Source organism: Pseudomonas sp. BN607, assembly GCF_029871175.1.
Lineage (GTDB): Bacteria > Pseudomonadota > Gammaproteobacteria > Pseudomonadales > Pseudomonadaceae > Aquipseudomonas.
Genome location: NZ_SSOE01000064.1, coordinates 114,105 through 164,033, shown reverse-complemented (window position 1 = coordinate 164,033; position 49,929 = coordinate 114,105). Strand labels below are relative to the sequence as shown.

Here is a 49,929-nt window from a genome sequence, read left to right as displayed (position 1 = left end):
CGCACTGGGACTTCACCCGCCTGATGGCGATCCGTGAAGCCAACGAAGCGCAGATCGCCGAAGGTGGCGACGACAACCGCTTCCCGGTCTACCCGCAGCGCATGGTTGCCGACATCCGTCGCGTGTTGCCGTCCGAAGGTATCGTTGCCCTGGACAACGGCATCTACAAGATCTGGTTCGCCCGTAACTACAAGGCGCACAAGCCGAACACCGTGCTGTTGGACAACGCCCTGGCGACCATGGGCGCTGGCCTGCCGTCGGCCATGGCGGCGCACCTGGTGTACCCGGACCGCCCGGTGATCTCGGTATGCGGCGACGGCGGCTTCATGATGAACAGCCAGGAGCTGGAAACCGCAGTACGCCTGGGCATGCACATCACCGTGGTGATCCTGCGTGACGATGGCTACGGCATGATCCGCTGGAAGCAGGCCAACATGGGCTTCACCGATTTCGGCCTGGACTACGGCAACCCGGACTTCGTCAAGTACGCCGAAGCCTACGGTGCCAACGGCCACCGCGTGGAAAGCGCCGAAGGCCTGCTGCCACTGCTGGAGCACTGCATCAAGACCCCAGGCGTGCACGTGATCGACTGCCCGGTCGATTACAGCGAGAACGACCGCATCCTCAACAGCGAGCTGCGTGAGCGCGCGCTGGCGGTGTAAACAATCGCAAAGCAATGCCACATGGTCCGGCAGTCGCAGGCTCTATAGCCTGCGGCCGCCGGCTGGTGACAAGTAACAACCTCCTCCCATCTCGCCGTTCATCGATTCTCGAAACATCCGCATACAGCGTTGGATGACCGATCGTCGTCATTCACTGGTGGCTTCAGCCTGGCGCACTACCCACATTACCAAGTTGGGAAATAGCAGCGCTCGGGCGTTCTTGTGGGGCGTTTCCTACTCCATCAATTCCTGAGTCCTGCAACGCCATAGGAACTGCCCGACTGTCGCTCTTTCGCCCAACCCCGGTTTACTGGCGCCCTTCCAAAACAACCATAAAAAGGAAGCCGCCATGTCTGAACACCGCTCTGCCGTAAGCCCTGTACGTCTCGCCGTCATCCAGTACGACCCGCAGGTCGGGCTCGAACATTGCGATGGAAACCTGAGCAGAGGTCTGGCATTGGCCAGACGTGCAGCGCATGAAGGCGCCAATCTCATCGTGTTGCCCGAGCTGGCCAACACTGGCTACACCTTTCAATCCCGTGCCGAAGCCTATGCCCATGCTGAAACGCTGCACGATGGGCACAGCTTGCAAGCCTGGGCGGACTTTGCCAGGGAGCATCAGGTTTACCTGGCTGCGGGTTTCGCCGAACGTGACGGGTTGAAGCTTTACGACAGCGCTGTATTGTTCGGCCCTGAGGGTTTGCTCGGGCACTACCGCAAGGCGCATTTGTGGAACGAGGAAAAGCTCTGGTTCACCCCGGGTAACTTGGGCTTCCCGGTGTTTGAAACGCCGATTGGCCGTATCGGCCTGCTGATTTGCTGGGATATCTGGTTCCCGGAAGTGCCCCGATTGATGGCTGCACAGGGCGCCGACATCATCTGCAGCCTGAACAACTGGGTGTGGACGCCGCCGCCGCTGTTTGATGAAGCAGGGCGCTGCATGGCTACCTACCTGACCATGACGGCTGCGCATGTCAACAACGTCTATATCGCCGCCGCCAACCGTATCGGCGAGGAGCGGGGCGGGCGCTTCCTCGGTTGCTCACTGATTGCCGGCACCAATGGCTGGCCAATTGGGGAGGTGGCAAGCGCAGAGGAGGAGGGCATCCTGTATGCCGATATAGACCTCAGCAGTGCACGTTCGGCCCCGATCTGGAACGCCCTCAACGATCTGCCGCGAGATCGGCGTACCGACCTTTATGACGCAACCCTTGGCTATCGCCTGCATTCCCCGATGCCGCGCTGAGGAGTTGCCAATGAGCACATTACTCTTGCCGAACCGACGGCAATCGCCGCTGTTGATCTTTGCCTGCCTGCTGATACTGCTGGTTGCCAGTGTCATATACGGCAACTGGCCGGATTACGCGCAACTGGCTGCCACGCTCGATCAGCCACTGAGCCGCTTGCGCTGGATAGTCGGTGATATCAGCGAAGTGGCGTTCTACAAGCATGAACTCCCTGCCCTGGGGTTGCTGCTTGGGGCTTGCCTGGGGCATTGGGCCCATATGCGTGGCTACCGATGGCAGGGTTTCGCCATCTGCTATGGCAGCGGCTTGTGGCCCTGGGTGTTCGCGAGCTCGCTGCTGGGCCTGCTGCTCAGCCACGCTTTGTGGGGTTGGACCCTGGCCAGCGGCACCTGGCAACCGACGTTTGTTGCGTTCGTGTCGTTGCCGGCTGCGACGGTGCTGCTGTTCGGGGCGGGCTGGCGGGTAGCGATAACAGGCGCGGTTCTTGGCGCACTGCTCGTTACTCCTGCAAGCCTGCTGCTGGTCAACTATCTGTGCTACCCGCTGCAACTGCCGGTGGTGGTCGGCAATGTCAGTGGCATGGCATTGGCGAGCCTGGCGGCGTTCATACTGTGTAAGCGCTTCCCTTCATGGGTCAGGCCCAGCCACAAACCTGTTGCTGCCGAGCCCGTGGCAGGGCGTCCCGATTACGGCGTGATCTGGACCTTGCGCCGTGTGCTGGCAGATTTCAGCGAGGCGCCATTCCTTGGCAATGAGTGGGCCAGCCTTGGGCTATTACTGGGCGCATGCCTGGCCTACGTGCTGGCACCTGCCGCACCGGCGTATGGCTCTCTGTTGCTGATACCGATAATTACCGGCCAGGCGCTGGCGTCTTTGGTCGGTGTGGTGTTCTGGCGGCGTCAGTGGCAGGCACGAGGGTGGTACCCCACGTACATTCCTATCGTCTCGATCGTTCCGGCCGCAGTGCTTGCTCATGGTGGCAGCTGGCAAGTGATTGTGGCCAGTGCGGTACTGGGTGCATTAATGGCCCCGCCGTTGGCCGTTGCAATCACCCAGCGCCTGCCGGCCTACATGCATGGTTATATTGGCAATGTGATGTCCATGGCCATCAGTACGTTGGCGATCGTGCCAGTGGTGGGGCTACTTGCTGGGGGTGATGTATGAAAGCGCAAACGAACCTGCCCAGGCTGGCCATTGCCAGCCTGGGGGGAACCGTGAGCATGCAGGCGGGTGATGGCGTGTCAGGCGTCAAGCCCAAGCTTGGCTGTGAGGAACAACTGGCCAAGGTGCCGCAATTGTCCGAAATGGCTCACATCGAAGCTGCCACGCTTGGGCTGTTGCCCAGTGCTTCGATGGGGTTTGCAGAACTGCTCGAGGTATTGCTCTGGGCGCAACGCGCGGTGGAGGGCGGAGCGCAGGCGGTCATATTGACTCAGGGTACCGACAGCCTTGAGGAAACGGCTTTTTTTCTCGATCTGCTCTGGTCTTCCGAGGCACCGTTGATAATGACCGGTGCCATGCGCGCGGCCAGCCAGCCGGGCAATGATGGCCCGGCGAACTTGCTGGCGGCGGCACACGTTGCCTTGGCTCAAGGCAGTCGTGGGCGTGGCGTGCTGGTGGTGATGAATGACCAGATTCACTGCGCAGCCAATGTCCGCAAGACGGCCAGCCTGGCCCTCACCGCGTTCAAGTCACCCGGAAGTGGCCCGATCGGCGACGTGGTGGAGGGCGTTGTGGTGTATCGCCATCCACCAGCTCACCGGGAAGTGCTACCGCTACCGCAATGCACCGATCACCGCGTTGCCTTGCTGGAAGCCTGCCTTGGCGCTGACACCGCGTTGTTGCAGGCCGTTGCCTCGCTGGGCTACGAGGGGCTGGTCATCGCCGGCTTTGGTGCAGGGCATGTCTCCAGTAGCTGGGCCGAAGCGCTGGGCACGCTCGTACCGACCCTGCCAGTGATCGTCGCCACCCGCACCGGCAGCGGTCCCACTGCCTTGGCATCCTACGGTTTTGCGGGGGGCGAGATCGACTTGCAGCGCAAGGGCGTACACATGGCGGGGCAACTGTGCCCGCGCAAGTGCCGCATACTGTTGTGGCTGTTGATCGGCGCTGGCAGGCAGCATCAATTGCACAGCTGGTTGCCGCGTTGAGTGATCTGCCCGCGTAGCTGGAGGCGCGGGCAGCCCTTCGGCCACTACTGTGCTAGGGTGCACACACTTTTGCTTTCAGGACCCATCCTCATGCTTCCCCCACTCAGCGAAAAAGAACTCCACCGCCTGGCGGACCTGCTGATTACCTACGGCAATGACTACTCGGTACTGAACCTGGCCGAGCTCAACGGCTTTTTCACTGCACTGGCCAGCTCGCCGACCACCGTCACCCCTGAACACTGGTTGCCCGCAGTGGCCGGTGGCAAGGTGCCAAAGTTCAAGAAGCCGGCACATGAAGAAGCCTACGTGGCGTTGATGCTGCGCTACGCCAGTCAGGTGGCCGAAGAGTTGAGCGGCAACGTCGACCAGTTCGAGCCGTTGTTCGAGGAAAGCGAAGACGATCAGGGCACAGTGATCGTGATGGAAGAGTGGTGCTTTGGCTACATGCGCGGGACTCAGATCGCCGGCTGGGGCGCGTTGCCACCAGAGCAGGACCAATTGCTCAAGGCCATCTCGCTGCACGGGCTGGAGGATAACTTCGAACTATTGGACCAGCTGAGTGTTGAAGATATCCAGGCCTATGTGCCACAGGTGATCGAGGCTGCGCGCCAGCTTTACCGCTTCCACCGCCCAGTTAATTGAAGTCAGTGACCACCTGATAACCGACCAGGAACGGGCGGACAGGTCCTACGGTATTATTCCGCTACGCGAAATTATGGTTTCCTCAGCGCACTGATTCTGCTGTGAGCCGAATCAGTGCAGCATGTGCTCCATCAGCCCAACCCGGTGCTGACCAGGAGCCAAGCCCATGTCGAACCCGATCAAGCTTTACAACTTCCCCAAGTCCGGCCACGCCCACCGCATCGAGCTGATGCTTTCGCTGTTGAACCTGCCCACCGAGCTGGTGTTCGTCGACCTGGCCAAAGGCGCGCACAAGCAGCCAGAGTTTCTCGCCCTCAACCCGTTTGGCCAGGTGCCGGTCATCGATGACAACGGCACGGTAATCGCCGATTCCAATGCCATCCTCGTCTACCTGGCGAAAAAGTACGACAACGGCACCTGGCTGCCCGAAGAGCCCGCTGCTGCTGCGCGCGTGCAACGCTGGCTGTCGGTCGCCGCCGGCCCGTTGGCCTTTGGCCCTGCTGCTGCACGCCTGGTCACGGTATTCGGCGCGTCGTTCAATACCGACGAAGTGATCGCCCGCGCCCACACCCTGCTCAAGGTGATCGACGCCGAACTGGCCCAGTCGCCCTTCCTGGCGGGCAGCACACCTACCATTGCGGATGTCGCCAACTACTCGTACATCGCCCACGCGCCAGAGGGTAATGTGTCGCTGGAGCCTTATGCCAACGTGCGCAGCTGGCTGGCCCGCATCGAGGCGTTGCCTGGCTTCGTGCCCATGCCACGCACCATGATCGGGCTGCAGACCAGCGCCTGATTACCCGCCATCGCGAGGAACGCCGCCATGCAAAAGTCTCCCGATCACCGCCCCTCGCCCTGGCATGCGGGCGAGAAAACCCTGCAAGAGAAGGTTGGTGTTGCAGAACGCATGGAGGCGTTCGGGCAGAAGGTCATCCGTGACCACATGCCCGACCAGCACCGTATTTTCTACCACCAGTTGCCGTTCATGGTGGCTGCCAGCGTGGACCCCCAAGGGCGGCCTTGGGCCACCCTGCTGGAAGGGCCTGAAGGGTTCGTCAGCTCGCCCGACCCTCGGCAACTGATGATCGACACGATGCTGGCGGCTGATGACCCCGCTACCCCTGGTTTGGTAGCCGGGCAAGCGGTCGGGCTGCTCGGTATTGAGTTGCATACCCGTCGGCGCAACCGCATCAACGGGCAGATCCACCAAGCTGCACAGGGCCAGCTTCGGGTAACCGTGGAGCAGTCGTTCGGCAACTGCCCGCAGTACATCCAGTTGCGCGAATACAGCCGCGTGGATGAACCTGCGCAAAAGCGCGTCGATGCGCCAACGCTCGATGCCACGGCCATCAGCGTGATCGAAGCGGCCGATACGTTCTTCGTCGCCAGCTATGTCGAGCACGATAATGGCCAGCGCTCGGTGGATGTTTCCCATCGCGGCGGCCGGCCGGGTTTCGTCAAGGTTGAAGACAATCGCCTGATCATCCCTGACTATGCTGGCAACCTGCATTTCAATACCTTGGGCAACTTGCTGGTGAACCCAAGGGCAGGCCTGCTTTTTATCGACTTCAACAATGGCAATGTGCTGCAGGTCAACGGACGTACCGAACTGCTGCTCGACAGCCCGGACATCCCGGCCTTCGAGGGCGCCGAGCGGTTATGGATGCTGGATGTGGAACAGGTTGTGTGGCGCCCGGCTGCTGTTTCCCTGCGCTGGGCGTTCAAGGAGTATGCGCCGACCAGCCTGATGACCGGTACCTGGGCCGAGGCTGAGGCACGTCAGCAGCAGCGCCAGCATCAGCGTCAATGGCAGGCCTGGCGTGTGCTGCGGGTGGAGCAGGAAAGCCGTGATATCCGCTCGTTCTACCTTGAACCACCGGCAGGTAGCCGCGTGGCCTTTGCCCCAGGGCAGCATCTCCCCGTGCAAGTGCAGCGCGATGGCGAGGCGGCGCTGATCCGCACCTACAGCCTCTCCAGCGCACCTGCCGATGGCTACTTGCGCATAAGCGTCAAGGCACAGGGCCCGGTGTCGCGGTTTCTGCATGAGCGCCTCGGGGCCGGCGATGTGTTGAACGTGCGGCCACCGATGGGCAGTTTCACGCTCGACCAGCAAAGCGCGCGGCCGCTGGTGCTGATCGGCGCGGGCGTGGGTATCACGCCGTTGCTGGCCATGCTGCGCGAGCAAGTCAGTACTGGGCAGGCTCGGCGCATTCATCTGTTCCATGGCGCACGTAGCCTTGCCGACCTGCCGTTCCGCCAGGAACTGGCCGAATTGCAGCAACGGGCTGCTGGCATGCTTCGCGTGCATTGCGCCCTAAGCCAGCCAGAGGCGCATGCGCTGGTCGGCCCTGATTACCAGTTTGCCGGCCGTTTGGGTATCGAGCAGGTCAAGGCAACGTTGGCGCTGGACGACTACGATTTTTACCTGTGCGGGCCCGGCAGCTTCACCCAGGACATGTATGAAGGGCTGCGCGGGCTGAACGTGCCGGACGCGCGGATTCACGCCGAAGCTTTTGGCCCCTCGACGCTGCGGCGGCACAGCAACCCAGACCGGCCGACATTGCAGCAGCCGCCTGCTGCCGATGAACCCGTGCCGGTGTATTTTGCGGCCTCGGCCAAGGAGGCGCGTTGGACCCCCGGTGCAGGCACGCTGCTGGAGCTGGCCGAGGCGCGTGGGCTGGCGCCGGAATTCAGTTGCCGGGGTGGCTCATGTGGCACTTGCAAGACCCGCCTGGTAAGTGGCCAGGTGCATTATCCCAACCCGCCTGCCGAGCTACCGGAGGCAGGGGCAGTGCTGATTTGTTGCGCTGTGCCGGCGAGGGTGGAGGAGGGCGGTCAGGCGTTGGTGCTGGATGCCTGATTTACCTGTGCCGGCCTCTTCGCGGGCAAGCCCGCTGCCAGACTGATACCCATTCCTATGGGCGCTGGCGTACCGTCGATGAGTCCGGTTCAGGTAACACAATTCACCGAGATCAATGATAATCGCGCTACCTCAGAGCCCCCAGGAGCCCGCATGGACCAGATCCACCTGATGAAGGTGTTCGTCGCTGTTGGCGAACTGGAAAGCTTCGCCGCCGCCGCCCGCCGTCTGGACATCTCCCCGGCCGCTGTCACCCGCGCCGTCAGTGCCCTGGAGGATCAACTCGGGGTCAAGCTGCTGCTGCGCACCACGCGTAGCGTGCGCCTGACCGAGGCGGGGGGCCGTTACCTGGAAGACACCCGGCACATCCTTGCCAGCATCCACGAGGCCAACGAAGCCGCCGCTGGCATCAACGGCACACCCAAGGGCGACCTGGCGGTCACCGCGCCGATTCTGTTCGGCAAGAAGTTCGTCATGCCGTGCATCGTCCGTTATCTGCAGCAGTATCCGGAAGTTGATGTTTCCGCCTACTTCCTCGACCGGGTAGTGAACATGGTCGAGGAGGGTATGGACGTGGCCGTGCGCATCGGCCCGTTACCCGACTCCGGACTGAAGGCGCTGCGGGTGGGCAGGGTGCGGCGCATGCTGTGTGCCGCGCCCGAGTACCTGGCGCGCCATGGCGTGCCAAAGCACCCGTCGGACCTGGCCGGGCATGCGGTGATCGGCACCACCAACCTGTCGCCGCGTGCGGGCTGGCGCTTCGGGGTGACCGACGAGCCAACCCTGGTGCGCATGAAGCCGCGGCTGACGGTCACCAGCAATGACGGGGCGATCGCTGCCGCCAGCGGCGGGCTGGGGATTGCGCGGTTGCTGTCGTATCAGGTGGCAGATGAACTGGCCAGCGGCCAGTTGCAGGTGATTCTGGCCGAGTACGAGGAGGCCCCTTGGCCGATTCATGTGCTGCACCGCGAAAGCAAGTACGGCTCGGCGAAAGTCAGGTCGTTTATCGACATGTTGGCGCAGGCGCTTCGGGCCCAACAGCTGGACTGAGACCGTACGATGACAGCGGCGCCGCCGGGGTAGAATTCAGGGCTGCCAAGCAGCCTCAGTAACAGGCAACTCGGTTACAGAGCCCGATATTGCATCTTGAACCCCAGGCTCATCGTTTCCCCCCGCTGCAACATCCTGAGCCCCGGCCGCCCTGGCAAGTGATGCGCATTGATGGGGTGGCTAACCGGTTCAAAGCAGAAAAAACCTTGCCCTTGCGGACAGAACAGCAAGAAGTGCTCAGCCCCGCTGGCGCTGCACGCCAATCGATAGCCCGCCCCCGGCTGTTCAATCACACACTCCCCGGGCCAGCCACTGAAAGCGTGATCGACCACCGTCTGTGGCAGGCTGCCAATGGTTCAAACCTCCACTGCTCCGGCACCTCGGCCTGGTACGACGGCAACCGCCCCTCTTCGGCCAGCCACACCTTGCGCGCTGCCGCATACAGCCTGGTATCGGGATACCGCGGAAAGTAAGGGTGCAGCCCCAACCCGTACCAGTTGGCCGACTCATCCAGATGCGTCACATGCAGGTCCAGGTTCAGGCAACCCTCCTGCAGGCGCACATCCAGCGTGGCCCGGTAAGCAAACGGCACAGCACTGTCCAGCGTTAGCCGTGCTCGCTGTTCACTGTGATGCTCCACCTGCCAGGCCTGCTGCCAGGCACTGCCATGGATCGGGTAAGGGTCGTGCCCGGTATTGGGCGCCAGTGCCTGCCAGCCCTCGGGCCGGGCGAAGCCACCCTCGCCAATGCGATTGGACCAAGGCGCCAGCGGGTAGCAGGCCAGCCGCCGCGGTGTGCCGCTGGCCAAGGCGTCCGCATCGGAATGGCGCAGCAGCGCCTGCCCTGTGGCTTTTACCTGCCAGTTGACCAGGCTGGCGCCCAGCTCCGGGGCCAGGCTCAGGCGGGTCAGTCGGTCCTGCAGGTGCAGTTCGGTCATCGCCATGCAAGGCTCCTTCGAGAATGCCATTCAACTGGCCCGCCGGTAAGTCAGCAGCACGATGCCGCACACCACCACGGCGCCGCCGAGTAATTGCAGGGTGCCCAGTTGTTGATCGAGCAAAGCCCAGCCCAGCAGCAAGGTGGCGATGGGTTCGACGTTCATCACCGGCGCGTTCTGCGCCATGTTCAGGCGTGGTACGCAGACAAACAGCAAGGTGAACGCCAGGCCATACAGCACCACCAGGCTGGCCAGGGCTGCCCAGCCACTGCTGGTGCCAGGCAGCGACAAACCGGATGGCATCACCCCGCTTGCACCTGCAACCAGCATGCTGGAAAACACGATAAGCAGGGTCAGCAGGCTACGCACCGGGCCGCGCACGGCAGCCAGTTTGTGGTCGGTGATCCACAACGCGCAGGCAAAGGCACAGGCAGCGCCGAACGCCAGGCTGACGCCCATCGCCCAGTGTGGGTTCGCCGCGCCGCTGTCGGCCAGGTGTGCCGGTACATCCAGCGCCAGCACCAGGCCGCAGAGGATCAGGCCCATGAACAGCACGGTGCGGCCTGTGGGGCGTGCACCGCCCAGCGCCCAGGTGAGCAGTGCCAACAGCATCGGGAAGGTGTTGCCCACCAGCAGTGCCAGAGCCACCGGAATACGCGCTACCGCCGAGTACAGGCAGAGGCTCTGGGTGGCAATCAGCAGGCCGAGCAGCAGCTGCCAGCGGCGCGCACCAGAGGGCAGGGCCAGGGCCTGACGTTGCCACAGCAGCAGCCCGGCCAGTACCAGGAAGGTGATGCCCGAGCGACAGAGAATGGCCAGCAACACGCCGGTGCCGTCATCGAAGGCAATGCGCGCAGCGACATGGTTGCCGGCGAACGAACAGGCCAGCAGGGCCAGCAGGGCGATGGCCAGCTTGCGTGGGAACAGGGGTACGGCAGAGGAGGGGACAGCCATGTGCAGGATCCATTTGCAAGAGCCCAGGGGCCGCCAAGCGGCCCCCGGTCATAATTACAGCACCACGCTAGGCAGCCACAGCGAGATCGCTGGAATGTAAGTCACTGCCATCAGCACCAGGAACAGCGCCAGGTAAAACGGCAGCAGCGCCTTCACCGTCGACTCGATGCTCACCTTGCCAATGGCCGAGCCCACGAACAGCACCGCGCCCACCGGTGGCGTTATCAGGCCGATCCCCAGGTTTACCAGCATGATCATGCCAAAGTGCACCGGGTCCACGCCGATACCGGTAATCACTGGCAGCAGGATCGGGGTAAGAATCAGAATCAGCGGCGCCATGTCCATCACCGTGCCCAGCAGCAACAGCATGAAGTTGATGCACATCAGGATCACGTAGCGGTTGTCCGACAGGGTCAGGAACGCCGTGGTGATCTTCGACGGGATCTGCATCAGCGTCATCACGTAGCCGAAGCTAGCGGCAAAGCCGATCAGGATCATCACGATGGAGATGGTCCGTACGGTGCGGTGCATCAGCTTGGGCAGGTCGCGCCACTTGTAGTCGCGGTAGATGAACATGGTCACGAAGAACGACCACACCACCGCCACCGCTGCCGACTCGGTCGCGGTGAACACCCCCGACAGGATACCGCCGAGGATGATCACCATGGCCATCAGGCCCCACAGCGCCTCACCCGCAATCTTCAGCGCCTGGCGCAGTGGGATGACTTCGCCCTTGGGGTAGTTGCGCTTCTTGGCGAACAACAGGCACAGGCCCATCATCACCGCGCTCAGCAGCAGGCCGGGCATCACCCCCGCCATGAACAGCGAGGCGATCGACACCGTGCCGCCCGCCGCCAGCGAGTACAGCACCGAGTTGTGGCTGGGCGGGGTCAGCAGCGCCTGCACCGAGCCACTGACGGTCACGGCGGTGGAAAATTCACGCGGGTAGCCTTTGCGCTCCATCTCCGGGATCAGCACCGAGCCCACCGAGGCGGTATCGGCCACCGACGAGCCGGAAATCGCGCCAAAGAAGGTCGAGGCCATGATGTTGACCAGCGACAGCCCGCCACGCACGAAGCCCACCAGCACCCCGGCAAAGGCCACCAGCCGCCGCGACATGCCGCCTTCGGCCATGATCGCGCCGGCCAGCACGAAGAACGGAATCGCCAGCAGCGAGAACTTGTTAACCCCACTGGCCACCTGGATCATCATCGCCTGCAGCGGGATGTCGATCCACCAGGCGCCGATCAGTGCCGACAGGCCCAGGGCGTAGGCTACCGGCATGCCGATCAGAATGAGTACGATGAAACTGCCCAACAGAATGAACGCTTCCATTTACGCAGCTCCTTCGTTTTCTTCGACCAGGTCAAAGCGCACGACCTTGCGGTTGCTCTGATCGCCCAGCAGGAGTTTTTCCAGCACGAACACCAGCGTCAGCACGCCGCCGACCGGGATCGGCGCGTAGGTCATGCCGACCCGCACGCCGGGCAGCGAGGCCAGCGACTGGTTCCAGGTGGTGATGCACAGCCGGGTGCCGTAATAGGTCATGAACACACACACCACGATCATCAGCAGTTGTACCAGCAGGGCGACCAGCTGGCGCTGCAGCGGCGGCAACCGGTCGGTAATCATCCCCACCGCCATATGCGCCCCGGCGCGATAGCTGGCGGCGGCACCAACGAAAGTGAATACCACCATCAGCAGGATCGAGACCGGCTCTGGCCAGCTGGAGCCGGTACCCAGCACGTAGCGGGCGAAGATGCCCCACGGGATGATCAGCGTCATGGCCAGGATCGACAGGCCCGCGATCCAGATGCAACTGCGGTAAAGCGTGTCGTTCACGCTCAGGAAAAGCGATTTCATAGGCATCACCAAAGCGGCAGGGCGGCGGCGGCCGCACTGCCGAGGTCGTCTTGGAAGGGGCTGGTATTACTGGACGGCGTCGATACGCTTCATCAGGTCGGCGTACGGCGCGCCGTACTTCTCGCGCACCGATGCGGTGGCTTCGAAGAACGGTTTCTTATCGACAGTGATGAACTCGACACCGGCGGCCTTGAGCTTCTCTTCGCTGGCGGCGGACTTGGCGTCCCACAGCGCACGCTCTTCCATCTGTGCTTCGCGCGCGACCTTTTTCACCAGCACCTGCTGCTCGGGAGTGAGCTTGTTCCAGGTGGTCTTGGACATCACCACCGGCTCCGGCAGGATCAGGTGGCCGGTCAGGGTGTAGTACTTGGCGCTCTGGAAATGGTTGTGCTCAAGCAAGGTCGGCGGATTGTTCTCGGCGCCGTCGATCACCCCGGTTTGCAGGGCACTGAAGATTTCCCCGGTGTCCATGGCGATGCCGTTGCCGCCCATGGCATTCATCATGTCGATGAACAGCGGGTTGCCTTGTACGCGAATCTTCATGCCCTTGAGGTCTTCCAGGCTGCGCACCGGCTTTTTGGTGTAGATGCTGCGCGAGCCGCCGTCCATCCAGGCCAAGGCCACCAGGTTGAAGTCGGAGTTGGTGATCTTGTCGAGGATCTCCTGGCCAATCTCGCCATCGATGATCTTGCGCATGTGATCATGGTCGCGGAACACGAACGGCATGTTGAACACGTTCACATCCGGTACTACCGGGCCGACGATCCCCAAGCTGACGCGGGTCATCTGCACGGCGCCGATCTGAGCCTGTTCGATCACTTCCTTCTCTGATCCCAGCACGCCGCCGGCGAACATCTTGAAGGTAATATCGCCGTTGCTGGCCTGCTCCAGCTTTTTACCCATGTTCTGCTCGGCGACCACGGTCGGGTAGCCGGCCGGGTGGATTTCGGCGAACTTGATGTCCAGCGCCGAGGCGGGCATGGCCACGCTGAAGGCGAACGGGAGTACGGCAAGAAGCAGCTTGCGTTTGAACGTCATGATGAAACTCCGTGGTTTTTATTATCCGGTTTCGGGCGTGCAAGTGTGGGTGTGGCAGTGGGGCTCAGCCCCGGTAGGCAGGTTCCTCCAGGCCCTTGGTGCCAGGGTTGAGGGCAAATACCCCGCCAGCCAGTGGCTGGTCGCCGAGGTCGATGCCCGCGGGGCGGATCGAGGTGACGTACAGGGTGTCGAGGTTGGCGCCACCAAAGGCGCACATGGCCGGCTTTTTCACCGGCACGCTGAGCGAGCGGTCGAGGCGCCCGTCAGGGGTGAAGCGGTGAACTTGCCCGGCGTCGTTGCCGCAGATCCAGTAGCAGCCCTCCTGGTCGACCGCGGCGCCGTCGGGGCGCCCTGGGTGGCCGCGCATGTCGACGAACAGCCGTTTGTTGTGCGGCGTGCCGCTGTCGGTGTCGTAGTCGAAGGCCCACACCTTCTGCACGTTGGGGTGCGAGTCGGACAGGTACATGCGCTTGCCGTCGGGGCTGAACGCCAGGCCGTTGGGCACGATCATGCCGTCCTGCTGCAGGTGCAGGTGGCCTTCGCCGTCATGCCGGTACAGCGCACCCACATGGGCGCCTTGCTGCATGTCCAGCAGCATGGTCCCGGCCCAGAAGCGGCCCTGACGGTCGCAGCGGCCATCGTTGAAGCGCATCCCGCCCTGGGCATGCTGCACGCTGGCGAGCAGGCGGCTATCCAGGCGGCCATCGGCTTTGGCCTGGATCTGGTAGATGCCGCTTTCCATCCCTGCCACCCAGCCTTGTCCGCTACGGGCAATGCAGGCGAGCATTTCGTCGCCTTGCCATACTTGGTGCGCGCCATCGGCGGCCTGCCAGCGGTGCAACTGGCGGGCGGGAATGTCGACCCAGTACAGGGCCTGTTCGCTGGGGTGCCACACGGGGCTTTCGCCGGTGCCGTTGCGGGCGTCGACGATCAGTTCACAGTTCATGGCCGTGCCTCCTGGCGTGCGTGGGGTCAGTTGAACGGGCCGGCCACGGTAAAGGCGCCGCCTTGATAGACCATGCTCGGGTCGTCGGCAGCTGGCGCCGGTTGGGCTTCCACGGCTGCGCGGAAGGCTTCCGAGCTGTCCTTGGGCACATAGCCCAAATGCGCGGCATGGCGGTTGTCCCACCACACGGTGCGGTTGTCGGAGGCGCCGTAGACGATGGTATGGCCAACGTCGGGCGTCGATAGCCCACGTTCGATCAGTTGCACCAAGTCGTCATAGCTCAGCCAGGTGCAGAGCATGCGCGGGTTCTGTGGCTGCGGGAACGAAGAGCCGATGCGGATGCTGACGGTTTCGATGCCGTAGCGGTCGAAGTAGAAGCTGGCGACATCTTCGCCGTAGCACTTGGACAGCCCGTAGTAGCTGTCGGGGCGGCGCGGGGAATGCGCGTCGATGCGCTCGTCCTGGCGGTAGAAGCCGATGGTGTGGTTGGAACTGGCGAAGATGATGCGCTTCACCCCATGCTTGCGCGCCGCCTCGTAGATGTGAAACACGCCGCAAATGTTGGGGCCGAGGATGTCTTCGAAAGAGTGCTCGGTGGAAACGCCGCCGAAGTGGATGATGGCGTCCACGCCTTCGACCAGGGCATGCACCGCTGCCTTGTCGGCCAGGTCGCAGGTGATGACCTCCTCATGCGGGCCAGCAGCAGGCGCCATGGGGCTGATGTCGGAAAGGCGCAGGACCTCGGCGTAGCCTTTCAGGCGTTCGCGAAGGACCTTGCCCAGGCCGCCTGCGGCTCCAGTGAGCAGCAGGCGATTGAGGGGGGTAGTGGTCATGGCCGGCTCTTGTTATTAATTGTTGTAGGTTGTCGTATGACTTCGGTAATTATTGGCGGTGGTTCTGTGTGTTGTCAATGAGGCTTGGGCGGCTTTTGCCGGCCTTTTCGCGGATAAGAAAATGCGAAAGGCCTGCGCGGTCGCCCGTAGGAGCGGGTTTACCCGCGAATGGGCCGGCCCTGCTGGCCGATCTCCACCCGCCGTTCGCCGTTGTCGCCGCCACTGTATTCGCGGGTAAACCCGCTCCTACACCTGATCGAGGGTGGACACAGGTCGGTGGTTGGGCGCAGGCCGTCGTGTAGGAGCGGGTTCACCCGCGAAAGGGCCGGCCCTGCTGGCCGATCTCCACCCGCCGTTCGCCGTTGCCGCCGCTACCGTATTCGCGGGTAAACCCGCTCCTACACCAGATCGAGGGTGGACACAGGTCGGTGGTTGGGCGCAGGCCGCTGTGTAGGAGCGGGTTTACCCGCGAATGGGCCGGCCCTGCTGGCCAATCTCCACCCGCCGCTCACTGTTGCCGCGACCACCGTATTCGCGGGTAAACCCGCTCCTACACCAGATCGAGGGTGGACACAGGTCGGTGGTTGGGTGCAGGCCGTCGTAGGAGCGGGTTCACCCGCGAAAGGGCCGGCCCTGCTGGCCAATCTCCACCCGCCGTTCACCGTCGCCGCCACCACCGTATTCGCGGGTAAACCTGCAGGTCTTGATCAGAGCAACGACAACGGATAGTTGAAGATCAACCGGTTCTCATCAAACTCGTTATTGCTGTAATCCCGGCGAATCGACGAGTTACGCCATTTCACACTCAAATCCTTGAATGCCCCGCTCTGGATCACATACGCAAGCTCCGTTTCACGCACCCACTCCTTGCCATCGGTCACCCCCCCGCTGTGCACATCGCGCCCGCTGATGTAGCGGTTCATCAAGGTCAGCCCTGGCACCCCGACGGTGACGAAGTTGAAGTCATGGCGCACCTGCCACGAACGCTCGTTGGCATTGTCGAAGCTGGAGTTGTAGCTGTCGTTGGCCAGGGTCCCGCCGCTGGTGCCGTTGACCCGCATCCAGGTATCGCCATCGACCTTCTGCAGCCCGACCCAGAAGGTGCTGCCACCGTACTTGGCCGAGAACATCCCCGAGTAGGTCTTGTTATCCAGTTCACCAGCGCGCCTGGAGCCGTCGTCATCGCCATGGAAGTAGCCCAGGTTGGCGCCCAGTGTCCAGTCTCCCACCGGCTGGCTGTGGCTCAGTTGCAGGTACTGCTGCTGATACACGTCCTTGAGCACCGCGTTCCACAGCCCGACCAGGGTACGGTCCTTGTTGAACTTGTACTCGCCGCCGACGAAGTTGAAGCGGTCCGATACCCCGCCGCCGTAGCTCATGTCTTCCATGCTGGCGTCGTTGCGCGGGCTGTTGCCGCGGAACTGCCCACCGTACAAGGTCAGGCCGGCAATCTCGTTGGACGTAACCTGGCCGCCACGGAACGTCTGCGGCAACGAGCGACCGTCGTCCGAGCGAAGAATCGGCAGCACTGGCATCCACTCACCGATTTTCAGCTCGGTCTTGGAGATGCGGGCCTTGCCTGCCACTGCCAGGCGCCCGTAATCGTCAGCAGGCTTGCCATCGTCATGGCGTGGCAGCAACGCCGTGCCATAGGTACCGCCACCGCCGTCGAGCTTGACCGACCACAGCCCCAGCACATCCACGCCGAAGCCGATTGGCCCTTCTGTGAACCCAGAGCGGGCATCGAGAATGAAGCTTTGCGTCCACTCCTCGGCCTTGCTCTGTGGGTTGCTGGGGTTGGTGAAGTTGCGGTTGATGTAGAAGTTGCGCAGCCCGAGGGTGGCCTTGCTGTCCTCGACAAATCCCGCTGCCAGGCTGGTGCCCGGCAGGCCGGCGATAACCCCGGCGCCAAGCAGGGCGAAGGGCAGGGTGTGGCAGATTTTCATTATTGTTGTGCTCCCTAAGGGTGTGGCAGCCCGTCCACCGGGCACGCGCAAGCGGCCTGCGGCAGGGGCGGGTAGATAACGGGCCGGTCAGGGCCAGGGGTGAATACGCGGTAACCGGGCGCTACGTATTGGCAGGCGTACGCGAGCTGGCCGGGGGAAGAGGGGTATGCAACAGGCGTAGGTGTAGCGGGATGGATGTCGACATGAGTTCGTCCACTGATTGTTGTTTTTGTTATGTGTTGTCGTACAACTGTGGGCGATTATTAGCAAGGGGGAGGAGGGCTGTCAACGGCTGATGGCTGGGCAATTTAGGGGTAAGATGGCAAAAATCTGGCTGCGGAAGCTCTACCGAGAGCCCTCTAGAGACATACTACGACTAAGGTAGTCCTAGGCACTATCTCAGCAGCGGGCGCGCCCCCTGTAGGGGCGGCTTTAGCCGCGAACACCGGCAAAGCCGGTGCCATCCATCGCGTAACCTGCTTCGCGGGCAAACCCGCTCCCACAGACGTACGCCTGTAAACCGAAGACATGGTTTACAAATCCAATCGCCTGTGGACCTTGTAGTTACCCTGCGCTATCTTCAGATTTGGCCTCGCCCTCGACCACGTAGACTGGCATGTCCAGTCCCGGCACCTCGTTGTGCCGTACCCCTCTTGTCGGCGTGGGCGGGGCCTATTCATTTGCGGAGCGACTGACTGGATGAGATCGAGCGCTTCCTAGCCCTCGCAGTTCATGCAAGCAAGCAGAACCTGCGCCGCAGCGCGCCTCTCTCCTTCAGCCAGTCCATCAAGATTCCCAAACCCGGCTCAGGTAGGCGTTGATGAACCAATCTGGCATGTCGTCCTGATGAAACTCCAGCGTTGCGCCATCAGTAATCTCTGCAAGAAAGACAGACTCATCTCCGGAGTTATCGAAAATATAAGCCCGATTTGCTGCGGAAATGGCCTCTGGAAGCAGTGAGAGTGTTCGAGCATAGCGCTGGGTAATTTTGTCTCTCGGGACGTCATGGCCGCCATCATCGACCCGGTTTGCTACCCGAAGAATATTGATCTGCGGTGAGTCGGTGGCTACGAAATACAGGTAAGTCCGGTAGCCCATCTGCTGAGCCGCTTCCATAAATCGAACCTTCTCCGAAGAGGACATCACTGTCTCGAACGTGAAGCTGATTCTGCGTTCGAGCAATTGATGGCGGATGAGGTCTGCAATGACTGCAGCGTGGTAGGAATTTACATCCACGCCTCGGAATTCGATTTTTTGGCCTACGAGTGTTAGCCGGCCTGCGCTCTCCTGCAGGCCTGCCCTTATGATCAATGGATGCTGGGTGAGATACGTCCGTAATGCCTGCTGAGCTCAAGGCCATAATCACTCAGGTCGATGAACCCTGTCGTTTTGGCAGACTTTTCAAGTTCATCAGCATTGACGTAAAGGTTGACCAGCCGATCTGGAATCTGGTCCTTGATGGTGCTTTTGCCAGAACCATTAGGGCCGGCAAAAACGCGAAGCTTAGGTGCGCCCACTGAGCTTGCGCACGGTGAAGCGCTGTCCGGTCTTCACCTTCAGGCTCGGTTTGGTTTCTGCAAGCACTTCAACATGGCCATCAGCGTGGGTTGCGATGATGTGGTTGTTGTCGACGGTGACAACCGTATGCCCCGCTGCAACAGCCCGGAAATATGCAAGGCGTGTAGCAGCTGCAGCCATCTCTGGGATCTGGTTCTCCAGATTCTCGATAGCCTCGTCGCTAAGCTGGTTTACGCGCAAGATTGCCATAGCTTTTCCTGATTCGATCACACGCGTAGATTGATTGCTAATCAGTGTAATAGCCCTGGCAGATAACCAGAAGGCCGCGAGTGTGGTTTTTGCGGGCAGTGTTGAATCAAAATCCTACAAAAGCAGCAGAGCTTGTCCAAAAAGGGCCGCAAAACGGCCCCAATTGGCTCACTGACTGGCAGTAGACTGATCCCGCTCCCACTGGTTCTGCAATAGCCGGAACCGCGCATTAGCAGAGCACGCATAGGCTGTTTAGGCTAACGGAATCTGTCCAGGCATCCGAGTTCGGTGTGGGAGCGGGTTCACCCGCGAAAGGGTCAGAACAGGTAAAAATCGCCCGCTAAACCCCATGCATCCGCAGCGCCCGCTGCGCACACTCGCGCCAACTCAATTTGCGCTTCTCCACCGGCCCCGGCAGCTCAACTTCCCCAGCCAGCACCACCGGCATATCCCGCATCTTCACCCAAGGCTCACTCTGCCAATACAACAACGTAGCGCTGCGTCCACCAGGCCAGCACATCTGCCCCAGCCTCGGCGCATCGCCTGCCCCATCAGCCTGAGCATCACGCAGCACCGCCACCACCTCATGCGTCAGCCACCAGCGCAAATGGCGGTTCTCTGGCACATGGTGATGCGCCAACAAGGTATAGGCCCCGGACTCACTGACCATGGTGGTCTCCTGGTATTTGCCATAGCGCACTAGCGGCACCGTGCGGTACTGGTCCGGGTCGAGCTTGCGCATGCAGTGTTCGTCGAAGAAGTGACCGCTCAGCCTGCCGAGTTCGTGGGCGCAGAACCAGGCTTGGGATTCGAGCCAGAGCGTGTGGAGAGGGCGGTGGTGGCGGGTGAAGAGTGTAGGTGTCTTGAGACTGTCCATGTTTGGCCATCCTGAACTGGAGAGCCGTTGCTAACGGGAACGGGATTCCGCTGCGTGAGCGTTCTTAAGCGCATGATTGGAAGCTAATGAAAAAAAGCCCAGCAGTCAATCGAGTGATTGGATCTGGCGCGAATGATGGCTTTGTGATATTGCCTGGCTTCGCTGTTCGAGGTGAATTTTCTATCAATAATGGAAATAACAATTTCTATAGGTGAGTTAAGGACGATTGGATGGTGAATTTGCGCGATGATATCTGGGTCAAGGACGTAAGCTCCTATTTGAATGAGGTATTTGGGCTCGGTTCTAAACATCGGAACTCGGTTCGTTGTTATCGTGGTCAGGCTGATCTTAGTTGGGATCTGAAACCATCAGTCCTGCGTGGGCTTCAGGGCGACGCCGAATATGCCATGTTTAGTGAGCTCATGCTGGAGGCACCTTCAGAGTTTAATGGTGATAAAGCGATGTTTGATAAGTTGGTACGTGCTCAGCACTATGGGCTGCCAACTCGTCTGCTGGATGTTTCTCTAAATCCGCTTGTAAGCTTGTATTTCGCATGCTGCGAAGAGGAGCATCGAGATAAAAATGGCGTGGTCCTAATATTCGATTTTCGAAATGTTCGCGTGAAATTTTCAGATAGCGATTCCATCAGTTTAGTTTGTAATTTGGCCAGGCTCTCCGAGGTTGAGAAAAATTCTATTATAGAATTTGATGAGCGCTCAGATGATGTAGAGGGTTTTAGAGCGCTTGCTGCCATGAAGCGCCTCACTCAGTTTATTAGAATCGAAAAGCCGTACTTTCTAGACTCGGCTAAGCCTGAGGATTTGTTCAAGTATTTTTTTGTATACCCTGCTAAAAATAATAGGCGAGTGATAGCCCAGTCAGGCGCTTTTATAGCTGCTGGCTTGTTGAAGTACAAGGGGCTGGAGAAGTCAGTTGGGTTTAATATTAGGAAAATAATTGTGCCGGCTGACAAGAAGTGGTCGATTGTTAAGCAGTTGGATGCGTTAAATATAAACTCTCGCACCATGTTTCCTGAGGTTGAGTTTGCGTCAAAGTATATCAAGGATAAATGGATTAAGCGGCGTGCCTGGTGAAGTGAGCTCTGGTGTTTTTCGAGTTTTCGGAAGTGCCAATAAAAAGGCTGCCAATCGGCAGCCTTCTCGGTGCTCAGCCCGGACGATCAGTCCCAGCTCAACGCCCCACCAGTCTGATACTCAATCACACGCGTCTCAAAGAAGTTCTTCTCTTTCTTCAAGTCCATGATCTCGCTCATCCATGGGAACGGGTTGGTAGTCCCTGGGTACTCTTCTTTCAAACCAATCTGGGTCAGGCGACGGTTGGCGATGAACTTGAGGTAGTCCTCCATCATCGCTGCGTTCATGCCCAGCACGCCGCGTGGCATGGTGTCACGGGCGTATTCGATCTCCAGCTGGGTCCCTTGCAGGATCATCTGGGTCGCTTCTTCCTTCATCGCCGCATCCCACAGGTGCGGGTTCTCGATCTTGATCTGGTTGATCACGTCGATGCCGAAGTTCAGGTGCATCGACTCGTCACGCAGGATGTACTGGAACTGCTCGGCGACGCCGGTCATCTTGTTGCGGCGGCCCATGGACAGGATCTGGGTGAAGCCGCAGTAGAAGAAGATGCCTTCCAGAACGCAGTAGTAGGCGATCAGGTTGCGCAGCAGCTCTTTGTCGGTTTCGACGGTGCCGGTGTTGAATTCCGGGTCGGAGATGGCGCGGGTGTACTTCAGGCCCCACGCGGCTTTTTTAGCGACCGACGGGATCTCGTGGTACATGTTGAAGATCTCGCCTTCATCCATGCCCAGCGACTCGATGCAGTACTGGTAGGCGTGGGTGTGGATCGCCTCTTCGAAGGCCTGGCGCAGGATGTACTGGCGGCACTCCGGGTTGGTGATCAGGCGGTACACGGCCAGGGCCAGGTTGTTGGCAACCAGCGAGTCGGCAGTGGAGAAGAAACCGAGGTTGCGCATGACAATGCGGCGCTCGTCTTCGGTCAGGCCGTCCTGGCTCTTCCACAGGGCGATGTCGGCGGTCATGTTGACCTCTTGCGGCATCCAGTGGTTGGCGCAGCCGTCCAGGTACTTCTGCCAGGCCCAGTCGTACTTGAACGGTACCAGCTGGTTGAGGTCGGCGCGGCAGTTGATCATGCGCTTTTCATCGACTGCAACGCGGGCCGAGGAGCCTTCCAGCTCGGCCAGGCCTTCGGCAACGTCGAGGGCGTCGAGGGCAGCCTTGGCACGTTTGACGGCATCGGAGTCAGAAGCGGTGGCCGCACGGGCCTCCAGGGCGGCGGCACCACCGGCGCTGTCGAGCTTGTCGAGGGTGGCGGCGGCAGCGGCCTGCGCAGGGGTGTTGCCTTTGGCGGCTACTTCGCCGTCTTCTTTGTCGAATTCGTCCCAGCTCAGCATGGTTTGGCTCCTGCTTGAGGGTCGCCCTGGGGCAACCGGTTGGATTTTAAGAATGTGATGCCTGACGCAAGGCCGTAACGGCGAATGGACAGCTCGAGAGGCTGACTCTCGTTTACATCTGAATGTGTTCTGGCTTGTACCTGGCCAGGCCTCTGGGAGGGGCCAGGACAATTAAATAGGTGCTCTTTTCAGAGGGCGCAAAGTATACCGGAATTCACCTTCGATCGGGGCGCGAGTGTTGCCGGCGAGGGTAACTTTTTCGACCGGTTTGGCGTGCGTCCGTTCACGAAACAGGTGGCTTCTTCTACGGGGGGAGAGTGTAGCGTCAACCTATATGTTGTGCCAGTTTAAATTTTTAGGCACATCATATGGTGTTTTGTTGAGGGGGTGTGCTAGCCGAATCGGCCCCATCGCGGGCTGGCCGGCGATGAGGCCAGCTCACATTAGCTACGGTGCGTGTGCAGCGTTTCGACAATGTGTGTCTTGGGGTGCTTGCGTGCCTGTTCCACCGAGGTGAAACGGCCGGTTTCAGCATTGCGACCAATCTTGCGAGTTGCCAGTTTTTTCCGCGCCATGGGCTTACATCCTGTTTTGAGAGGTCCTGTTCTTTTACCGAGCCGCGCGAGCGCTGGGCAAAGGGCAAGGTTTCTCCGGGGCGCGGATACAAAAATGCCGCGCGGGGCACCCGTAGGTACCCCGCACGGCATTCAGGCCTTACTGGCAGGCTTCGCAGTCAGGCTCGTCGATCGCGCAGGCCTTCGGCACTGGCGCTGGGCCGGCTGCCTGGACCGGGGCGCTGTCGCCACCGCTGGAAACGGCGTTGAGCTTGCCGGTGTTGATGGTCGACTTCTCGGTGCTGGTCGCGGCCAGGGCACGGAGGTAGTAGGTGGTTTTCAGGCCACGGTACCAGGCCATGCGGTAGGTCACGTCCAGCTTCTTGCCCGAGGCGCCGGCAATGTACAGGTTCAGCGACTGCGCCTGGTCGATCCACTTCTGGCGACGCGAGGCAGCATCGACGATCCACTTGGTCTCGACTTCGAACGCAGTGGCGTACAGGTCTTTCAGCTCTTGCGGGATACGCTCGATCTGCTGCACCGAACCGTCGTAGTACTTCAGGTCGTTGATCATGACCGAGTCCCACAGGCCGCGCGCCTTCAGGTCGCGAACCAGGTAGGGGTTGATCACGGTGAACTCGCCCGACAGGTTCGATTTCACGTACAGGTTCTGGTAGGTCGGCTCGATCGACTGCGATACGCCAGTGATGTTGGCGATGGTCGCGGTTGGCGCGATGGCCATGATGTTCGAGTTACGAATACCTTTTTGCACGCGGGCACGCACTGGCGCCCAGTCCAGGGTCTCGTTCAGATCGACGTCGATGTACTTCTGGCCACGGGCCTCGATCAGGATCTGTTGCGAGTCCAGCGGCAGGATACCCTTGGACCACAGCGAGCCCTGGAAGGTCTCGTAGGCACCACGTTCGTCGGCCAGGTCGCACGAGGCCTGGATGGCGAAGTAGCTGACCGCTTCCATCGACTTGTCAGCGAACTCGACGGCTGCATCGGAACCGTAAGGAATGTGCTGCAGGTACAGCGCGTCCTGGAAGCCCATGATGCCCAGGCCGACCGGGCGGTGCTTGAAGTTCGAGTTACGCGCTTGCGGCACCGAGTAGTAGTTGATGTCGATCACGTTGTCGAGCATGCGCACGGCGGTGTTCACGGTACGCTGCAGCTTGGCGGTGTCCAGCTTGCCGTCGACGATGTGGTTCGGCAGGTTGATCGAGCCCAGGTTGCAGACCGCGATCTCGTCCTTGTTGGTGTTCAGGGTGATCTCGGTGCACAGGTTCGAGCTGTGGACCACGCCCACGTGCTGCTGCGGCGAACGCAGGTTGCACGGGTCCTTGAAGGTCAGCCACGGATGGCCGGTCTCGAACAGCATCGACAGCATCTTGCGCCACAGGTCTTTGGCCTGGATGGTCTTGAACACCTTGATCTTGTTGTACTCGGTCAGGGCTTCGTAGTACTCGTAGCGCTCTTCGAAGGCCTTGCCGGTCAGGTCGTGCAGGTCTGGCACTTCCGAAGGCGAGAACAGGGTCCACTTGCCGTCATCGAAGACACGCTTCATGAACAGGTCAGGGATCCAGTTGGCGGTGTTCATGTCGTGGGTACGACGGCGGTCATCACCGGTGTTCTTGCGCAGCTCGATGAATTCTTCGATGTCCAGGTGCCAGGTTTCCAGGTAAGCACATACAGCGCCTTTGCGCTTGCCACCCTGGTTCACGGCAACGGCGGTGTCGTTGACCACTTTCAGGAACGGGACGACGCCCTGGGATTTACCGTTGGTGCCCTTGATGTACGAGCCCAGTGCACGGACCGGGGTCCAGTCGTTGCCCAGGCCGCCAGCGAATTTCGACAGCATGGCGTTGTCGTGGATCGCGTGGTAGATGCCCGACAGGTCGTCTGGCACGGTGGTCAGGTAGCAGCTGGACAGCTGCGGGCGCAGGGTACCGGCGTTGAACAGGGTCGGGGTCGAGGCCATGTAGTCGAACGACGACAACAGGTTGTAGAACTCGATCGCACGGGCTTCCTTGTCTTTCTCTTCCAGCGCCAGGCCCATGGCCACACGCATGAAGAACACCTGCGGCAGCTCGAAGCGCACGCCATCCTTGTGGATGAAGTAGCGGTCGTAAAGGGTCTGCAGGCCCAGGTAGGTGAACTGCTGGTCACGCTCGTGGTTGATTGCCTTGCCCAGTTTTTCCAGGTCGAAGTCGGCCAGGGCCGGGTTCAGCAGCTCGAACTCGATACCTTTGGCGACGTAGGCCGGCAGGGCCTTGGCATACAGGTCGGCCATCTCGTGGTGGGTGGCGCTGTCGGCGACGTTCAGGAAGCCCAGGCCTTCGGCGCGCAGGGTGTCCATGAGCAGGCGGGCGGTAACGAACGAGTAGTTCGGCTCGCGCTCTACCAGGGTACGGGCGGTCATCACCAGGGCGGTGTTGACGTCCTTGATGGCAACGCCGTCGTACAGGTTTTTCAGGGTTTCGCGCTGGATCAGGTCGCCATCGACTTCGGCCAGGCCTTCGCAGGCTTCGCTGATGATGGTGTTCAGGCGGGCCATGTCGAGCGGCGCCAGGCTGCCGTCGGCCAGGGTGATGCGGATGCTTGGGTGCGGCTCGACCACGGCGTCGGTGTTGGCGCGGGTGGCGCGTTCCTTGGCGCGCTGGTCGCGGTAGATCACGTAGTCACGAGCAACTTTCTGCTCGCCGGCACGCATCAGGGCCAGTTCGACCTGGTCCTGGATTTCTTCGATGTGGATGGTGCCACCCGATGGCATGCGACGCTTGAACGTGGCGGTAACCTGCTCGGTCAGGCGCGCGACGGTGTCGTGGATACGCGACGAAGCGGCGGCGGTGCCGCCTTCAACTGCGAGGAACGCCTTGGTGATGGCAACGGTGATCTTGTCGTCGGTGTAAGGGACGACAGTGCCGTTACGCTTGATCACGCGCAGTTGGCCGGGGGCGGTGGCAGCCAGATCCTGGTTGGAATCGGCGGCCTGCGGCACCTGGGCCTGCGGGTTCTCGCGAGTTGTGTCGGTTTGCATGGGTGGGTGTCTCCACAGTTTCTATATTGTTCAGGCGCCTTATGGGCGCCCACCGTTCCGTCCACTTGCTCGATAACCTCGCGGGGATGCGCAATGCATGCGCATCCGCCCGCGCGGGCGTACCGACTTCGGGACAGATTCAGGAATAAGGGGCAATGGCTTGCCGCTCCCTGGCCGAAGTCAAAGGTTCTGGGCCGAGCCCAAAAACTGTTGCTGATGGGTGCCAGGCTTGGCCTGCAACACCCATGCCCGAACAACGCCCTGAAAGGGCTTGCCTCGGTCGCCTCCGCAGGAGCGGTTTGGCTGCTGAAATCACCTGAAGTTCCACCCGGAAAATCGCTTGATCTTGCGGGTTGACTTTTGTGTGTGATTTTGCACGAACCCCTATATCTAGTGGTTCGCTGCGATCGGGATACAAGATAATGCGGTATTGGGGGCTTTGCAAGGCGAGCGCCTGTGGATAAGTTGTGTGTACTTTGTGAGTGAATGGTGGGTATTCGCTGTAGGCCTTGTGCCAAGTGGTTTGCAGTATTTTTCTGCGTGGTGACGCCCTTGGGCAGTTTTTTTCGGGCGGGATACCTGTCACAAAAAACGGTTCAGTTCAGGGGGCGGTAGGGCATGTCTGAAGATCTGGGGTGCCTGGGAGATCGAGCGCCGCCCGCGCGGCGCTCGGTCTCGCAGGCGCCACCCATCTACAGCCATACTCTCAGCTGCCCTTACACGAAAGAACAACAAGGCCAAAGCCATGGACCACCTCACACCCCGCATCCTCATCGTCGAAGACGACCAGCGCCTCGCCGAGCTCACCGCCGAATACCTGCAGGCCAATGGTTTCGAGGTCGCGGTGGAGGCCGATGGCGCCCGTGCCGCGAGGCGCATCGTCGATAGCCAGCCCGACCTGGTCATCCTCGACCTGATGCTCCCCGGCGAGGACGGCCTGAGCATCTGCCGCCGGGTGCGTACCCAATACCCCGGGCCGATCCTCATGCTCACCGCCCGCAGTGACGAACTCGACCAGGTCCAGGGCCTGGACCTGGGCGCCGACGACTACGTATGCAAGCCAGTACGCCCACGCTTGCTGTTGGCGCGGATCCAGGCCCTGCTGCGCCGCAGTGAAGCGGTGGACAGCAAGCGTCAGGACCTGGCCTTCGGTGCGCTGCGCATCGACAACCGCCTGCGCGAGGCGCGCCTGGGCGAACAGCTGATCGAGCTGACAGGCGCGGAGTTCGACCTCCTCTGGCTACTGGCCAGCAACGCCGGCCGGGTGCTGACCCGCGAGCAGATCTTCACCGCGCTGCGCGGCGTCGGCTACGACGGCCAGGACCGTTCCATCGACATCCGTATTTCGAAAATCCGCCCCAAGATTGGCGATGACCCTGTCCAGCCGCGGCTGATCAAGACCCTGCGTAGCAAGGGCTACCTGTTCGTCGGCGAGGCGCCATGAACAACTCGATCTTCCTACGTATATACGGCGGCATGCTGGCCGTGCTGGTGCTGGTGGCGCTGCTCGGCGTACTCAGCCTGCACCTGGTCAATGAAGTGCGCGCCGCACAGCATCGCGAGGGGTTGGCCCAAGGCACATTCAGTCTGATGGCCGACAACCTGGCCATGCAGGACGAAACCGAACGCAAGCGTTCATTGCTGATCTGGGAACGCTTGCTCGGCGTGCCCCTGGCACTGCAGCCAATGACCGCGCGAAGCCTGGACGGGGGCCAGCGGGCGCGCCTGTACCGCGGGCTGGTGGTGGTCGAGATGACCGGCCCGCATGCCGCAGTCGTGCTGCGCAAGGTCGGTCAGGAAGACCTGCTGCTGGTGGCGCAGATCAAACAGATCAGCGAGCAGCTGGCGCGGGCCACCCTTTACCTGTTGGCCGACGAACTGGTGCGCTACCCGGTGACTGAGCAGCAGCAGCGTCTGGCACATCTAAAAAAGGAAAAGGGCTTCGGCTTTGGCGTGGCCTTGCAGCGCATCGAGCGGGCCAGCCTGGACGATGACCAGCGGCGCCGGGTCGAGGAAGGCGACACGGTGATGGCGCTGGGCAAGGATGGCGACTCGATCCGGGTGTTCGCCGGGTTGGCAGGCTCGCCCTGGGTGCTGGAAATCGGCCCGCTGTACCAGCTCAACCCGTACCCGCCGCAGTTGCTGATCCTGATCGCGTTCCTTGGCCTGTGCCTGATTGGCCTGGTGGTCTACCTGCTGGTGCGCCAGCTGGAGCGCCGCGTGTCGGGCCTGGAAGTTGCTGCTACGCGCATCGCGCAAGGTAGCCTGGACACCCGTGTGCCAGCGGGCGATGCCGACTCGGTAGGGCGCCTGGCCGCGGCCTTCAACGGCATGGCCGAGCATCTGCAGCGTTCGTTGACCATGCAGCGCGAACTGGTGCGGGCGGTATCCCATGAACTGCGCACGCCGGTGGCGCGCCTGCGTTTTGGCCTGGAGATGATCGAAACCGCCAGCACCGAGCAGGCGCGGGCCAAGCACCTTGCCGGCATGGACGGCGATATCCAGGACCTCGACAAGCTGGTCGACGAAATGCTTACCTACGCGCGCCTGGAGCAGGGCGCTCCGGCCTTGCAGTTCCAGCGCATCGACCTGGATGCCTTGTTCGACCGGGTCATCGAAGAACTGGCGCCACTGCGTGCCGACGTGCGCGTGGTGCGTGGCGAGTGCCAAGGCGCGGATGCCGATGGCGCCTGGGTCGAGGCCGAGCCGCGTTACCTGCACCGGGCGCTGCAGAACCTGGTCGGCAATGCCATGCGCCATGCCGAAGGCGAAGTGCGCCTGAGCTATCAGCTAGGCCAGCAACGTTGCCGCATCGATGTGGAGGATGACGGGCCGGGGATCCCCGAGGGCTTCTGGGACCGTATCTTCACGCCCTTCACCCGCCTTGACGACAGCCGCACCCGCGCTTCGGGCGGGCATGGCCTGGGCCTGTCGATCGTACGGCGGATCATCTACTGGCACGCTGGCCGGGCCACGGTGGGCCGCAGCGAGGCGTTGGGCGGTGCCTGCTTCAGCCTGAACTGGCCACGGCAGCAGGCACCGCTGTAAAGGTCAGACGCTGACCAGGCTCAGCAGGTGGCCGTCCTGCAGGCAGAACTGGCCTTGCACTTCTGCGCCTTGCCGCCACTGCGGTGACAGGTCGGTGAGCAGGCGCAGGCGTGCCAGGCCTTGCGGGGACCAGTCGAGCACTTCTGCGTGTTCGAAGTAGAAGCGTTGGCGAGTCAGTGGGTACAGGGTCTTGAACAAGCTTTCCTTCAGCGAGAACGTCAGGGTCACCGTAAGCCCAAGCTGGCGGCGGTCCAGGCGTTCAAGCTCTGCCGGGATAAGGATTTCACCCATCAGCCGCTCGGCGCGTTCGTCATCCAGCAAGGCTTCCTGATCCAGGCCCAGGCCTTGGCAGCTGTTTTCGTCGGCGACCACCGCGGCGGCCCAGCCCTTGCCGTGTGTGATCGAGCCATGAATACCGGCGGGCCATATGGGCGAGCGGTCTTCGTGGGTGCCGGGCACGTAGTCGCGGCCGTCAAGGCGCTGCAGGGCGGCACGGGCGCACACGCGGCCGGCCAGGTATTCGGCTTGGCGCTTGGCCACCGAGCGCAGCAGGCTGGCGCTGGGCAGCACGCCAGCGCGCTGGAAGTCGTCGGCGGACAAGTGGGCAGGGTCGAAGGCACAACTGACCAGTACCGCGCCGGGCAATGGGCGGGGCAGCGGCCAGTGGTGCTGGAGCGGGGCGCAGCAGGCGGGAAGTGTGTTCATGGCGGCTATTGTGCCAGCTGTGCAAGCGCTAAGGGAGGAGACGTGGCAACGACTCCTTGTAGCCACAACGATTGCGCAAGCTTTTACTTGAACACCTTCTTGAAAAACGTCTGCATATCCGCCCAGGAGCTCTCGTCTGCCGCCTTGTTATAGCCAATGTCCGGCCCGCCATGGTCGCCATGGCTCAAGCGGTCTGCATCCGGGTTGGTAAACCCGTGCTTGGCCCCTTCGATACTGACGAACTGGTAGTTGACCTTGGCCGCATCCATTTCCGCCTTGAACGCGTCCACCTGCTGCTGGGTGACCATGCTGTCCGCAGCGCCATGTTCAACCAGGATGTCCGCGCGCACTACGCCAGGCTTGGCCGGGGTCTGGGTGGCCAACGCGCCATGGAAGCTCACCACACCGTCCAGTTTCTCTCCCCGGCGTGCGGCATCGAGCACCACTTTGCCGCCAAAGCAGTAGCCCACAGCGCCCAGTTGATGCTTGTTGACGTTCGGCTGCTTTTTCAGCAGCTCCAGGCCAGCGTCGAAGCGCGCTGCTGCCGCGGCCGGGTCTTTCAATGCTTCGGTCATGAATGCCTGGGCATCCTGCGGATGCTCGGTGTGCTTGCCATCGCCGTACATGTCGATGGCCAGCGCTTTATAGCCCAGGGCCGCAAGATCTCGTGCACGACGCTTGGCATAGTCGTTCAGGCCCCACCATTCATGCACCACGACGATGCCTGGGCGTTTGCCGTCCAGCGCATCGTCGTAGGCGTAGTAGCCGACCAGGCGGTTGCCGTCGGCGTCCTGGTAGGGGATCTCGCGGGTCACTACTGCCGCCTGGGCGAGGGCGGCGCTGCACATCAGGGTCAGGGCCAGCAGGGCACGCATCTTTACTACTCCTTGTCTTGCAGACAGTTCGTTCAGCCGGGGTTCAGCCAGGGTTCAGTCGCGGTTCAGGGTGCCCTCCTTACTCTAGCTTCCAGACCGAAACAGCGCACTCAACTGGAGTAACCCGCCATGAAAACCTTCAACACCCTGCTTGCCGCCATGGCCGTCTGTGCCGCTGGCATCACCACCGCCCAGGCCGCCGACGATAACTTTGCCAGCTTGACCTATGGCCAGACCAGCGACAAGGTTCGCAAATCCGGCCTGCTGCAGCGCAACACCGATCACCTCAATACTGACGGCATCATCGGCAAGGATGACACCTGGGGTGTGCGTGTGGGCAAGATCAACGACCAGGGTCGCTACTACATGACCTATGACAACGTCTCGGGCGACCACAGTGGCCTGAAACTGCGCCAGGAAAACCTGCTGGGCAGCTACGACCTGTTCCTGCCCGTGGGGGATACCACCAAGCTGTTTGGGGGTGGCAGCCTGGGCATGACCAAGCTCACCCAGGACTCGCCAGCCGCCAGTCGCGATACCGACTACGGTTATGCCTACGGCCTGCAGGCCGGGGTGATCCAGGACATCACCGACAAAGCCTCGGTCGAGCTGGGCTACCGTTACCTGCGCACCAACGCCGCCACCGAAGTGGGCGCGCATGGCGGGCCGAAGGATGGCACCCTGCGCCTGACCAGCAGTGCCCAGACTTACCTGGCAGCAAGCTACAAGTTCTGACGCGCGAGCCGGGTTATCCTGTACCGGCCCTTTCGGCGGCGTGCCCGCGAAAGGGCCGGTACAGGCAATACACACAAGGAGCTGCACATGAAACTGCTGGTGGTCGAGGACGAAGCCCTGCTTCGCCATCACCTCTACACCCGCCTGGGCGAAAGCGGCCATGTGGTCGAAGCGGTTACCGATGCCGAGGAGGCGCTGTACCAGGCCGGCCAGTACCATTTCGACCTGGCCATCATCGATCTGGGCCTGCCCGGCATCAGTGGCCTCGAGCTGATTACGCGCCTGCGCAGCCAGGACAAGACTTTCCCTATCCTTATTCTGACCGCCCGCGGCAATTGGCAGGACAAGGTCGAGGGCCTGGCTGCCGGGGCCGACGACTACCTGGTCAAGCCGTTCCAGTTCGAAGAGCTTGAAGCCCGGCTCAATGCCCTGCTGCGCCGGTCCAGCGGCTTCACCCAGTCGACCATCGCCGCCGGCCCACTGGTGCTCGACCTCAATCGCAAACAGGCCACCCTCGACCAACAGCCGCTGGCGCTGACCGCCTACGAATACCGCATCCTCGAATACCTCATGCGCCATCATCAGCAGGTCGTGGCCAAGGACCGCCTGATGGAACAGTTGTACCCGGGCGACGAGGAACGCGACCCCAATGTCATCGAGGTACTGGTCGGCCGCCTGCGCCGCAAGCTTGAGGGCGAGCAGGGTTTCAAACCCATCGATACCGTTCGCGGCCTTGGCTACCTGTTCACCGAGCGCTGCAGATGATCCGCTCGCTGCGGGTGCGCCTGATGCTGGCTGCCGCAGTGCTGGCGTTGCTGTTCATGCTGGCGTTGCTGCCAGCCTTGCAGAAGGCCTTCAGCCTGGCGTTGCAGGAGGCCATCGAGCAGCGTCTGGCTTCGGACGTGACTACGCTGATATCCGCCGCGCGCATCGAGCATGGCCAGTTGCAGATGCCGGCGTTGTTGCCGGACGAGCGTTACAACCTGCCGTACACCGGGCTGCTCGGGTATATCTTCGACCGCGACGGCAACCTGGTCTGGCAGTCGCGCGCCACGGCTGACCGACACATCAACTATCGCCCGCGCTATGACGGGCGCGGCAACGAATTTGCCCGCATTCACCAGTCCGATGGTGAAGAGTTCTTCGTCTACGATGTCGAGATCCGTCTGCTGGGTGGCCAGAGCGCCGCCTACAGCATTGTCGCGCTGCAGCCGGTGAGCGAGTACACAGCCACCCTCAACGGCCTGCGCGAAAAGCTGTATCTGGGTTTTGGCGCTGCCTTGCTGGCGCTGATGGTGCTGCTCTGGGCCGGACTGACCTGGGGCCTGCGCTCGTTGCGCCGGCTCAGCCACGAACTGGACGAGGTGGAAGCGGGCGCCCGTGATGGCCTGAGCGGCGAGCACCCGCGCGAGTTGCTGCGCCTGACCCGCTCGCTCAACCGCCTGTTGCGCAGTGAGCGCGAGCAACGTACACGCTACCGTGATTCGCTGGACGACCTGGCGCACAGCCTGAAAACCCCACTGGCGGTGCTGCAAGGCGTGGGCGAAAGCCTGCAGCAGCGCAGTGGCGAACGCGAGCAGGCGCGGGTGCTGCAAAGCCAGATCGAGCGCATGAGCCAGCAGATCGACTACCAGCTACAGCGCGCCAGCCTGCGCAAGAGCGGCCTGGTGCGTCACAGTGTGTTGGTGCGGCCGTTGCTCGACAGCCTGTGCAACACCTTGGCCAAGGTCTACCGCGACAAGCGGGTCAGCGTCGTCCTTGAACTGCCAGACACGGCACAAGTGCCGATGGAGCAGGGCGCCTTGCTGGAAATGCTCGGCAACCTGCTGGAGAACGCCTACCGGCTGAGCCTGGGGCAAGTGCGGGTGAGCCTGGAGCAAGCGCCAGGGCTGCTGGTCCTGTGTATCGAGGATGATGGGCCGGGGGTGCCGGCCGACCAGCGTGAGCGCATCCTGGAGCGCGGCGAGCGGCTGGACAGCCAGCATCCTGGGCAGGGCATCGGGTTGGCGGTGGTCAAGGACATCGTCGACAGCTATGACGCCGAGCTCAGCCTGGGGGATTCTCCATTAGGGGGGGCTGCGTTCAGGATCACCTTCAATCTGGACTGATCCCTGTTGCTACGTACCCCCTGAATGGGCGGATTCCCGCCAACCCCCCTGTACAAATCCCGCCAACGGGCGGAAATCCGCCAGCCTTCCTCAGCCAAATCGCCCTGTCGTTGGGCATTTATCCCAGGCAAATGCGGCCTTTGCACCCTTGGTGGGCACTTTGGCACCACCCTTGCTATTGATCCTTGCAGAGGCCTGCCCAGGCAGCTCGAACACAACGACAAATCCCTCCAGGTGCAGGAGGGTTAGCGATTCAGGTGCCCCATCACCCTGGGAAGGGTGAAAACCGGCACACTTGAGGAAAATTAGCCATGACGACACGTCAGCCGCTGTACAAATCCCTGTATGTTCAGGTGTTGGTCGCCATCACCATCGGCATCCTGCTCGGCCACTATTATCCGGAAACGGGCGTCGCCCTCAAACCTTTGGGTGACGGCTTCGTCAAACTGATCAAGATGGTTATCGCCCCGATCATCTTCTGTACCGTGGTCAGCGGCATTGCAGGCATGCAGAGCATGAAATCGGTCGGCAAGACCGGCGGCTACGCGCTGCTGTATTTTGAGATCGTCTCCACCATCGCCCTGATCATCGGCCTTGTCGTCGTCAACGTGGTCAAGCCTGGCGCTGGCATGCACATCGACGTCAGCACCCTGAACGCCAGCAGCGTGGCTGCCTACGCCGCCGCCGGCGCGCAGCAGACCACTGTCGGCTTCCTGCTGAACGTGATCCCCAACACCGTGGTCGGCGCCTTCGCCAATGGCGACATCCTGCAGGTGCTGATGTTCTCGGTACTGTTCGGCTTCGCCCTGCACCGCCTGGGCAGCTACGGCAAGCCAGTACTGGACATGATCGACCGCTTCGCCCATGTCATGTTCAACATCATCAACATGATCATGAAGCTGGCCCCGATCGGTGCTTTCGGTGCCATGGCCTTCACCATTGGCCAGTACGGCGTTGGTTCGCTGGTGCAGCTGGGCTACCTGATGGCCTGCTTCTATATCACCTGCCTGCTGTTCGTGCTGGTGGTGCTGGGCGGTATCTGCCGTGCCCACGGCTTCAGCGTACTCAAGCTGATCCGCTACATCCGTGAAGAACTGCTGATCGTGCTGGGCACTTCGTCCTCGGAGTCGGCCCTGCCGCGTATGCTGGCCAAGATGGAGCGCCTGGGTGCGAAGAAGTCGGTGGTTGGCCTGGTCATCCCGACCGGTTACTCGTTCAACCTTGACGGCACCTCGATCTACCTGACCATGGCTGCGGTATTCATCGCCCAGGCCACCGACACCACCATGGACATCACCCACCAGATCACGCTGCTGCTGGTGCTGCTGGTGGCTTCCAAAGGTGCTGCGGGCGTCACCGGCTCGGGCTTCATCGTCCTGGCCGCCACCCTGTCGGCCGTTGGCCACCTGCCGGTCGCTGGCCTGGCGCTGATCCTTGGTATCGACCGCTTCATGTCCGAAGCCCGCGCCCTGACCAACCTGGTCGGCAACGCCGTTGCCACCGTGGTCGTGGCCAAGTGGGTCAAGGAAATGGACAACGACAAGTTGGCTTCGGAGCTGGCCTCTGGCGGTGCACCGCTGATCGATACCCGTCCGACTGACGACCTGGGCGTGGCTGAAGGCCCGGCTCGTTGATAGCCGGTTGAAATGAGAAAGGCGACCCAAGGGTCGCCTTTTTCGTATCTGCGCGGTCCTTTGTGGGAGCGGCCTTGCGTCGCGAATGGGCTGCGCAGCAGCCCCGGCGACCTTGCAGGATGGCTGAAATCTTGGGGCCGCTGCGCAGCCCTTTCGCGACGCAAGGCCGCTCCCACACAGGGCGATGCGGTGGCCCTCAGCCCAGTACCACCTCCAGCACCCGGATCTCCTCCGGCTGTGGGTAATGCCACCTTACCTGCACATCCCAGAACCTCACCCCATACACCCGCTCGGCCGGGGGAGTCTGGTAGGCCGGCCGTGGGTCCTGCGCCAGGCATTGCTCGATCAGTTCCACCAGCGGCTCGCCCAGCCGCAGCGCATGATCGCGGGCCTGGGGCAGGGCGCTGTCGGCCCACTGTACGGCAATTGCCGCAGGCGCGGCGCTGGCCATCTGGTTGCTGGCACCGGGGATACTGTCGGCGTAGGGTACATAGGGCTTGATATCCAGCACCGGTGTGCCGTCAAGCAGGTCGATCCCGGACAGCAACAGGCGCCCAGGCTCCACGCCCTCCAGGCGCACCACCGACTGGCCGATGCCATTGGGCCGGTGGGTCGCGCGGGTGGCGAACACACCCATGCTCTTGTTGCCGCCCAGCCGCGGTGGACGCACCTTCAGGCGCGGCTTGTCCTCCAGGGCCTGGTGGAACAGGAACAGCAGCCATACGTGGCTGACCTGCTCCAGGCCTTCGACCGCGTCACCCTGGTCGAACGGCGGCAGCAGCTCGAGTACGCCGCGGGCAGCGGGCGCCAGCTGTGGTTGGCGCGGGATGGCGAACTTTTCCTTGAAGCACGAGCGGACGATGCCGACCGGGGCAACCGTATGCTGCATGGCCACTCAGCCGCGCACGCGCAGGGTCAGGCCCTTGAGGAAGTTACGCAGCAACTGGTCGCCGCATGGTCGGTAGTTTTCGTGGCCAGCCTTGCGGAACAACGCGCTGAGCTCGGGCTTGCTGACCGGGAAATTGACTGCCTTGAGTACCGCGTGCAGGTCGTCTTCCTTGAGTTCAAAGGCCACTCGCAGCTTCTTGAGGATCTGGTTATTGGTGACCGGCAGCTCGATCGGCTGGGGCGGGCGGCTGTCGTCCTTGCCACGGCGGTAGATCACCAGGCCGTCGAGGAAGTGCGCCATCACCCGTTCCGGGCAGCGCACAAAACCTTCCTCTTCTTCTTTCTTCAGGTAGGTGGCCAGCACCAGGGGATGCACTTCGAGGCCGGAGAGCCCGATGATCTCGGCCATCTTGGCGTCGTTCACCTTGAGCATGTAGCGCAGGCTGCGCAGGACATCATTGTGGTTCATTGCTGCAGAATCCTGTTCAGGTGCCGCGCGTTCCAGCGCGGCGTATTGCTTAGAAACGTTCGGTAGTGGCCACGTAGCGCCATTGGCCTAGGGGCAACTTGCCCATCGATACGCCACCCAGGCGAATGCGGCGCATGCCTACCAGCTCCAGGCGCAGGTAAGCACACAGTTCGGCAATTTGCCCGGGCTGCGGGTTTTTCAGGGCCATGCGCAGGTGGGTCTCGTTCTGCCAGCTGGCCTTGGCCTTGGGCAGTTCGCGGTCATTGCGTGTGGCGCCGCGCGCCAGGCGTTCCAGTGCCTGGGGCGTGGTCTCGCCGCGCACTTCAACGATGAATTCCTGCTCTAGACGGCGCAGGTCGGCTTCGATCTTGCGGGTTACCCGCCAGTCCTGGGTGAACACCTGCAGGCCGCTGGCGCCGCGCTCCAGCGGGGCCACGCAAGCCTGCCGGGCAAAATGCCCGTGCAGGGCACGCACGCCTTCGCGATGGGCCTCGCTCAGGCTGCCCATGTTCATGCTGGCGCGGGCAGTTTCACTGTCGACGCCGGCCGGCTGGTTCAGCAGCAGGGTCACCGGCTCCAGTGTTTCAGCCCGGGCGCCCGGCAGCAGCTCGACGTGCTGCGCTTCGACCTTGAACTGCGGCTGCTCGACCACCACGCCATCGACCGTTACCCAGCCTCCTTCAATGTACTGCTCGGCCTCGCGGCGGGAGCAGCCAAGTTGCTCGATAAGGCGTTTGGACAGGCGGACGGGTTCGGACATGGGGCAATTCGCAAAGGCAGGGAAAGACCACCATTGTACCTGCCCCTACGCGCTTGATGATGGGAATCTGTGTCAGATGCGCCATTTTGGGCACATGACGCGGCACTTTCGGACGAAGCCTCAGGGCGCTGTACGCATCAGCCGCATATGCAGCAGGGGGTAGGGCTGGCCCAGGCCGTCGGTTGCCGAACGGCCGATCACTTCGAAGCCTTCATGCAGGTAGAAACCCAGCGCTTGCGGGTTCTGCTCGTTGACATCCAGGCGCTCGGCATTCAGTTCGGTGATGGCATAGCGCAGCAGGCGCTTGCCAACCCCTTGGCCGCGGTAGCCCGGTGCGACGAACAGCATGTCCACGCGCCCGTTGGCGACCCCGGCGAAACCACAGATACGCTGGCGGTCCTTGCAGCAGACCAGCATCACCGCGTCGAGGTAGCGGCGCAGCACGTGTTCGCGCAGCAGCACGATATACCCCTCTGGCAGAAAGTCATGGGTGGCGCGTACCGAGTCTTCCCACACTTGAACCAGTTCGCTGTAATCACTCAAGCGCGGGGTTTGCAGCGTCAGTAGCGCAGGCATGCCGTTGTTCCTCCATGGCGGTAGGGAAAACATAGCAGGCCAACCACCGGTCGGCTTGATCGCACAGCACTTGAAGGCCAGGCTGGCGAGGACTATTACTTTGGTGTGGGAAAAAATCCCACGCAAGGAAAACAACAAACTAACAACAGAATTCCTGACTGATTTGGCGTTCTCGTGGCGAAGCCCTGGAGACGAACTATGCAAATCCACCTGCTGTTCAAGAAGGCCCTACTCGCGGTAGCCGTAACTGGCGTGCTTTCGACGTCGATTGTGTTGATCCCTGACTCGATTTCCCAGGGTTCCAGTGCCTACGCCAAAGATGGCGGCGGCGGTGGTGGCCATGGTGGTGGTGGCGGAAGCGGTGGTGGCGGTGGTCACGGCGGTGGTGGCGGAAGCGGTGGTGGCGGTGGTCACGGCGGTGGTGGCGGAAGCGGTGGTGGCGGTGGCCACGGCGGTGGTGGCGGAAGCGGTGGCGGCGGTGGCCACGGTGGTGGCGGAAGCGGAAGCGGCGGTGGCCACGGCAATGGCGGCGAAGGTGGTGGTCATGCCGGCAACAGTGGCAGTGGCCATGATGGCCGAGCCCACGACGGCAATTCGAACGCTGGGCGCAGTAGCAATCATGCTGAAGCGGGTGACGATCATGGCAACCATGTTGGCGGTGAGCCCGGAGATGATCATGGTAATCATGTCGGCGGTGAGCCTGGCGATGACCACGGCAATCATGTTGGCGGTGAACCAGGTGATGATAACGGCAACCATGTGGGTGGCGAACCGGGTGATGACAACAGCAGAAGCTGATTGGAGCTGACTCGCAGCGGCCCATGCAAAAAACAGCGGACGGGTTTTGCATGGTCAGCTTCCGGCCTGTCTGGCCATTACCATGTCCTTGCGATGAGCGCCGACAGTTTGTTCTTGTACCTGTCGGGAAGTACCTGCAGTTTATGTGGGATAATTTCCCGCGTTGTATGCTGGATTCCTCTGTCAAGGAACGCGCTCAATGCAATCGCCTACCTTGCCCCCGTCGATGTTAAGCGCGTTGCGGCGTGTCATGCGCCCGCTGGTGCGCCTGATGCTGCGCAAAGGGGTTACCTACACAATGTTCGCCGACCTGCTCAAGCAAGTGTTCGTCGACGTGGCCCATCACGAGTTTCGCCTGAACGACACTCCGCCAACCGATAGCCGCATCAGCTTGCTTACAGGCGTACATCGCAAGGATGTCCGGCGGCTGCGCAGTGATGCGGGCAAGGCGCCCGAGGCCCTGCCGGCAAACATTACCCTGGGCGCACAGTTGGTCAGCGTCTGGACCACGAGCCCACCGTTTTGCTCGGCGCCTGGCCAGGCGCTGCCGCTGCCCCGGCTGGCCAGCGTGGGTGGCGATTGCTCGTTCGATGCCCTGGTGGCCAAGGTCAGCACCGATATCCGGGGCAGGGTGGTGCTGGATGAGTGGTTGCGCCTGGGTGTAGTGCGGCTGGACGAGCAGGATTGTGTGCACCTGGAAGCTCAGGCATTCGTGCCACAGAAGGGCTTTGACGAGAAGGCGGCGTACTTCGGCCACAACCTGCACGATCATGCCTGCGCTGCGGTGCACAACCTGAGTTGCGAGGGCCAGCCGTTCTTTGAGCGCAGCGTGCACTATGATGCCCTGAGCGCGGCCAGCGTCGAGCATCTGCGTGACGTGGTGGCCAAGGACGGCATGCAGACGCTGCTAGCCTTCAGCCGGCTTGCCGCGGAGCTGGAAAGCGTCGACACGCCCAGTGACGAGCAGCGTCAGCGCATTACTGTCGGGCTTTATTTCTACACTGAAGCTACCGACCCCGATTCGTCGAAGACACCCGGCCCATGACCCTTCTTGCGCGCTTCCTCAGTGCCGTCACGTGCGCCCTGGTTTTCGGGGTGAACCTGCTGGCGCCTGCCGAGGTGGCCGCAGCGCCGGTGTGTGTCAGCCGGGATGAAGTGGGGATGGCCGGTGCCGCAGGCCTGCAGTTTCCAGGCGGTACTGGCGGGACCGGTGTACGCAGCGAAAACGGCGGTGTCGGAGGAACGGGTGCGCCACTTCCGCAACGCCCCGGCGGCACCGGCGGCACGGGGGCGGTTGCCGAAGGTGTGGACGGTATCTACTTAGATCACAGCCAAGGCGGGGTGGGCGGTACCGGTGCGCCAATCCTGGGCCCGGGCGGCACGGGTATCGTTGGCACCATCACCGGGTTCGCCTCAATCTGCGTAAACGGCATGGAAGTGCACTACGGCAAGGACGTACCGGTGAGTGAGAACGGTGCCCCTGCCCACACGGGCCATCTGGCGATCGGCCAGGTGGTGGCGGTCGAGGCATTCGCCACCCAGCGCGGCCTGCAAGCAGGGCGTATTTCGATTCTCCACGTGTTTGAAGGGCCGTTGACCGCGCTGCCCAATGCCTCGGCACCGCTACGGGTCATGGGCCAACCTGTGCGGCTTGCTGCTGGCGCGCGGGTAGCTGAAGGGTTGCGCCCAGGTGAGCCGGTCAGGGTCAGTGGCCTGCGGGATGCCCGCGGCGAAGTGGTGGCGACCCGTATCGAACGCGCACCTGGCCTCAAAGAGGCCAGTGCCATTGGTGCAGTGGATAGCCCAGGCAGCTTGCAGGGGCTGAAACTGGGAACCCGGATAGCCCCGGCTCGGGAGCTGCTGGTGCGCGGCCAGTGGACGGGGCGCCAGCTGGAGGTGGCGCAAGCTCGCCCAGACCCGAGCCTGCCGTTTGCTGGGCGTGCCCGGCAAGTTGTGGTCGAAGGACTGGTGCAGCGCACACAGGCGCGACAATGGGTGGTCGCCGGCATTAATGTGACGCTGGGGCACCAGACCGTGATTGTCGGCAGGCAACCTGCTTCCTTTGCGCTTGATCAACGCGTCCGGGTGAGTGGGGTGCTCAATGGCAGCCATGAGCTGCAGGCAACCCGCCTGGAGTTCCAGGGTGACCGTGCCGAGAATCCGGACAGAGGGCACTCAGGGCATGGCAGCGGGCAGGGCAGTAATGGTGGTGGCTCCAGTGGCAGCGGCCATGGCGCGAGCGATGCCACCCACGTTCGTAGTGAAAGCAATGATGACCACAGTGGGCGGGGCAGCTCTGACCGTGTTGACACGTCTGGCAAGTCCGAACAGGTCGATACCGTGGAATCACGCGAGAACACCGCCAGTGGCCGCTCCGATCGGGTGGAGAAGGCCGAAGTCGAAAAGGTTGAAAAAGTCGAGAAGGTAGAGAAGGTAGAGAAGGTCGGGAAACCGGACAAAGTCGAGAAGGTTGAGAAAGTCGAGAAAATTGAGAAACCTGAAAAGGTCGAGAAGGTCGAGAAGGTCGAGAAGGTCGAGAAGGTCGAGAAGGTCGAAAAGGTCGAAAAGGTCGAAAAGGTCGAAAAGGTCGAAAAAGTAGAAAAAGTAGAAAAAGTAGAAAAGCCGGAAAAGGTAGAGCCCCTCGAAAAAGTAGAGCATCCAGAGCGATCGGGGCGGTAGCCAACTAGGCTGGGGTAAGGTCGATCACACTTGCCAAACAGGTACTGAGATGCCGATGAGACCTGCGCTTACTCTTATCGCCTGCGCGCTGTCATGTACCGGTGCTTCAGCCGTGGCCGATAGTTTCAGCATCGCCACGGGATTGGACTATTCCAGCGGTGACTATGGCACCGGTACCACGTCGGAGATCTGGTACCTCCCGGTGGTTGGCAAATATGAGGCTGGGCTCATGACCTACAAAGTCACCGTGCCCTGGTTACACATCACCAACCCTGAAGTAGGCCCCAGTGGTGACCCTTTGCCCGGCGGTTGCCATGATGTAGAAAGCGGGCTGGGCGATACGGTTGCCAGTGCCGGGTATGCGTTGCTCGACGGCAGTGACGGCGGGCTGATGCTGGACCTGATCGGCAAGGTCAAATTCCCCACCGCTGATGAAGACCAGTGCTTGGGCACCGGCGAGTACGATTACACCGCTCAGGTCGACATCACCAAAGGCTTTGGCCTTGTCACCGGCTTCGCCACACTAGGCTGGAAAAAGTTTGGCGACCCGCCTGACAGCAAGTTCGACGACCCGATCTTCGCCAGCCTCGGTTTCGCCTTGCCGGTGGCTGTCGGCACATCGGCAGGCGCCTCCTATGATTGGCGGCAGAAAGTGGTCTCGACCGGCTCGCAGATCCGGGAGCTGACCCTGTTCCTCACCCATAAGCTTAACCAGCAGTGGAAAGTGCAACTCTATGCGGTCAAGGGCTTCTCGGATGCCAGCCCGGATGCCGAGGGCGGGCTGATGCTGTTTCACACGTTCTGACGAAAAAGCCCCTGCCCCGATGCTTCCCTGTGGGGACGCCGGGGCAGGGGCTTTTCAGGCTTCAACCGTTTTTAGACAGGCTCGGCCCACATGTCGTATTCGTCGGCATCCACCACACGGCAACGTACTTTGTCGCCTGGCTTGAAGCCGTGGTCGCCGTCGATGAACACGCTGCCGTCGATTTCCGGCGCATCGAAGAAGCTGCGGCCCACCGAACCTTGTTCTTCCACTTCGTCGATCAGCACCTCGATTTCCTTGCCGATGCGCAGTTGCAGGCGGGCAGTGCTGATGGCCTGCTGGTGGGCCATGAAGCGGTCCCAGCGCTCTTGCTTGACGTCGTCCGGTACTTCGGCCAGGCCCAGGTCGTTGGCCGGGGCGCCTTCCACCGGCGAGTACTGGAAGCAGCCCACGCGGTCGAGCTGGGCTTCGGTCAGCCAGTCCAGCAGGTACTGGAAGTCTTCCTCGGTCTCGCCCGGGAAGCCGACGATGAAGGTAGAGCGGATCACCAGCTCAGGGCACTGCTCGCGCCAGTTCTTGATGCGCGCCAGCGTGCGGTCTTCGAAGGCCGGGCGCTTCATCGACTTGAGCACTTTCGGGCTGGCGTGCTGGAACGGGATGTCCAGGTACGGCAGGATCTTGCCGGCAGCCATCAGCGGGATCACGTCATCGACGTTCGGGTAGGGGTACACATAGTGCAGACGGACCCAGGCCCCCAGGCTGCTCAGTGCTTCGCACAGTTCGAGCATGCGGGTCTTGACCGGGCGGCCGTTCCAGAAATCGGTCTTGTACTTGACGTCGACGCCGTAGGCACTGGTGTCCTGGGAAATCACCAGAATTTCCTTCACCCCGGCCTTGACCAGGCGCTCGGCCTCGCTCAGCACTTCACCCACCGGGCGGCTGACCAGCTTGCCACGCATCGACGGGATGATGCAGAAGCTGCAGCTGTGGTTGCAGCCTTCGGAAATTTTCAGGTAGGCGTAGTGGCGCGGGGTCAGCTTGACGCCCTGTGGCGGCACCAGGTCGATCAGTGGGTTGTGGTCCTGGCGCGGCGGCACGACCTCGTGCACCGCGTTGACCACCTGCTCGTACTGCTGCGGACCGGTGACCGACAGCACGCTTGGGTGCACGTCACGAATGTTGCCTTCTTCGACGCCCATGCAGCCGGTGACGATGACCTTGCCGTTTTCCTTGATCGCTTCGCCGATCACTTCGAGCGATTCGGCCTTGGCGCTGTCGATGAAGCCGCAGGTGTTGACCACCACCACGTCGGCGTCCTCGTAGGTGGGCACGACTTCATAGCCTTCCATGCGCAGCTGGGTCAGGATGCGCTCGGAATCGACCAGGGCTTTTGGGCAACCCAGGCTTACGAAACCTACCTTGGGGGTGGCGGGCGTGGTGGACATGACTAACCTCGGTATTGAATGCAGGTCGCCCGGCCGGAATCGGGGGCGATCTTGATGGGCGCTTTCGGCGCCTCTGATCAAAAAGTGCGCAATTCTAGCGAGCGCACGGTCGCTTGACCAGCAGAAATACGACGAACGCTGCGCTATGCTTCGCGCCGTTGCGCCAAGGTCCATTCGAGGGCCTGGTGGCGAAGTGAATACTAAAGGCCGTGAAGGCCGTCTGCGGGAGTGGTCGATGGTTCAGGCAAGCAGTCACGCTGAGGGCGGGCACGAGGGGAAGCAGGGCGCGGCGCGGTCCGTGGGCCTGCTCGTGGCAGCGGTCGGGGTGGTTTATGGCGATATCGGCACCAGCCCTCTGTATACCCTCAAGGAAGTCTTCACCGGCGGTTACGGGGTGCCGGTCAACCATGATGGCGTGCTGGGGATCCTGTCGCTGATCCTGTGGTCGCTGTTGTGGGTGGTGTCGTTCAAGTATGTGATGTTCATCCTGCGCGCCGACAACCAAGGCGAGGGCGGTACCATGGCACTGACCGCGCTGGCGCGGCGGGCCACGGCGGCCTACCCGCGGTTGCGTACGCTGATGGTGATCTGTGGCCTGATCGGTGCTTCGCTGTTCTATGGCGACAGCATGATCACCCCGGCGGTGTCGGTGCTGTCGGCGGTGGAGGGCATGGGCCTGGCGTTCGACGGCATCGACCACTGGGTGGTGCCAATTTCGCTGGTAGTGCTGGTGGCGCTGTTCCTGGTGCAGAAGCACGGCACCGAGAAGATCGGCAAGCTGTTTGGCCCGATCATGGTCACCTGGTTCGTGGTGCTGGGCGCGTTGGGGGTGCATGGCATCTCGCAGACCCCTGAAGTGCTCAAGGCCGTCAACCCCGGCTGGGCGGTCAACTTCTTTGTGGTGCACCCGGGCATGGGCGTGGCCATCCTCGGCGCGGTAGTGTTGGCGCTGACCGGTGCCGAGGCGCTGTACGCCGACATGGGGCACTTTGGCCGCAAGCCGATCGCCAGGGCCTGGTTCATCCTGGTGCTGCCGGCGCTGGTGCTCAACTACTTTGGCCAGGGCGCTTTGCTGCTGCAAAACCCGGAGGCGGCGCGCAACCCGTTCTACCTGCTGGCGCCGGGCTGGGCGCTGCTGCCATTGGTGGGGCTGGCCACCATGGCCACGGTAATTGCTTCGCAGGCGGTGATTTCCGGTGCCTTCTCCCTGACCCGCCAGGCCATCCAGCTGGGCTACATCCCACGCATGCATATCCAGCACACGTCCAGTGACGAACAGGGGCAGATCTACATCGGTGCAGTGAACTGGACGCTGATGGTTGGAGTGGTACTGCTGGTGATCGGCTTCGAGTCGTCCGGCGCCCTGGCGGCAGCCTACGGGGTGGCGGTAACCGGCACCATGCTGATGACCACTGTTCTGGTGTCGGCGGTGATGTTGCTGCTGTGGAAGTGGCCACCGGTGCTGGCGGTGCCCATCCTGATAGGTTTCCTGTTCGTCGATGGGCTGTTCTTCGCCGCCAACGTGCCGAAAATCTTCCAGGGCGGTGCCTTCCCGGTGTTGGCCGGGGGTGTGCTGTTCCTGTTGATGAGCACCTGGAAGCGCGGCAAGCAGATCCTGGTTGAGCGCATCGATGAAGGCGCCCTGCCGCTGCCGCTGTTCATCAGCAGTATCCGCATCCAGCCGCCGCACCGGGTCGAAGGCACGGCGGTGTTCCTTACCGCGCGCTCCGATGCCGTGCCGCATGCGTTGTTGCACAACATGCTGCACAACCAGGTGCTGCATACCCAGGTGGTGTTGCTGACAGTGGTCAGCGAGGATCGGCCTCGCGTACCGGAGCACGAACGCTTTGAGGTGGAGGCGTATGGTGACGGGTTCTTCCGCGTGCTGCTGCACTTTGGCTTCATGGATGAGCCAGATGTGCCGGCGGCGTTGAAGCTGTGTCACCTGGATGACCTCGACTTCACGCCGATGCGCACCACTTACTTCCTCAGCCGCGAGACGGTGATTGCTTCACGGCTGGAGGGGATGTCGCGCTGGCGTGGCAACCTGTTCGCGTTCCTGCTGAAGAATGCCAACGGTAACCTGCGCTTTTTCAACCTGCCGCTGAACCGGGTGATCGAGCTGGGTACCCAGGTCGAGATCTGATTGCCAAGGGGCCGCAAAGCGGCCCCTGTCAATCATTGTCAGTTCTGTTCGGCGACGCTGGATTTACCCTGGCGTGTCTCGATCTCACCAATCAAGCGCTTGGCCAGCGCCGGGTAGTTTTCATCAAAGTGGTGCCCCCCAGGGAGCTTCAGGCGTTCACCCACCGCAGTCTTTTCGGTGCAACCGCTTTCATCGGTCTCTTCCACGCCATATACGCACACCACCTTGGAGGCCGGCAACTTGGCCATCTCCGGCCCGGTTGGTGCTTCCTGGCCTTCTTTGCCCAGCCAGCCCTCGACTTCGATCTCGAAGCTGCCGCTGCGGGCAAACGCCAGCAACATCACCGCGTCGACACGTTGCTGGTCCTCTACCGGCAGGCGGTTGTAGATCGCCGGCAGCACATCAGCGCCGAACGAATAGCCGGTCAGTACAAAACGCTTGGTGCCCCATTTTTGCCGGTAATGCTGCATCAGCTCGGACAGGTCGGCCGCGCTTTGTTCTGGCGTCTTGTGCTGCCAGTAATAGCGCAGCGTATCGATACCTACCACCGGGTAGCCCAGCTTGGCCATTTCGCCGGCAACATCACGGTCCAGGTCGCGCCAGCCGCCGTCACCGGAGAGGAACAGGGTGACCGTGTCAGTGGTTTGCCCGGCCGGCACTTCGACTACCGGGATGGCCAAGGCGTTGCCGTCGTGACCGACCAGGGCCTGGGTCAATTGCGACTTGAGCACTTGCGGCAGGTGGATGTCGTAGTCGCTGATGCTGGTTTCGGCATTGGCCTGGTCGCGCACGAAAGCGGCGCTGGCGTCATCCGGGTTGTCGTTCCAGGCGACGTTCCAGTGGCCATGGGCCGCGGATTTTGGCAGCGGCGCCTGGCAGCCAGGTTGCTCGACAGTGAAGTCCACGGATATGGCCCGGGCCTTGTCATCATTCTGACTGGCCAGCCAGCGCCATGCCTGGGCGGCACCGGGGCCGATACCGGCGACCAGCGTAGGTTTCTCCGGCAGCTGGCTCAGCGCATGGTCCATGGCCTGCTGCTGCTTGCTGCAGTCGTTCGGCGGCAGGATCACCTGCACCAGTTGGGCCTCACCGGCCTGGGCCAGGTCCATCAGTTGCTTGTCGGTCAGGGCCTGCTCCTGGGGCACGCTGATGGCCACTCGGGCCTTCGGGTGTACACCAGGTGTAACGCGGGTGATGCTGGTGTCATCGATCCTGAGTTGCTCCAGGCGCGCCTCGGGGGCCGGGCGTGTCCACAGCCAGAACGCCAGCGCGCCCCCCAGCGCAGCCATCAGCAGGGGAACCAGCAAGTACAGCCAAAAGCGTCGGGTCATCAACGTTTCACCAATCCAGTCAAGCCGCCTGCGATCAGGGCGGCGGTGTCGGCCAGTGCCACCAGCGGGTCAAGCCCGGCCGGCACGGCCATGTAGCGGGGTTCCCAGTCCGGTTGGAATTTGTCCTTGAAGCGTCTTAGCCCCTGGAAGTTGTAAAGCTGTTCGCCACGGCGGAACACCATCGACCCCAAGCGCTGGGTCAAGGGTGCGCCACGTCGCGGCTGCAGGCCGGAAAGCGGTACCATGCCCAGGCTGAAGCGCGCGTACTCATGGCTTTTGTAGTGCAGGATCAGGCCAATCATCATGAACTCCATGGTCAGCTTCGGTGCCTCGGGGTGCGCTCGCATCAGGTCAAGGCTGGCCAGTTCGTTGCCATGGGTTTCCAGCAGGTTGGCGAAGGCCACCGGGCGGCCCTGGAAGCGAATCAGGGCGATGCGGAAGTGTTGCAGGTAGTCCGCGCTGAAGCGCCCCAGGGAAAAGCCTTTCTCGCGCACGTTCTTGCCGCCTAGCCAGGCATCGGAAATTTCCTTCAGCTCTGCCAGCGGTGCATGCCCCGGTTCGTGGATTTCCAGGCTCAGGCCATCGCGGCCACCGCGGTTCCAGGTGTAGCGCAGGTCCTTCATTTCCTTGCCCTTGGCTTCCAGGTCGAAGCGGCGCAAGTCGACCCGGGCTTCTTCACCCAGCTTGAGCGCGGTCAGACCGATGTCCATGTAGAACGGCAGGTTTTCGGCGCGCACCTGGTAGAACACCGGTCGGGCGTGGTGCAGGTCGCACAGGTCGCGGAACTGCCAGATCATTTCGGCGCGCTCCTGGGCCGGCCCGATCGGGTCGTATAGCGCCACCAGGCTGCGGCCGCGCCGGGCGTACATGAGGAACGCGTTGTCACGTGGGTGGAACAGCAGCGCTTTGTCGCCGGTCAGCGCCAGGCCACCGTCGGGCTGCTCGGAAGCCAGCAGGATACGGTTGGCGCGTTGCAGCTCTTCTTCATCAGGCAGGTGGATAACGGGTGGCGCGGTGCGCAGCAGCCAGGTCAGCGCCACGGCCGCCAGCAGCAAGGCACTGCCCATGGCGGCGCGCAGGCCCCGTGGCGCGTCGGCATCGAGGGTGAACTGCCACCACAGTTGATGGCTGTAAGGGACATCCTGGTAGGCGAACAGCAGCAACCACACCGATGCGCCGACTGCGCAGGCGCTGGCCACCAGAAAGACCGGCGAGAATGGAAGCTCCAACAGGCGGCTGGGGCGGTAGAACGAGCGACGGAACAGGGCGAGCAGGGCAGCCGTGAAGGTCAGCAGGCAGGCCTCTTCCCAGTCGAAGCCCTTGAGCAGTGACAGCAGGGCGCCGACCAGCAACAGCACGGTGGTCAACAGCCAGGCGGCAGACAGGCGCCGGCGCAGGCCCTGGGCCAACAGCAAGCACAGCACACCGATCAGGCTGGCGCCGAAGTGCGAGGCATCGATCAGCCGGTGTGGCACAAGGAAGCCCATGTGCTCCAGGCGGGTGTCGATTTCGGGGGTGGCGCCAGAGAACAGCAGCACCACGCCGGACAGAAACACCAGAATCGACAGGATGGGGGCGGCCAGCCCCGAGGCGGCCTTGATGGCCTGTTGCGCGAACAGCAGGCGCCGGGCTTCGTTGGCCAGCAGCAGCACACAGGCCAGCAGCAGCGGCAGTACCACGTAGATCAACCGGTACAGCAGCAGGGCAGCGGCCAGCGGTGCCGCGCCGAGTTGGTCGGCAAAAGCTGCCAGCAGAATCGCTTCGAACACCCCGACGCCGCCCGGTACGTGGCTGAGCACACCCGCAGCCAAGGCCAGCAAGTAAACCAGCACGAACGCGCCGAAAGGTGGTGCTTCGGGCAGCAGCAGGTACAGCACGGTGGCGGCTGCCGCCACATCCAGCGCAGTGATCAGCAATTGCAGGGCAGCCAGGCGCGCCCCCGGCAGGCGCAGCGTGCGCCGGCCAAGTTGTACCAGCAGGTTGTTGGCCAGCGGCTGTTCGGCCAGGCGCCGGCGATACAAGCCAGTCACCAACAGGGCAGACGCTACCAGCACGGCGCCGGCGACAGCGGCCAACAGGCCGGCTGGCAGGCCCAGCGCGGTCGAGGCAGCCGGCAGGTCGCTCAAGGTTGCCAAGGCAGCCAGGGGCGGCAGCGCGCAGCCCAGCGACAGGCTGGCAAACACGGTCATGCGCGCGACTTCCGCCGCACCAAGGCCTTGGCGTGCATACAGACGGTAACGTACTGAGCCGCCGGATAGCATCGACAGGCCAATGGCATTGCCGATGGCAAAAGCGCTGAAACCACCCAGCACCAGGCTGCGTGCAGGCAATTTGACCCCGGCATAGCGGCTGGCCGACCACTCGTAACCTAGCAGGATAACGAAGCCCACCACGGTCGCCACGAAGGCGCCGAGCAACGACTGCGCGGGCACGCTAAGCATGGCATCGTGCAGGGCATAGATGTCGAGTTCGCTCAGCAGGTGGCGGCAGGCAATCAACCCCATGGTGAACAGCACCAGGGTCACCACCAGGCCGATGGGCTGGCGGTAGCGGCTCAGGCGTTCAAGCCAGGGCAGGCGCTGCACAGCACCCGGCAGTGCCGAGGCGAGTGGCACCGGAGGTTCGGGATTGTGGGAAGTCATGAGTGGCCCCGGGCATGCAGCGCGAGGTGAAGGAAAGGTGCGGCCAAGTGAAAGTCCCTTTGGAAAACGTATCCAATGTTACTCCGGGCTCAGGCGCTTTCGGGGGCCTGGCAGGGTTAAAGATAGTTCATCCTGGGTGTGACGCCTCAAGCCTGCGGGTTGGCTGGACGGCGGGCAAAGTCGGGGGGGGCGAAAAGCAGGGAGGGTAGAAACAACAAACCCCGCGCTGCTGTTACACAGGCGGGGTTTGTTCTGACGAATATGGTTGCGGGAGCCGGATTTGAACCGACGACCTTCGGGTTATGAGCCCGACGAGCTACCAGGCTGCTCCATCCCGCGTCAGAGGTGCGCATTATACAGCTTGGTGATTGCGTGTCAAGCGCCAAGTGTTTATTTGCCAACGTTTTTTTGCTGCAGTTTTTCGCAGGCCAAGAAAAAGGCCACTGTGTTAACAGTGGCCTTATCTTGAATCTGGTTGCGGGAGCCGGATTTGAACCGACGACCTTCGGGTTATGAGCCCGACGAGCTAC

42 protein-coding genes, 1 tRNA gene and 1 pseudogene are annotated in these 49,929 nt (G+C 62.1%); 20 read left to right on the top strand and 24 right to left on the bottom strand.

What is annotated here, in order from left to right; translation table 11 throughout:
* From E8E68_RS21735 to E8E68_RS21700, 8 genes are all read left to right on the top strand, one after another.
* Window positions 1–662 (top strand): thiamine pyrophosphate-dependent enzyme (locus E8E68_RS21735; protein ID WP_280344617.1); only part of this gene is annotated, 662 nt, incomplete at its 5' end.
* Window positions 663–1,011: 349 nt separating this feature from the next.
* Complete coding sequence (locus E8E68_RS21730) at window positions 1,012–1,908, top strand: nitrilase family protein (RefSeq protein ID WP_266031756.1); 897 nt, start codon at window positions 1,012–1,014, stop codon at window positions 1,906–1,908.
* Window positions 1,909–1,918: 10 nt separating this feature from the next.
* Complete coding sequence (locus E8E68_RS21725) at window positions 1,919–3,073, top strand: hypothetical protein (protein WP_280344615.1); 1,155 nt, start codon at window positions 1,919–1,921, stop codon at window positions 3,071–3,073.
* The gene (locus E8E68_RS21720) at window positions 3,070–4,059 is read left to right on the top strand and encodes an asparaginase (protein WP_280344613.1); all 990 of its coding nucleotides are present in this window, start codon (window positions 3,070–3,072) and stop codon (window positions 4,057–4,059) included. Before E8E68_RS21725 ends, E8E68_RS21720 begins: the two co-directional genes overlap by 4 nt.
* Before the next feature lie 90 nt (window positions 4,060–4,149).
* Window positions 4,150–4,701: a UPF0149 family protein gene (locus E8E68_RS21715; RefSeq protein WP_280344610.1), complete on the top strand. Its 552-nt coding sequence runs from the start codon at window positions 4,150–4,152 to the stop codon at window positions 4,699–4,701.
* A gap of 166 nt (window positions 4,702–4,867) precedes the next feature.
* Window positions 4,868–5,497, top strand: a complete 630-nt coding sequence (locus E8E68_RS21710; RefSeq protein WP_266031751.1) for a glutathione S-transferase — start codon at window positions 4,868–4,870, stop codon at window positions 5,495–5,497.
* A 27-nt stretch (window positions 5,498–5,524) separates the two neighbouring features.
* Window positions 5,525–7,561 (top strand): pyridoxamine 5'-phosphate oxidase family protein, encoded by a 2,037-nt coding sequence (locus E8E68_RS21705; protein WP_266031749.1) that lies wholly within the window; start codon window positions 5,525–5,527, stop codon window positions 7,559–7,561.
* 153 nt (window positions 7,562–7,714) lie between these two features.
* The gene (locus E8E68_RS21700; protein ID WP_266031747.1) at window positions 7,715–8,611 is read left to right on the top strand and encodes a LysR family transcriptional regulator; all 897 of its coding nucleotides are present in this window, start codon (window positions 7,715–7,717) and stop codon (window positions 8,609–8,611) included.
* A gap of 74 nt (window positions 8,612–8,685) precedes the next feature.
* Here the strand turns inward: E8E68_RS21700 and E8E68_RS21695 are convergent.
* From E8E68_RS21695 to E8E68_RS21645, 11 genes and pseudogenes are all read right to left on the bottom strand, one after another.
* Window positions 8,686–9,554: pseudogene (locus tag E8E68_RS21695) on the bottom strand (aldose 1-epimerase).
* A 24-nt stretch (window positions 9,555–9,578) separates the two neighbouring features.
* Window positions 9,579–10,502, bottom strand: a complete 924-nt coding sequence (locus tag E8E68_RS21690; protein ID WP_280344604.1) for a DMT family transporter — start codon at window positions 10,500–10,502, stop codon at window positions 9,579–9,581.
* A 54-nt stretch (window positions 10,503–10,556) separates the two neighbouring features.
* Window positions 10,557–11,837: a TRAP transporter large permease gene (locus tag E8E68_RS21685; RefSeq protein ID WP_014755560.1), complete on the bottom strand. Its 1,281-nt coding sequence runs from the start codon at window positions 11,835–11,837 to the stop codon at window positions 10,557–10,559.
* Window positions 11,838–12,365 carry a TRAP transporter small permease gene (locus tag E8E68_RS21680; protein ID WP_003254832.1) on the bottom strand — a complete coding sequence of 176 codons (528 nt, stop codon included), beginning with the start codon at window positions 12,363–12,365 and terminating at the stop codon, window positions 11,838–11,840. It abuts the gene before it with no gap.
* A gap of 66 nt (window positions 12,366–12,431) precedes the next feature.
* Window positions 12,432–13,403, bottom strand: a complete 972-nt coding sequence (locus E8E68_RS21675; RefSeq protein ID WP_064492306.1) for a TRAP transporter substrate-binding protein — start codon at window positions 13,401–13,403, stop codon at window positions 12,432–12,434.
* Window positions 13,404–13,467: 64 nt separating this feature from the next.
* Complete coding sequence (locus tag E8E68_RS21670) at window positions 13,468–14,349, bottom strand: SMP-30/gluconolactonase/LRE family protein (RefSeq protein ID WP_280344595.1); 882 nt, start codon at window positions 14,347–14,349, stop codon at window positions 13,468–13,470.
* Between the two features lie 26 nt (window positions 14,350–14,375).
* Window positions 14,376–15,182 carry an NAD(P)-dependent oxidoreductase gene (locus tag E8E68_RS21665; RefSeq protein WP_266031738.1) on the bottom strand — a complete coding sequence of 269 codons (807 nt, stop codon included), beginning with the start codon at window positions 15,180–15,182 and terminating at the stop codon, window positions 14,376–14,378.
* A gap of 707 nt (window positions 15,183–15,889) precedes the next feature.
* The gene (locus E8E68_RS21660; protein ID WP_221100982.1) at window positions 15,890–17,128 is read right to left on the bottom strand and encodes an OprD family porin; all 1,239 of its coding nucleotides are present in this window, start codon (window positions 17,126–17,128) and stop codon (window positions 15,890–15,892) included.
* A 786-nt stretch (window positions 17,129–17,914) separates the two neighbouring features.
* Window positions 17,915–18,364, bottom strand: coding sequence for a zeta toxin family protein (locus E8E68_RS26880; RefSeq protein WP_323054385.1), 450 nt, complete (start codon window positions 18,362–18,364; stop codon window positions 17,915–17,917).
* Between the two features lie 267 nt (window positions 18,365–18,631).
* Window positions 18,632–18,895: a hypothetical protein gene (locus E8E68_RS21650; protein ID WP_192907529.1), complete on the bottom strand. Its 264-nt coding sequence runs from the start codon at window positions 18,893–18,895 to the stop codon at window positions 18,632–18,634.
* A gap of 340 nt (window positions 18,896–19,235) precedes the next feature.
* Entirely contained in the window at window positions 19,236–19,772 is a 537-nt protein-coding gene (locus E8E68_RS21645; RefSeq protein WP_266031732.1) for a Bro-N domain-containing protein, read from the bottom strand.
* Window positions 19,773–20,002: 230 nt separating this feature from the next.
* On the opposite strand from E8E68_RS21645, the gene E8E68_RS21640 reads away from it, so the two are divergent.
* Window positions 20,003–20,866, top strand: a complete 864-nt coding sequence (locus E8E68_RS21640; protein WP_280344577.1) for an FRG domain-containing protein — start codon at window positions 20,003–20,005, stop codon at window positions 20,864–20,866.
* 86 nt (window positions 20,867–20,952) lie between these two features.
* Here E8E68_RS21640 and E8E68_RS21635 read toward each other — a convergent pair whose 3' ends face one another.
* The 3 genes from E8E68_RS21635 to E8E68_RS21625 form a co-directional block, all read right to left on the bottom strand.
* The gene (locus tag E8E68_RS21635; RefSeq protein WP_016488688.1) at window positions 20,953–22,203 is read right to left on the bottom strand and encodes a ribonucleotide-diphosphate reductase subunit beta; all 1,251 of its coding nucleotides are present in this window, start codon (window positions 22,201–22,203) and stop codon (window positions 20,953–20,955) included.
* Between the two features lie 443 nt (window positions 22,204–22,646).
* A complete protein-coding gene (locus tag E8E68_RS21630; protein WP_266031728.1) occupies window positions 22,647–22,778 on the bottom strand; it encodes a hypothetical protein in 132 nt (43 codons plus the stop codon).
* A 139-nt stretch (window positions 22,779–22,917) separates the two neighbouring features.
* Entirely contained in the window at window positions 22,918–25,797 is a 2,880-nt protein-coding gene (locus tag E8E68_RS21625) for a ribonucleoside-diphosphate reductase subunit alpha (protein ID WP_110747450.1), read from the bottom strand.
* A gap of 745 nt (window positions 25,798–26,542) precedes the next feature.
* On the opposite strand from E8E68_RS21625, the gene E8E68_RS21620 reads away from it, so the two are divergent.
* Both E8E68_RS21620 and E8E68_RS21615 read left to right on the top strand, forming a co-directional pair.
* A complete protein-coding gene (locus E8E68_RS21620; protein ID WP_280344574.1) occupies window positions 26,543–27,241 on the top strand; it encodes a response regulator transcription factor in 699 nt (232 codons plus the stop codon).
* Window positions 27,238–28,845 carry an ATP-binding protein gene (locus E8E68_RS21615; RefSeq protein WP_266031726.1) on the top strand — a complete coding sequence of 536 codons (1,608 nt, stop codon included), beginning with the start codon at window positions 27,238–27,240 and terminating at the stop codon, window positions 28,843–28,845. Before E8E68_RS21620 ends, E8E68_RS21615 begins: the two co-directional genes overlap by 4 nt.
* A 3-nt stretch (window positions 28,846–28,848) precedes the next feature.
* Here E8E68_RS21615 and E8E68_RS21610 read toward each other — a convergent pair whose 3' ends face one another.
* Window positions 28,849–29,550, bottom strand: a complete 702-nt coding sequence (locus E8E68_RS21610; protein WP_266031725.1) for a 4'-phosphopantetheinyl transferase superfamily protein — start codon at window positions 29,548–29,550, stop codon at window positions 28,849–28,851.
* An 83-nt stretch (window positions 29,551–29,633) separates the two neighbouring features.
* Window positions 29,634–30,425, bottom strand: a complete 792-nt coding sequence (locus E8E68_RS21605) for a dienelactone hydrolase family protein (RefSeq protein ID WP_266031723.1) — start codon at window positions 30,423–30,425, stop codon at window positions 29,634–29,636.
* 129 nt (window positions 30,426–30,554) lie between these two features.
* Here E8E68_RS21605 and E8E68_RS21600 point away from each other — a divergent pair, with 129 nt between their 5' ends.
* The 4 genes from E8E68_RS21600 to E8E68_RS21585 all read left to right on the top strand — a co-directional run bounded on the left by E8E68_RS21600 (window position 30,555) and on the right by E8E68_RS21585 (window position 34,902).
* Window positions 30,555–31,160: a hypothetical protein gene (locus E8E68_RS21600; protein WP_280344569.1), complete on the top strand. Its 606-nt coding sequence runs from the start codon at window positions 30,555–30,557 to the stop codon at window positions 31,158–31,160.
* Between the two features lie 87 nt (window positions 31,161–31,247).
* Entirely contained in the window at window positions 31,248–31,925 is a 678-nt protein-coding gene (locus E8E68_RS21595; protein WP_280344567.1) for a response regulator, read from the top strand.
* Window positions 31,922–33,268 carry an ATP-binding protein gene (locus E8E68_RS21590; RefSeq protein WP_266031718.1) on the top strand — a complete coding sequence of 449 codons (1,347 nt, stop codon included), beginning with the start codon at window positions 31,922–31,924 and terminating at the stop codon, window positions 33,266–33,268. The genes E8E68_RS21595 and E8E68_RS21590 overlap by 4 nt, the downstream gene beginning before the upstream one ends.
* Before the next feature lie 311 nt (window positions 33,269–33,579).
* Entirely contained in the window at window positions 33,580–34,902 is a 1,323-nt protein-coding gene (locus E8E68_RS21585; RefSeq protein WP_016712021.1) for a dicarboxylate/amino acid:cation symporter, read from the top strand.
* A 196-nt stretch (window positions 34,903–35,098) separates the two neighbouring features.
* On the opposite strand, the gene tsaA is transcribed toward E8E68_RS21585, so the two are convergent.
* From tsaA to E8E68_RS21565, 4 genes are all read right to left on the bottom strand, one after another.
* A complete protein-coding gene (gene tsaA, locus E8E68_RS21580) occupies window positions 35,099–35,791 on the bottom strand; it encodes a tRNA (N6-threonylcarbamoyladenosine(37)-N6)-methyltransferase TrmO (protein ID WP_280344560.1) in 693 nt (230 codons plus the stop codon).
* A 6-nt stretch (window positions 35,792–35,797) separates the two neighbouring features.
* The gene (locus E8E68_RS21575; RefSeq protein WP_280344557.1) at window positions 35,798–36,259 is read right to left on the bottom strand and encodes a DUF1456 family protein; all 462 of its coding nucleotides are present in this window, start codon (window positions 36,257–36,259) and stop codon (window positions 35,798–35,800) included.
* Between the two features lie 49 nt (window positions 36,260–36,308).
* Complete coding sequence (locus E8E68_RS21570; RefSeq protein WP_110747420.1) at window positions 36,309–37,019, bottom strand: rRNA pseudouridine synthase; 711 nt, start codon at window positions 37,017–37,019, stop codon at window positions 36,309–36,311.
* Window positions 37,020–37,139: 120 nt separating this feature from the next.
* A complete protein-coding gene (locus tag E8E68_RS21565) occupies window positions 37,140–37,595 on the bottom strand; it encodes a GNAT family N-acetyltransferase (protein ID WP_266031710.1) in 456 nt (151 codons plus the stop codon).
* A 210-nt stretch (window positions 37,596–37,805) separates the two neighbouring features.
* Between E8E68_RS21565 and E8E68_RS21560 the strand changes: the two genes are divergently transcribed.
* The 4 genes from E8E68_RS21560 (at window position 37,806) to E8E68_RS21545 (ending at window position 41,877) form a co-directional block, all read left to right on the top strand.
* Window positions 37,806–38,393 carry a hypothetical protein gene (locus tag E8E68_RS21560; protein ID WP_280344624.1) on the top strand — a complete coding sequence of 196 codons (588 nt, stop codon included), beginning with the start codon at window positions 37,806–37,808 and terminating at the stop codon, window positions 38,391–38,393.
* A 199-nt stretch (window positions 38,394–38,592) separates the two neighbouring features.
* Window positions 38,593–39,438 carry a DUF6502 family protein gene (locus E8E68_RS21555; RefSeq protein ID WP_280344552.1) on the top strand — a complete coding sequence of 282 codons (846 nt, stop codon included), beginning with the start codon at window positions 38,593–38,595 and terminating at the stop codon, window positions 39,436–39,438.
* The gene (locus E8E68_RS21550) at window positions 39,435–41,072 is read left to right on the top strand and encodes a DUF5666 domain-containing protein (RefSeq protein WP_280344549.1); all 1,638 of its coding nucleotides are present in this window, start codon (window positions 39,435–39,437) and stop codon (window positions 41,070–41,072) included. Before E8E68_RS21555 ends, E8E68_RS21550 begins: the two co-directional genes overlap by 4 nt.
* A gap of 55 nt (window positions 41,073–41,127) precedes the next feature.
* Entirely contained in the window at window positions 41,128–41,877 is a 750-nt protein-coding gene (locus E8E68_RS21545; RefSeq protein WP_110743843.1) for a hypothetical protein, read from the top strand.
* 71 nt (window positions 41,878–41,948) lie between these two features.
* On the opposite strand, the gene rimO is transcribed toward E8E68_RS21545, so the two are convergent.
* Complete coding sequence (rimO, locus tag E8E68_RS21540) at window positions 41,949–43,280, bottom strand: 30S ribosomal protein S12 methylthiotransferase RimO (RefSeq protein WP_110743828.1); 1,332 nt, start codon at window positions 43,278–43,280, stop codon at window positions 41,949–41,951.
* 235 nt (window positions 43,281–43,515) lie between these two features.
* On the opposite strand from rimO, the gene E8E68_RS21535 reads away from it, so the two are divergent.
* Window positions 43,516–45,426, top strand: coding sequence for a potassium transporter Kup (locus E8E68_RS21535; protein ID WP_110743827.1), 1,911 nt, complete (start codon window positions 43,516–43,518; stop codon window positions 45,424–45,426).
* 38 nt (window positions 45,427–45,464) lie between these two features.
* On the opposite strand, the gene E8E68_RS21530 is transcribed toward E8E68_RS21535, so the two are convergent.
* The 3 genes from E8E68_RS21530 to E8E68_RS21520 form a co-directional block, all read right to left on the bottom strand.
* The gene (locus E8E68_RS21530; RefSeq protein WP_280344540.1) at window positions 45,465–46,757 is read right to left on the bottom strand and encodes an AcvB/VirJ family lysyl-phosphatidylglycerol hydrolase; all 1,293 of its coding nucleotides are present in this window, start codon (window positions 46,755–46,757) and stop codon (window positions 45,465–45,467) included.
* Window positions 46,757–49,399, bottom strand: a complete 2,643-nt coding sequence (mprF, locus tag E8E68_RS21525; RefSeq protein ID WP_280344538.1) for a bifunctional lysylphosphatidylglycerol flippase/synthetase MprF — start codon at window positions 49,397–49,399, stop codon at window positions 46,757–46,759. Before mprF ends, E8E68_RS21530 begins: the two co-directional genes overlap by 1 nt.
* Before the next feature lie 262 nt (window positions 49,400–49,661).
* Window positions 49,662–49,738, bottom strand: a tRNA-Met gene (locus E8E68_RS21520).
* Between the last annotated feature and the right edge of the window lie 191 nt (window positions 49,739–49,929).

Excerpts from the sequence above, each read along its gene's own strand:
- E8E68_RS21730 (WP_266031756.1), top strand. The coding sequence starts at position 1,012 with ATGTCTGAACACCGCTCTGCCGTAAGCCCTGTACGTCTCGCCGTCATC.
- E8E68_RS21725 (WP_280344615.1), top strand. The coding sequence starts at position 1,919 with ATGAGCACATTACTCTTGCCGAACCGACGGCAATCGCCGCTGTTGATC.
- E8E68_RS21720 (WP_280344613.1), top strand. The coding sequence starts at position 3,070 with ATGAAAGCGCAAACGAACCTGCCCAGGCTGGCCATTGCCAGCCTGGGG.
- E8E68_RS21715 (WP_280344610.1), top strand. The coding sequence starts at position 4,150 with ATGCTTCCCCCACTCAGCGAAAAAGAACTCCACCGCCTGGCGGACCTG.
- E8E68_RS21710 (WP_266031751.1), top strand. The coding sequence starts at position 4,868 with ATGTCGAACCCGATCAAGCTTTACAACTTCCCCAAGTCCGGCCACGCC.
- E8E68_RS21705 (WP_266031749.1), top strand. The coding sequence starts at position 5,525 with ATGCAAAAGTCTCCCGATCACCGCCCCTCGCCCTGGCATGCGGGCGAG.
- E8E68_RS21700 (WP_266031747.1), top strand. The coding sequence starts at position 7,715 with ATGGACCAGATCCACCTGATGAAGGTGTTCGTCGCTGTTGGCGAACTG.
- E8E68_RS21690 (WP_280344604.1), bottom strand. The coding sequence starts at position 10,502 with ATGGCTGTCCCCTCCTCTGCCGTACCCCTGTTCCCACGCAAGCTGGCC.
- E8E68_RS21685 (WP_014755560.1), bottom strand. The coding sequence starts at position 11,837 with ATGGAAGCGTTCATTCTGTTGGGCAGTTTCATCGTACTCATTCTGATC.
- E8E68_RS21680 (WP_003254832.1), bottom strand. The coding sequence starts at position 12,365 with ATGAAATCGCTTTTCCTGAGCGTGAACGACACGCTTTACCGCAGTTGC.
- E8E68_RS21675 (WP_064492306.1), bottom strand. The coding sequence starts at position 13,403 with ATGACGTTCAAACGCAAGCTGCTTCTTGCCGTACTCCCGTTCGCCTTC.
- E8E68_RS21670 (WP_280344595.1), bottom strand. The coding sequence starts at position 14,349 with ATGAACTGTGAACTGATCGTCGACGCCCGCAACGGCACCGGCGAAAGC.
- E8E68_RS21665 (WP_266031738.1), bottom strand. The coding sequence starts at position 15,182 with ATGACCACTACCCCCCTCAATCGCCTGCTGCTCACTGGAGCCGCAGGC.
- E8E68_RS21660 (WP_221100982.1), bottom strand. The coding sequence starts at position 17,128 with ATGAAAATCTGCCACACCCTGCCCTTCGCCCTGCTTGGCGCCGGGGTT.
- E8E68_RS21650 (WP_192907529.1), bottom strand. The coding sequence starts at position 18,895 with ATGGCAATCTTGCGCGTAAACCAGCTTAGCGACGAGGCTATCGAGAAT.
- E8E68_RS21645 (WP_266031732.1), bottom strand. The coding sequence starts at position 19,772 with ATGGACAGTCTCAAGACACCTACACTCTTCACCCGCCACCACCGCCCT.
- E8E68_RS21640 (WP_280344577.1), top strand. The coding sequence starts at position 20,003 with ATGGTGAATTTGCGCGATGATATCTGGGTCAAGGACGTAAGCTCCTAT.
- E8E68_RS21635 (WP_016488688.1), bottom strand. The coding sequence starts at position 22,203 with ATGCTGAGCTGGGACGAATTCGACAAAGAAGACGGCGAAGTAGCCGCC.
- E8E68_RS21630 (WP_266031728.1), bottom strand. The coding sequence starts at position 22,778 with ATGGCGCGGAAAAAACTGGCAACTCGCAAGATTGGTCGCAATGCTGAA.
- E8E68_RS21625 (WP_110747450.1), bottom strand. The coding sequence starts at position 25,797 with ATGCAAACCGACACAACTCGCGAGAACCCGCAGGCCCAGGTGCCGCAG.
- E8E68_RS21620 (WP_280344574.1), top strand. The coding sequence starts at position 26,543 with ATGGACCACCTCACACCCCGCATCCTCATCGTCGAAGACGACCAGCGC.
- E8E68_RS21615 (WP_266031726.1), top strand. The coding sequence starts at position 27,238 with ATGAACAACTCGATCTTCCTACGTATATACGGCGGCATGCTGGCCGTG.
- E8E68_RS21610 (WP_266031725.1), bottom strand. The coding sequence starts at position 29,550 with ATGAACACACTTCCCGCCTGCTGCGCCCCGCTCCAGCACCACTGGCCG.
- E8E68_RS21605 (WP_266031723.1), bottom strand. The coding sequence starts at position 30,425 with ATGCGTGCCCTGCTGGCCCTGACCCTGATGTGCAGCGCCGCCCTCGCC.
- E8E68_RS21600 (WP_280344569.1), top strand. The coding sequence starts at position 30,555 with ATGAAAACCTTCAACACCCTGCTTGCCGCCATGGCCGTCTGTGCCGCT.
- E8E68_RS21595 (WP_280344567.1), top strand. The coding sequence starts at position 31,248 with ATGAAACTGCTGGTGGTCGAGGACGAAGCCCTGCTTCGCCATCACCTC.
- E8E68_RS21590 (WP_266031718.1), top strand. The coding sequence starts at position 31,922 with ATGATCCGCTCGCTGCGGGTGCGCCTGATGCTGGCTGCCGCAGTGCTG.
- E8E68_RS21585 (WP_016712021.1), top strand. The coding sequence starts at position 33,580 with ATGACGACACGTCAGCCGCTGTACAAATCCCTGTATGTTCAGGTGTTG.
- tsaA (WP_280344560.1), bottom strand. The coding sequence starts at position 35,791 with ATGCAGCATACGGTTGCCCCGGTCGGCATCGTCCGCTCGTGCTTCAAG.
- E8E68_RS21575 (WP_280344557.1), bottom strand. The coding sequence starts at position 36,259 with ATGAACCACAATGATGTCCTGCGCAGCCTGCGCTACATGCTCAAGGTG.
- E8E68_RS21570 (WP_110747420.1), bottom strand. The coding sequence starts at position 37,019 with ATGTCCGAACCCGTCCGCCTGTCCAAACGCCTTATCGAGCAACTTGGC.
- E8E68_RS21565 (WP_266031710.1), bottom strand. The coding sequence starts at position 37,595 with ATGCCTGCGCTACTGACGCTGCAAACCCCGCGCTTGAGTGATTACAGC.
- E8E68_RS21555 (WP_280344552.1), top strand. The coding sequence starts at position 38,593 with ATGCAATCGCCTACCTTGCCCCCGTCGATGTTAAGCGCGTTGCGGCGT.
- E8E68_RS21550 (WP_280344549.1), top strand. The coding sequence starts at position 39,435 with ATGACCCTTCTTGCGCGCTTCCTCAGTGCCGTCACGTGCGCCCTGGTT.
- E8E68_RS21545 (WP_110743843.1), top strand. The coding sequence starts at position 41,128 with ATGAGACCTGCGCTTACTCTTATCGCCTGCGCGCTGTCATGTACCGGT.
- rimO (WP_110743828.1), bottom strand. The coding sequence starts at position 43,280 with ATGTCCACCACGCCCGCCACCCCCAAGGTAGGTTTCGTAAGCCTGGGT.
- E8E68_RS21535 (WP_110743827.1), top strand. The coding sequence starts at position 43,516 with ATGGTTCAGGCAAGCAGTCACGCTGAGGGCGGGCACGAGGGGAAGCAG.
- E8E68_RS21530 (WP_280344540.1), bottom strand. The coding sequence starts at position 46,757 with ATGACCCGACGCTTTTGGCTGTACTTGCTGGTTCCCCTGCTGATGGCT.
- mprF (WP_280344538.1), bottom strand. The coding sequence starts at position 49,399 with ATGACTTCCCACAATCCCGAACCTCCGGTGCCACTCGCCTCGGCACTG.